Origin of the sequence: Mesomycoplasma ovipneumoniae ATCC 29419, assembly GCF_028885435.1 — a bacterium.
In the GTDB taxonomy this organism is placed as follows: Bacteria; Bacillota_I; Bacilli_A; order Mycoplasmatales; family Metamycoplasmataceae; genus Mesomycoplasma; species Mesomycoplasma ovipneumoniae.
Genome location: NZ_CP118522.1, coordinates 346,029 through 403,699, shown reverse-complemented (window position 1 = coordinate 403,699; position 57,671 = coordinate 346,029). Strand labels below are relative to the sequence as shown.

At 29.7% G+C, this 57,671-nt stretch carries 21 protein-coding genes (2 of these 21 cut by a window edge); 9 read left to right on the top strand and 12 right to left on the bottom strand.

Annotated elements, in window-relative coordinates; genetic code table 4:
* A protein-coding gene (locus tag PWA39_RS01550) for a ZmpA/ZmpB/ZmpC family metallo-endopeptidase (protein ID WP_069099249.1) crosses the window boundary here: on the top strand, positions 1–2,314 show its 3' portion. It extends 1,670 nt beyond the left edge of the window; the window shows 2,314 of its 3,984 coding nt (coding positions 1,671–3,984); its start codon lies off the left edge, out of view; its stop codon occupies positions 2,312–2,314.
* Between the two features lie 744 nt (positions 2,315–3,058).
* On the opposite strand, the gene PWA39_RS01545 is transcribed toward PWA39_RS01550, so the two are convergent.
* The 6 genes from PWA39_RS01545 to PWA39_RS01520 all read right to left on the bottom strand — a co-directional run bounded on the left by PWA39_RS01545 (position 3,059) and on the right by PWA39_RS01520 (position 15,439).
* Positions 3,059–4,240: an Mbov_0400 family ICE element protein gene (locus PWA39_RS01545; RefSeq protein WP_416388964.1), complete on the bottom strand. Its 1,182-nt coding sequence runs from the start codon at positions 4,238–4,240 to the stop codon at positions 3,059–3,061.
* Positions 4,241–4,485: 245 nt separating this feature from the next.
* Positions 4,486–5,139: a restriction endonuclease subunit S gene (locus PWA39_RS01540; RefSeq protein WP_265347901.1), complete on the bottom strand. Its 654-nt coding sequence runs from the start codon at positions 5,137–5,139 to the stop codon at positions 4,486–4,488.
* Positions 5,140–5,162: 23 nt separating this feature from the next.
* Positions 5,163–5,810, bottom strand: coding sequence for a restriction endonuclease subunit S (locus tag PWA39_RS01535; RefSeq protein ID WP_069099259.1), 648 nt, complete (start codon positions 5,808–5,810; stop codon positions 5,163–5,165).
* Complete coding sequence (locus tag PWA39_RS01530) at positions 5,803–7,773, bottom strand: HsdM family class I SAM-dependent methyltransferase (RefSeq protein WP_069099260.1); 1,971 nt, start codon at positions 7,771–7,773, stop codon at positions 5,803–5,805. The genes PWA39_RS01535 and PWA39_RS01530 overlap by 8 nt, the downstream gene beginning before the upstream one ends.
* A gap of 133 nt (positions 7,774–7,906) precedes the next feature.
* Positions 7,907–9,139, bottom strand: a complete 1,233-nt coding sequence (locus PWA39_RS01525; protein WP_069099261.1) for an Mbov_0400 family ICE element protein — start codon at positions 9,137–9,139, stop codon at positions 7,907–7,909.
* A 330-nt stretch (positions 9,140–9,469) separates the two neighbouring features.
* Entirely contained in the window at positions 9,470–15,439 is a 5,970-nt protein-coding gene (locus PWA39_RS01520; RefSeq protein ID WP_274827486.1) for an SGNH/GDSL hydrolase family protein, read from the bottom strand.
* Positions 15,440–15,785: 346 nt separating this feature from the next.
* Between PWA39_RS01520 and PWA39_RS01515 the strand changes: the two genes are divergently transcribed.
* The 5 genes from PWA39_RS01515 to PWA39_RS01495 all read left to right on the top strand — a co-directional run bounded on the left by PWA39_RS01515 (position 15,786) and on the right by PWA39_RS01495 (position 33,370).
* Positions 15,786–23,708 (top strand): ABC transporter permease, encoded by a 7,923-nt coding sequence (locus tag PWA39_RS01515; protein ID WP_069099597.1) that lies wholly within the window; start codon positions 15,786–15,788, stop codon positions 23,706–23,708.
* A 915-nt stretch (positions 23,709–24,623) separates the two neighbouring features.
* A complete protein-coding gene (locus PWA39_RS01510; RefSeq protein ID WP_069099598.1) occupies positions 24,624–27,818 on the top strand; it encodes a P97 family adhesin in 3,195 nt (1,064 codons plus the stop codon).
* Positions 27,819–27,845: 27 nt separating this feature from the next.
* Positions 27,846–31,103 carry a P110/LppT family adhesin N-terminal domain gene (locus PWA39_RS01505; RefSeq protein WP_069099599.1) on the top strand — a complete coding sequence of 1,086 codons (3,258 nt, stop codon included), beginning with the start codon at positions 27,846–27,848 and terminating at the stop codon, positions 31,101–31,103.
* 312 nt (positions 31,104–31,415) lie between these two features.
* A complete protein-coding gene (locus PWA39_RS01500; RefSeq protein WP_075949654.1) occupies positions 31,416–31,556 on the top strand; it encodes a transposase in 141 nt (46 codons plus the stop codon).
* Positions 31,557–32,122: 566 nt separating this feature from the next.
* The gene (locus tag PWA39_RS01495) at positions 32,123–33,370 is read left to right on the top strand and encodes a DDE-type integrase/transposase/recombinase (RefSeq protein WP_274827485.1); all 1,248 of its coding nucleotides are present in this window, start codon (positions 32,123–32,125) and stop codon (positions 33,368–33,370) included.
* Between the two features lie 240 nt (positions 33,371–33,610).
* Here the strand turns inward: PWA39_RS01495 and PWA39_RS01490 are convergent, their stop codons facing one another.
* The 3 genes from PWA39_RS01490 to PWA39_RS01480 all read right to left on the bottom strand — a co-directional run bounded on the left by PWA39_RS01490 (position 33,611) and on the right by PWA39_RS01480 (position 43,844).
* Entirely contained in the window at positions 33,611–39,187 is a 5,577-nt protein-coding gene (locus PWA39_RS01490; protein WP_274827484.1) for a P97 family adhesin, read from the bottom strand.
* 887 nt (positions 39,188–40,074) lie between these two features.
* A complete protein-coding gene (locus tag PWA39_RS01485) occupies positions 40,075–41,334 on the bottom strand; it encodes a restriction endonuclease (RefSeq protein ID WP_069099265.1) in 1,260 nt (419 codons plus the stop codon).
* Positions 41,335–41,336: 2 nt separating this feature from the next.
* Positions 41,337–43,844, bottom strand: a complete 2,508-nt coding sequence (locus tag PWA39_RS01480) for a DNA cytosine methyltransferase (RefSeq protein WP_069099266.1) — start codon at positions 43,842–43,844, stop codon at positions 41,337–41,339.
* A 1,099-nt stretch (positions 43,845–44,943) separates the two neighbouring features.
* On the opposite strand from PWA39_RS01480, the gene PWA39_RS01475 reads away from it, so the two are divergent.
* The 3 genes from PWA39_RS01475 (at position 44,944) to PWA39_RS01465 (ending at position 49,183) form a co-directional block, all read left to right on the top strand.
* Positions 44,944–46,977, top strand: a complete 2,034-nt coding sequence (locus PWA39_RS01475) for a hypothetical protein (RefSeq protein ID WP_274827483.1) — start codon at positions 44,944–44,946, stop codon at positions 46,975–46,977.
* Between the two features lie 429 nt (positions 46,978–47,406).
* Positions 47,407–48,435: a DNA cytosine methyltransferase gene (locus PWA39_RS01470; RefSeq protein ID WP_274827482.1), complete on the top strand. Its 1,029-nt coding sequence runs from the start codon at positions 47,407–47,409 to the stop codon at positions 48,433–48,435.
* Positions 48,422–49,183 (top strand): Eco47II family restriction endonuclease, encoded by a 762-nt coding sequence (locus PWA39_RS01465; protein ID WP_274827481.1) that lies wholly within the window; start codon positions 48,422–48,424, stop codon positions 49,181–49,183. The genes PWA39_RS01470 and PWA39_RS01465 overlap by 14 nt, the downstream gene beginning before the upstream one ends.
* Positions 49,184–49,342: 159 nt before the next feature.
* Here PWA39_RS01465 and PWA39_RS01460 read toward each other — a convergent pair whose 3' ends face one another.
* The 3 genes from PWA39_RS01460 to PWA39_RS01450 all read right to left on the bottom strand — a co-directional run.
* The gene (locus PWA39_RS01460) at positions 49,343–51,355 is read right to left on the bottom strand and encodes a hypothetical protein (RefSeq protein WP_274827480.1); all 2,013 of its coding nucleotides are present in this window, start codon (positions 51,353–51,355) and stop codon (positions 49,343–49,345) included.
* A 71-nt stretch (positions 51,356–51,426) separates the two neighbouring features.
* On the bottom strand, positions 51,427–54,828 hold the full coding sequence (locus PWA39_RS01455) for a P97 family adhesin (RefSeq protein ID WP_274827479.1): 3,402 nt from the start codon (positions 54,826–54,828) through the stop codon (positions 51,427–51,429).
* Between the two features lie 117 nt (positions 54,829–54,945).
* Positions 54,946–57,671 carry the 3' portion of a P110/LppT family adhesin N-terminal domain gene (locus tag PWA39_RS01450; RefSeq protein ID WP_075949643.1) on the bottom strand. The gene runs 1,513 nt beyond the window's last position, so 2,726 of the gene's 4,239 nt are visible here — the last part of the coding sequence; the start codon falls outside the window, past its right edge; it ends in the stop codon at positions 54,946–54,948.

Below are 57,671 nucleotides of genomic sequence, written 5' to 3'. Positions count from 1 at the left end.
TGCTTATGCAAATTTTGCAAAACTTTTACCATTTTATGATCGTTATACAATTATGAATTATGCACATAAAGTGGCTAAAAATTCTAAACTTTACAGCAAAAATTTGCTTGGATTTGAATTTTATGAAAATGAAAATTTAGTAAAAAATCTTGCCCGTGAAAAAACAAAAGTAAACAAACTAAGAATTTATTTTGGCGATGGCCAAACAGAAGATTTTAAAATAGACAGTTTTAGCCAAAATACTGCCGGAATAACTGACTTTTCTTTTAAAAATAACGGGACTGAATTTATTGTTCATCCAAATATTTTAATTTCTGAGAAGAAAAATCAATTAGTTTCTGGTTTAATAAATCTTTTAAAAACTACTGATTTATCTGATAATTCAATTTTTGATACTCAAAATAATTTTGTTGATAACAGTCCAATAAAAGAACAACTTTTTATTGACCAACATGAGACTGAAGTTAAAAATGACTTGGAAAATATAATTAATTCAGTTTCAAATAATATTGATATTTTTGATCTAAGTGACACTAAATTTACTGAATTTTATAAAAAAGAATTAGAAAAAGAGAAAAATTCTATCTATATTGGTTTAAATTATTTGTACCGTTGATACTCAATTTCGGATTTTAAAGATAAATTATTGTTCTCACTAGGAATTTACGGAAAATCAAATGATAGTCTATCTTTGTTAAAAGACATTGGAAAATTGGACTTTATTAATCTAAAAGCTAACAAAACTGCAAATGGTTATCATGATGCTTTTTCAAAATATTTAAAACCAAAATCAGTTGGCGATTTTATTGAATATAACTATAATTTATTTAAGCAAAAAGACCAAACACCCGACAAATATTTTGATTCACTGACAAAAGCTTATATTACAAAAGTTGAAAGTAAATCCGATACATCAGTAAATAAGCCAATGATCGAAAGATTCAAACAAGAAGAACAAGCTAATAAACTTTTGCCACTTTTGACTGTAAAAGACCAAAATACTCTTTGATTCATTTTTACAACAAATAGCAATATTTCAGGACTATTTTCCAAATATTTTTCTTCAAGTGAATCATTAAAACCACAAATCAGAGAATTTGCTGAGGCGGCTCAAGGTTACTATGATGTTTTATACCGAATTTTAAATGAAAAATCAAAAAAAACTATGCAAAATCATATAGTTGATGTTTATGATACTTTTGGTCCAAAAAATGAACCTGGCGTTAAAGCTTATTCTTTGCCTGTTGGTCATTGATTATCATTAAGAGATAAGAATTATGCTGCTTTTGTTCCGGGTGAAAATAAAAAACTTATGTATTTTGATGGCACAAAAATATTAACAAAATACGCAAAATCGATATTTTCACATGAAAGTACTCATACTTTTGATAATGATATTTTGCTTGACGGATATGGAAAACGATTTGGTCATCGGGCTGAATCTTTTGCGCGAGGAATGTTTCAGGCACCTTACAGTGACGAACCTGGAGATTTAGCCTTTAATTTTATTGAAAAATACGGAGGTGATCAGCAACTAGTCCGTAATTCAAGTCCAGAAAGATTTAGCAATTTAGCTGATTTGGAAAAATACTATAAAAATCTTTTTGATATAATTTATCTTTTAGATTTAGCACAAGCCGAGGCAATAATTGCCAAAAAGCCTTCAGACACTAGTGATTATAGAAAAATCCAACTCGGAAGTGGTGGTTTTACAAAAAATGATATTTTATCTTGAGTTGGAAGTTCTGAATTTAATTCGATAAATTCAATTGACGATTTAGTTGACAAAAATATTGTTGGGGCGAATGTTGGAGGAGACTCAGTCAGATCATTTGGACATAATGATTACTATACAGTAAATTTCTTTAGACCATATTTTGGAATACTTGAAAATACAGAAGGAGTCTCAGGTGGACTAAATTTTAGAAGAGTTGCTTTTGAACTTCTTGCTGAAAAAGGCTATTATGACGGGATGATTCCTTATATTTCTGCCAAATCAAATAAACAAACTGATGTGCCAGAAGGAGTTGTCAAAGGTAGTGATACTCATGTTTTAAAAATGATTTTCGGTGATAAATACAAATCTTTTAGCGATTTTAAAAAAGATATGTACAAACAAAGAAAGGATAAACTCAATAAATTAAAGCCATTTAGTTTTGATTTTAATAGTAAAAAGTATGAAATAAAATCTTTTGAAGACTTAAAAAAGGTTTTCATTGATAATTTTGATTTTATAACTACAATAAGAGTTATTATTCATGTTGAAATGAATAAGAAAACTAATGAGTATCGTCAATCAATATTTGATGAATAATTAGAAATATTAAAGTAAGACTGATTTATTTTAAATTTGCATTGCAAATTAAAATATTTTTAATAAATTATTCCCGAGTTTCCCAGTTTGATGAGATAATCTTAAAAAGTGTCTGGTTTTTCGCCCTTTTTTAACTTAAAAAGTAAAATTATTAATTTTTAAACTACTTTTTTAGTTCAAAACACTGACAAAAACCATAAAAAATACAACTACTATTCAAACTCAATGCAAATAGGAAACTCGTTTTTACTTACATTGAGCCTAAAAAAATATATGAAGTTTTGAAAGAACAATAATTAAAAGCCATAAATTTATAGATTTCTAAACAGGTAAATTTAAGGCATTCCATCATATTTAAAAATATAATGGAAAATTTGCATTATCTTATTTTAATACGACAAAAACATAACTTATTACCCCTTAATTCAATATCAAAATTTATTAATCATTCTTAAGTGATGCTAATTATAGCATAACTTTATTTTTGACCAAGCATTTTTTTCAAAATCTTAATTTTAAAATAATAAAAATTAAGATTTTAGCGTAAAAAAACCCGGATTTACGGGTATTTTTCCGTTTTTGCATTCAATAAAAAGTGAATTTTTGCCATTATACTGGCAAGCCGAGAATTAGTAAATAAATTCTTTTATTTTGTTTGTTTGTTTAACTTTTTTAATATAAATTTAAAACTAGTGAAAAAAATCGCGCCAATTAAGTGTCCAAGTTCCCATATTTTTCTCTTTTTTACATTTTCGTTTTCAATTCTGCAACAAATTTTTTTAAATCTTCTTCTTTTCTTTTTAGCCCTTCTTCTGCTTCTTGGACTCATTTTTCAGTTTGTAATCTTAAATTTTGATAGGTAAGTTCATCTCTAATTGTCTCTTGATTTTGGATTTGCTGTTGTTTTTCTTCTAGTTTGGATATTTCTTGCTTAAGTTTATTCTTTAATTTATAAAAATAGAAAAATTGACCTCAATTTTGTGATTCCTGTATTGATTTACGAAATTGGCTAAATGATTCCATATTTATATCCAAATTATTTTTTTCAAACCAGTCAATCATAAATTTAAAATCAGTTGCCAATAATTTTTCAGATAAAATAAAATCAAATCTATCGTTAGACAATCAAGAATTTAATATATCGCGTCATCTGTTATTAACTAGGCAATTATAAATTGTATCGGGTTCAATTGTTGTTGGCACTATTGGGCTTGATAATTTATTATATTCATGAATAATTTCAATTGAATTTAATCCTTTTTGAACAAATTTGTTTTGTCTTATTCATTGAAATAAAGGATTATACACTTTTTCTTTTCAATATTCTCCTCAGGCATCATTCAAAATACCTTTAAATAGATCTAAACTTATTTGGTTCTTTTCCTTGTGCAATTTATCTTTTAATTCTTTTATTTTTTTAGTCTTAAATCTAATGGTTTTATAATCATTATTTAAATGTTGATCACTAGCATATCAAACTTTGGGCTTAGTTATTTTTGTTTTTGAATCATAAGAAACGCTGGAAATTACTATATAAGGTGGTTTGGAAGTCACAAATTCATAAATCTTGTCAAACATTTTTTCAGCCTGACTAAATTCTAATTCTTTTAAGTCAAGTATTTCTGTCTCTGGGTGATTTTTGATTAATTCTTCTAACTGACTATCACCAATGTAAAAAACTCGCGAACAGTCTAGATAAGAATCTTTTGTAAATAAAGTATTAGGTTTGTCTGATTTTGGAATCAAAATTTCACCGTCAAAAGGGTCATTTAACTTACCACTGTCTAAACGGACATCACGTGCTTTAATATAATAGTAATGATCATTTTCGGTATCATGAAAAATAATTACTGGTCTTGCTTTTATTTCTTGGGCTAAACTATCAAAAACAAGACCTTTAAATGGGCTAAATTTTTTTAGTTTAATAAATCTTTATTTGCCATGATTTATTCCTTTAATTCAAATTTATTCTTATTAAAGATAAATTATAGCAAAAAAAGTTAAAATTTGGTAAAATTTTTCTGTTTTTTAAATAATTTTTAATATAAAATAAAGAATGATGATTTATACATCTGAAGAAAAAAACTTTAATTAATGACTTAAGTTCGGATGGTAAAAAACTAGTGAAAAATAGTGCAAATTAAGTGTGTAAGTTCTTGTTTTTCTGCTTTTTACATTTTTATTTTGAATGTTGGAATATCTTTTTTAGATTTTTCTTCTTCTTTTTTCAATCTTTCTTCTTCTCATTCTTGGAGTTGTTTTTCAGCTTGTAATCTTAAAAATTGATAAGTTAATTCATCTCTATATGGCTTTTGATTTTGGGTTTGTTGTCCTTCATCTTCTTGATGTTCTTGTTGTTGTGTTTGGTTTGCTCAAATAAGTAATTCATTTATTTTCTTTTGTTCAATATTTTCTATAAACCTTTCCATATAAATCCAATTAGGAGCGCCTTGCTCATCTATAGGCAATAAAATTTTCATTCGATTAAGTCTTGATAATGTAGCGCCATTACCTCCTCAATTTAGTTTTTTTATTTGGCTTTTAATTAAAGGAATAAGAAACATAGCTATTTTTTTATTAAGTTTCTTGTTACTTAAAATTTGGACATTTTGCCCTGTATAAAAATCATTTTCTTGATAAAAACAAGTTTGTGTATCTAATCCTATTATAATAACATTACCTTTGTCTTTATTATATTTCTTGTTTTGATTACTTGATATAAAAAAATTAATACCATTATCAATTTTGCTTCTTGTTATATATGGTATATTCCCATTCTCTAAATTTAATTTATTTTTATCTATACCACTTTTAGTAGCGTTAATCTGAAAAATACCATCACTACCACCTATAAAAAAATCCTTTCATTTAACATTAGAAAAATTATATGGCAGGCGGCTACTCTCTCTCTCTCTCTCTCTCTCTCTCTCTGCGTGTGTGCGTCTCTCTCTCTCTCTCTCTCTCTCTCTAAAAATTCTATTAATGTACTTTTTATGTGATATTTTCTTTCTTTAATATATCTTTCCATAAAACGAAAGTTAGGTTTTCTATCATTATCTACAGGGAGTAAAATTTTAGTTCTTCTTAATCTTTTAAGGCTAGCTTTATATCCATAAGCAAATTTAGCTATAGCAATTTTTTCGATGCATTTTATTAAAAAAATAGCATTGTTTTCATTTAAAATATGACCTTTTAAAAACAAAATAGAAACATCAGTTGATGCTATAAACTCATAGCTATGATAAAAAGAATAACCAACACTACCATTGCTATTTAATGTTATTGCATTTATATAGCTTTTTTCACTATCTTTTTTTATAGTAAATCCTGATAATGCATTATTTTGATCCTTTGACGATAGTAATGGAAGTGATTTGTTCTTGGTTTCGGATAGCTCTCTTGTTGTTAAATTTTTAGCATTACCTCTAACCACATCAAACAAATCATCTATCAAAAACTCACATCATTCTACATCACTTAGATGATACTTATACATAGTTTTCACCATCTTTTGCTATTTTCAAGGCTTGTTTTTTCTCTTGTTTGATTTCTCTATTTAGACCAAATAAGTAGCCTCTTCCATGAGTAATCATATTTACTTGAAAAGTTAGATAGTCAGCTATAGTTCTCTCAAAATCTTCATTACTAGGAATTTCATCATTAAAGTAATAGAAAGAATGTAACCATTCATCGGTATCTTTTATTGTGGTTTTTACACAAAACTTTGTTGGTGCTTTTATCTGATTGTTCCACACATCAAGAAGATATTGTTTTTTATCTTTTGCACTTCCATCATCTATTAAACCAATGTGTTTACTAACAACGAACCCATCATTTTCAAAGTTAATAAATTTTACTTTTTTCGTTTTAGAATGAGGAATTCCAGCAGTAAAAATTCCAATACAAGGATTTGTTCCTACTCCATAAAAAGTATCTTTATTAAGAGTTATAACTCCTTCAAGAGTATGTTTCTTTAAAATCTTAGTCTTTAAATTTTGCTCGTGTTTCGTTTTCCCTGTGAAAGTTGATTGGGGAACAATAACAGCTATTTTAGCTCCTTTTACCATACTTTCTAATAAATGATTTATAAAATAAATTTCATATAGTTTAGGGTTTTGGTTAGAACCTTGGGAATAAGGCGGGTTCATCATACCTATTGTACAACCTTTAAGCTGTATTTTTCTAGGATTTTGTGCTAAGAAATTTTGATTTTCTAAATTACTTTTCCCATCACCACGCAAAATCATATTAGTTGTTGCTATCGTAAACATATAATCTTGCAGCTCAATTCCAAACAGTCTATTTTTTCTTATTTCATTCTTTTCTTCTTCATCTTCCGTTTTTAGCAACATCTTATGCATAGCTGCAATTAGGAATCCGGCAGTACCACAGCAGGGGTCTAATACTTTGTCTGTCGGCTTTATATCAAGTAAGTCACAAAACAATTCTGTAATATGTTTTGGAGTTAATATAATACCTAAGCTTTGTCCGTCTCCTCCAGAATAGGACATAAACTCTCCGTAAAATCTTCCTATATAGTCCTCAGCAGATGAACTGTACTTTATGTTTGTAAAAATACTTTTATGAAGAACTTCTGTAAAATGTCTTAAAGGCGTCTTACCAAGATTAGGGATCCTTTCATTAATCATATTATTATATTTAATTATATTAAATTGATTTAAAAGCTTATCTCTTTTTACCTCAGGGCTAACATTTGCTCTTTTTAAATTAGCTTCTATAGCTTCATAAATTTTTTGGCCATCTGTTTTGATTTTGTCTCCATTTAAATCAGATATATCAAAGTTTTTATGCTCTATTTCAGATAAGGCTAATAGAATTGCTGAAACAATCAAAGGTTTATCGTTATCTTTTAAATTTCCATATTTTCTTAAGTCTTCATGCAAATCACGAGCAACTTTTAGTAGTTCTTCGGTTGTCAACTCATAATTAGTTGGAATTTCTAATATTTCTTTTTCATAATATTCGCGAATATTATCAACATTAAAAGATATAAATGTCTCAAGATCATTAAGCACCTTATATTCTCCTCTTTCGTCAACAAACAACGGAGTTATTTTATGGTTTTTTTCATCACCACTAACACCAATAGCTATGATTTTTTTAAAATTTGTATTTTCTGCAAGATGCTTTCCATAATGTAGTGCGCCGTTAACAGCATAGTTAGTTGTTGAATTTCTGTCACTTGCAATTAAGTTTCTATCATCTCATTTAATATGTTTATCAATACTTGCTTTATTTTCTATTACAATCAAGAAATCATCAACAACAGTAACATATTCAGGATAACCATGCTTTCTTGTCCCTCTCTTTGAAGCTGTGGAAAGTGCTTTTTTTATTTCTTCTATGTTACTACCTTGAGCATGAGTAAAATCCTTTAGACCAGCTTCATTTAACATACCATACACTCACAAGTTAGTCATAGCCTCGTTTTTAGTCATCTATTCTCTCCTGTTCTAGAATTTGTTTGTTATTTTTATTCATAAATCATCATACTTAAAATTAATATTTAATTATTTATAGTATAGACTAAAGCAGTAAAAAAGCACAATAAATGGTACTTATATTTAAGAATTACATTTTCATTCCTTTAGGTTTTTGAGTTTGTTGTTCTTCATCTTCTTGATATTTTTGTTGGGCTAAAAGATTTCTGTTTTCTAATTCTTCATTAATGATTGATATATTTTCAATACAAAATCTTTCTTTAATAAATCAAGTAGCTATCTCTTCCTTTGACCAATCATAGTCTTCAAATCCTTGTTCAATATAATCTCTAAACTCATCATAAAAACAACTATTATCAATTCATTGTGCTAATTTTTGGTTTTCATAAGCTGATTTAAATTCTAAAAGTTGCTTATCTTCTGTATTATAGAAAAAATAGTTTTGTTGAATTTTAGTTAATTTGTCTGAATTTATATCATATTCATCAACAATATTTAAGCTTGTTCTTCTTCGCCCTCAAGGAAGAGTGAGACTACCTCAGACATCACCATCTGATACTTTATAGTCTTTAAATTCTTCGGTGTTAAAAATATCTTTTTTAACTAAATCGATAATTTCAACAACATTAGCGCCTTTATCTAATAGTTCATTATCATATATATAATGATAAATTGGAGTATAAACTCTATCAACCATTAATTCTTCTTTTGTTATATTTATTCCAGATTTAACTGGATTTAATTCTACTGATGTGTGTTCTTTGCGATGATAATTAACAACAAAAGCATTGGCTTTTCTAATTGTTTCAGAATCTCTGTTTTCTAATAATTTTTCTCCCCATCCTTTTTCTTGGTCAAAACTAGCATTGCTTGCATATAGTAATTCTGGTTCAATAATAGGTTTTTGTTTATTATTATATCCTATAATACTTACATTCATTAATGAGATGTGGTCATTTTTAAAGTTTTTTTCTACTTGATTAATAATTTGCATTGCATAATTAAAAGGCAGTTGGTCAATTTCTGGATAATTACTTCTTCCATACGCAACTTCAAAATCTTTTGCGCGCATTCTAAAAATCTGTGAACAATCAAGTAGACTATCTTTAAAAAATAAAGAATCAGACTTTGTCGCACTTGCAGGAATAAGAATTTCTGTTGGCAATTTATCCGTTATTATTCCTTTTTTAGAAGCTCTTCGTGCTTTGACAAAATAATGCATATCCGTGTTATCACTATATCAAATAACAACGGGATATCCTTTAATTGGTTGGCCATAAACATTGAAAAGTATATTATGTTTTGGCATATAAGGTGTGAATTTTGCTAATATACTTTTTATTATTCCATCTTTGCTTGCCATAATTTTCCTTTTGATTTAAAATTTTTTCTTATTAAAGATAAATTATAGTGGAAAAATGGCTAAATTTTCCTAAAATTTTTGCTTTTTTAAAAAAATTTTTAACATGAAATAAAAATTTTTTGCCATCTAAGGAAAAAAACTTTAGTTAATAATTTAAACTTGTACGGTCAAAACTAGTGAAATTTGGATCATTTTTTAATATTTATTATTAAAAAATGAAAAAACTTCTAAACACCTCTAGAAGATTTCTGTGATTAAATATACAAGTAAAACTCTATTATAAAAAGAATATAAAAAATATTAACATTAATTCAATTTTATATTGATTTACTATCTTTTAGGCTTTTCGTAATTAGTAGGATAAGTTCCATCATGAATTTGCTGCAAAACTTGGTCTCTTAATCTAGGTTGACCGGTATCTTTTGAAAATCGATTACCATCTAAATTATAATAAATCATTGTTAGCATATCGTTTAATTTAACATCGGAAGCTGAATAATAAGACGTTCAAATTTGCCATCAACCAGCTTTAGGTTTTACTGGGTCACCTATTATTTTGTCAATGAAAGTTTTATAATCATTATCGTTAGTTTTGTTTGTATTTGCTTGTTGACCGTTTTGTAAAGATGCACGGATTATTTCAGATGCAGTATAGGCAGACAAAATACCACCGTAAAACGCTGAGGATCGTGCTCAAAACTGAGAAATTCTTGATTCATATGTATAAAAAAGAAGAATTAAAACTAATCTATAAAGGAGTCTTCCTTTTGATGAGTCTTTAAAGTTAGAGATTGATATTTTGCTAGATTTGGTGCTTTCAGAGTACCAAATTCTATGAAATAATTTTGAAATTGCCTCAAGTTGAGGGTCTTTTTGACCTGATTTAAAAATTGATTCAAATGAAATTCCTGTGTATTTTATATGATTTAATTCTTTTAAAATTGGCGAAGCTTCATTTTCCTTATCCTTATTTCAGTTTGGAGAGGCTAAAAATATTAAATCAAAAAAGTCAGCAATTGATTTAGTTGATATTTTTTGATTAGTTGGGGTTTTTATTGTTAATTTTGTTTCATCAATTAGATTTTTTCGATCGGTTGAACTTTGGCCAGTTGAGTCATCTCCGCCAATTTTTGGTTCAATTTTAACAACTAAATCAAGATTAATTAATTTTGCTAAATCTAATTTGCTAAAAATAGTGCCAAAAAAGCTTGTGGCTTCTTGACTTGGATCTAAAGTTTTGATTGACTCTACAATTTGATCTAATATTCCTGAAAGTAACGGATTTTCTAGTCCTAAATTTATAAAATCATCGAAAAATTTAGTAATTATTTCCCTTGGTTTGTCTATTTTAACCTTCTTAAGATTTTCATTATTATCCAATTTTAATTTTAAATATACAGCGATTATGTCGGCTGCTAGATCAGCAAAATCAGCATCTTTTATTAAAAAGTCAACCACAGATCATAGATATGATTTTAAAAATACTGAATTTGATTCATTTTGAGAATTTGCCTGACTATTAGTGGTGTTTCTATTGGTTTCATCACTTAAAAATTTAACTAAAAGGCCGGAAAATGTTTTTACTTCTTTGAATAAAGCAGAATTTTTGTTCATATAATCTAAAAGACGAAAAATTAAAACTTTATTCATTGACTCAGGTAAAAATTTTATGAGTAACTTTTTAAGTAATGGCTCAATTGTTTTCTTTTTTTCTGCTGATAAACCACTAAATAGTGAAAAGCTAGACACATCGCCAATGCTTAATAAACTAATTTTGTCTTTGAAAAATGATGAATCAAAAATTTTAACGATGATATTTCAAAGATTGTTTCTTTCATCTTCAGAAATTTTATTATAAACTGATGCAACTTGTTTTATAAGGTCAATAATAAATTCTTCTTTTCCAATTTCGGACTCTAAAAGTGTTTTAAGATTTGAAAAAGAAACCTCACCGCTTGTTATTTTGCTCAAAATTGATATAAATTTTGTTAATAAGGCATTATCTTTAGAATAATTTGCCTGGATTTGCGGTGAGGTTGTTTCTTGAGAAGATTCAGATGATGAAGAGGTTTGGTCTTGGGTTTGGTCAGTATCGCTAAAAGGTTGAGCGCTCACTAATACTTGGGAAAAATTCTCACTTACATTAACGGTGGAAGCTTCGTCTGGAATAAGTCCTGTTGGATCCACTTCTTCTTTGTAAAAGTTTTCAAGATTGTTTTTTATTATTTCTTTTATTAGTTTAAAAAATGGCTGAAATTCAGTGTCTTTAAATTGAGTATCAAACATTTTTCCAACTAGTGTTGAAAAATTGTCGCTCAACTTGTTGTCTTTTTCATCTAGTTTAACAATAAATTCACCAATAATTTTGTTAAAATATTGCTTTTCAAATAGTGTCTTAATTAATGAAAGGTTATTCAGTGGCTGTTTAATTTGTGTTTTTGCAACTATTTTAAAATATGATTTAAACAGATCTTTTAGTGCCGGTGATTCTAAAAATCAATTAAAAATTGGCATAACACTGTCAAGATATTCTTTTGGAATATTTGCCAGGCCTGTCCGAATCTGTTCAGAAATAGGCTTACTTCTAACAACTTCGGAAATTAAAGTCGCAATACTATCTTGGGAAAGTTTGCTTGAGGCATCGGTACTTGTTGACTCTTGAGAATAATAAAAATTAGCAATATCAACGCTAAAACTGTCAAATAAAGTCTCAAGAACCGGTTTTTTAGGGGTAGAATTACCTGAAATTGCATCAAGTATAATTGAAATCAGTGCTTTTATTACTAGTGGCGAATGAGTTTTGGGATCTTGATCAAAATCTAAAGTTGAGTCTTTTAGTTTTGAAAAAATATCACGAACTAAAGCCAAAATTGTATTAACTGAATCTTCAGACAAATCTAATTTATATTCAGCCAAAATTATCTCTAAAAATTCAGAAATTGAATCTCAAGTTGAAGAATCTCCTAAGAAAAGGGTAAAAACTTGCTCAATTAGTTGAGTGTTTTGTTTGAGAAAATTTTCAACTAGTGAATTAAAATTTGGATGTGATTCAAATTGTTTTTTGTCAAAAAAATACTCAATAAGTTTTGAAAGTAATTGTTCAACTTGTTTTGATTCAAAAAAGTTTGTTAAAATTTTTAAAAGTGATTCTTGGATTTTAGGGTTGCTAAAAAAACTATTTTGACTTAATTTACCAAGAAGTTGGTTCTGTAAAAAAGACTGTCCAAAAAGATTTTTGAAAAATAAAACCAAGTCTTCATTTGAAATTTTAGTTTTAAAATCAAGACTTGCAAGATTTTTTAAGAGACTATAAATTGTATCTTGAGTGAAAAAATTATTTAAAAAGTATGATGAAAAATTTTGGAAGGATAGTTTTTGATCTGTTAGGGCAATTTCTTGCGAATATTTTTCAATTTCTAGTTCATCTTGTTGTTTTTTAGCTTCTTCTAAAAGTAATTTTGCTGAATTATGCTCGTCAGAATTTTCTTTATAAAAAGTTTCAAAGTTTTGTAGGGCAGCTTTTACAAATCCAAAAATTAAATTATCAGTTGGAGCATCTCTGTCTTCTTTTCAAGCTAGATATTTAACGCGAAAATCTTGAAAAATTAGCTCAATTATTGATGTAAAAGTTGAAATTGATTTTTCAGTTAAGCCTGATGAGCTTAGTGAATTTGAAATTAAACTAGTAAGATTAGTTAAAAATTCCTCTTTTTCAACATTTGCGGCGATAAATTCATAAACATTTTCCTCAAGTTTTGGCAAATTATTGGCTAAAAACTGAAAGCCAAAACGATTTAAGTTGTCAATTTGTTGGTATTTGTTTTTATTTACTAAAAAATCATCGATGGCTTGATTTACAATGTCTGCCAGTGGTTTAAATGAATTTGAAGCCAAAAAATCTTTAGCTGAGTCAAAAAAGAATGAAAAACTAGCAAAATTTGGGGTTGACTCATCAATAAAATTAGTTAAGTCAAATTTTGTTAAAACTGGGTAGAATTTATTAAGTAATTTTTTTAGTGAGTCAATTTGGTTTTGGCTCAAATCAAAACTTAAAAGTTCGTGAAATAAATCAAGTAAATTTTTGGAATCTTTAAAAAAAGATGAGTAATTTGTATAAATTTGCTCTGAAAAAATTGAAGCAATATTTTCAGAGATATCAGTAGTATTGATTTTTTTAATAACATTTAAGAAATTTTTGGCTGCTTGATCATTTAGTTTAGCCCAAACATTAGTGCGAACAACAACATCGGCAATTGAAACTAAAAGATTAACTAGCGCATTTTGATCTTCCTCGTTCAAATTGAACTCAAAATTATCGTTAATAATCGATACTAATAATTTAACAGATTCATGATGTTTTAGTGTTTCAGAGATAAAATTTCGAATAAAAATGACATTATCATTGTCATTATCAGGATTTTCTAAATAAGTTCGAATTATTTCGTGAAAATTCTGTGAATTCTTATATTCACTTGAGCGAAGATGGTAGTCAGTAATTATTTTAGAAAATAATTTTCTTATTGAGTCAAAAGTAAAGACAACTTTTAAGTCTTCTTTATTTTTAAGGTCGATTTTGATAATGTTATTTATTAGCAAATCTTGGATTATTGTTTGGCCAAAAATGGATGAAAAAATTAATTCTTTAATTTTTTCAGGATTTTTATCTGCAAATTCAGAAGTTACAACAGTATTTAAAACATCAATTATTTGCTTTTCGTCAAAATCAGCAAAAATATAATTAACAAGGTCAGAAATTGTTGCTTTTTCTCAGTCTTTTTTATTAGTTACATCTTGAACATAAGTCTGAAAACGGTTAATAATTTTACTAAAAAAGCCACTTGAGTAAATTTTTTGCAAAATTTCGGAAAAAGAAGCGCCTGAATTTTGGTTTTCCTGTCAAAAATCAGTCAAAATTTTTTGCACGCTTGAATTATTTTGAACAGCTAACTGGACAAAACGGTTTAAAAATGCGCCAAAATTATTGTTTAGTATTACGTTTAGAAAATTTTCTATCGGTGATTGAGTTGCTTTTTTAACATTTTGAGTGGTCAATTGTTCAATTTCAGAGTTTTCTGAAATAAATTTTTCAGGGGAATTGTCAACTGTTAAAGCCTTCAAAATTTCTGAATTGTTACCTAAATTTAGAATTCGGCGGTAATAATTATTATCTTTTTGGACATAATTTTCGCCTCAGTTTAATTTAGTATTTGCATCTTTTTTGAACTCAAGGTCTTGTTCAAAAGCTAATTTGAACAGTAGATCTTGCGCCATTTTTTTATAACCCTTAGTTGATGGGTGAATATCTAAGTCATTTGTGCTAAATTCAGAACTTTTTTCTTGCCAAATTGATTCATTGTATAAATCAACATAATTTACTTTTTGGTTTTTTGCGGCTTTTTTTATTGTTGAATTCAAACGTTTTATTACTGAATCAGCATAGTTTTCTGGAACGCCAATTTCGTTTGTGAGCATTTTCTCAAAGAATTTAATAATTTTTGAAGACAAAGAATTATAGCCAACTAAAACTATTTGTAAATTAGGATTGATTCTTCGTAAACTTTGAATTAGTAATTGTAAATTTCTGTAAATTCTTTGATTTGCAATTTCAATGTTTTGTGCAAATTCAAAATTTGCCTCAGCTTTTGTAGCAAGTTTTTGCATCGGCTTAGCGATTGTGCGAAAATCAATAGCTTCCATTAAATCATTTGCACCTAATGAAAGAGTTAGCAAATTAGAATTTTGAATTTTTTGACGTAGTTTTGGGTAATTATTTGAATTAAAATCGCCAAAAACGTCACGAATTTGCTGTCCATATGGTGAGTCTAATTTTTGGTCTAAATGATAATTGAAATTAAAATGAGTCTTATCAGAATGTTTATACGCTTGATTTTCAGGATTAAGCAAGTAAAGTCAATCGCTAATTGTTGTCCAAGAAAGGGCCAAATTATCAAAGGATTTAAGTGCATTTGGTTTTATTTTTTGAATAAAACTAGCAAAAAAAGCTGGATATGAGAGTCCGTTAATTTTGTTATTTCCATCAATTTTTCCGCGGAGATCAATAGAATAATCTCAATTAAAACCAGCAGAAATTGAATCACCTATTGATAAATAGTTAATTTGGTCTAAAAGTTTTTCAGTTTCCTGGGCTGAATGGGTTATTGGTACATTAAAATGCTCGGTTTTATCGCGATTTTTTATACCAATTAAAGTAATTCCAGAGACGGCCAGAGATAAAGTACCAAAACTTAAAAATATTTTGAATGCTTTAGAAAAATCAGGTTTGGAGATATTTTTTTTCATTATTTTACCCCGCTTCTTTTTGTTATTCCAGATTTTTTTAATACAAATGGATTAGATTGGTCCAATTAGATAAGGAGCAAACTAGAAAAATAAAATAAAAATTAAATTATACTACATTTTTAAATAAAAAAATCTTTTTTAAAAATTTGACAATTTAAAAAAGTTTTTTTTAGAGCTAATTCGAGCTAGGATCTTAAAAATTTAGATCGAGATTTTAGCTATATATATTATTTATTATTTATATATACGGTCAATTTGTCGAGTTGATTTTTAAATTTTAATTTATTTTTTTGTTTTTATTTTTTATTTTTTAAACTATAATTTTAAGTTTTAAGGTAGGTAGCCTATGAAAAAGATTTTTAAACACATATTTGCAATGTTTTTAAAAACTAAAGTTATTTTTGTTGGGCTAATAACTTTAGTTTTCTTTACCGCCGTAATTTTTACAACTTTATTCACGACAAATCGTGCCTATGAAGACCGGTTAGATGAGTATAAAAATTTTTCTGGTCTTCATGATGCAACGATTAATACTGAATTTAATTATTTTGGAAACGCCCAAAACGAAGGATATGATGAACTCAAACCAGACGTTTATCTACCGCTCGAGTCCGAAAAAAGTAAAAAACAACTAATAATAAAAGATAATTTTATTAGTTTAGGTTCAATTTCACCTAGTTTAAGTCAGGATGAATATGTTCTCTCAAGCGAATTTAGTCGCGAATTTTACTTTAATGCAAAATTAAATGATGACAACACATTTTCATTGTCAAAACAAGCATTTTTGCCAGTCTATACAACTAGTGATGGTAAAAATTTTCAAAAAAAAGTAAAATCATATTCTCTGACAACTGGTGATACAATAACCTTAGACAGAACAAATTATAAAGCTAGTGACATTCTTGTTTATTTCAAACAAGGAGATAAAATTATTATCAATTTTGCTAACTCACTTGTCATTAATGGTGTTACAAAACAAGCTACTTTTGATCCAATTTTAGGCTCAAGTTGACAAAGACAAGGAATTGGCTTTGAATTAAAAGGCCAGGATTTGCATGAACTTTTAAACATTAAACAAAAAGTTGATGGTGATTTTGAGATTCAAAATACTAACAGTTCGTTTGTTAATTTTACTCAAAATGGCGATTCTATTACTGCGAGATTTCAAAATAAAACTTTTAAATTAACAAAGGATATAAACTGAAGCTCTAATGAGTTTAGAATTTTAGATCCAGGTCAAAACTACCAATTATTGCCAAACTGAGTTCGTGATCTAAGATCTAAAGTTGAGTATATCAATCACAAATATAAACTTAAAGAAATTGATGCAAACAGTCAAAATTTCACTGGTTTTATTAAAGAATATTTGCTTTATTTAAAAAATAATAACCCTAAACAATTTGAAGAATTACAAAATATTAACTACTGGGAAAAACGGATAATAACTACTGATGGCAATCATGAAACTGTTGTCTCTGCTGATCTTTCAATCGCAGATTTAACCGTTAATTTCCAAAAAAAGGATGATCCATCTTTTGTAAGTACAATTGCCCAAATTGAACAACTAAATAGTAACAATTTAGCACTTGTTACAAATGAAGAATTAAATAACTTATCAAATTCAAATATTAAAAACGCAACCTTTTTAAAACTTTCACAAAATGTTCAAGAATATGCAAATGTTTATTTTTATAATTATTTGCAAGACTACTCACAAAAAGTTAATGGAAGAGATGTAAAAGTAGTTGACTCAATTGGAACAAGACAAACTTTTACAATTGACGTTCAACAAAAAGGTCAAGATTCAACAACAAACCAAGTTATTCATTTTATTAATTCCGGAATTAGTCCTGAAGTTTTTAATAAAATCAGTTTTGATAATCAAAATTTAGAACAACAGCAACAACTTGGAAGGCTATTTAACGAAATTCAAGATTATAAATCAAAAAGAGAAACTAAACTATTTCCACAAGTTGGAAAAATTTTAGATGACTCAAATACAAAAATTCCGCCAATTTTTCAAGCTAAAATAATTGCCGCAGCTCATGAGAGTTACGGAATTGATCCAAACTTAATTGATTTAAAAGTAACTTTTGGTAATGTTGAATTTCAAGATGATCAAAAATTGCTTTACCAAAACATTTTAAATACAAAAATTGTCTTACTTAAAAAAGTTCAAGACGACAGTCCAATTCCTACTACAAGCAATTTTGCAAACCTCGGTTTTCACGGAATAATTTTGCTGCCAAATTACCAATTTGGCTATGTTTTTAAAAACCTCGGTGAGACTAAATGAACCCTGCTTCCTGAAAATATTATAAAAACTGACTCTTCAGTTCCTGGAAGTCGTGAGCAGAGAACACAAGCCTTACTGGCAAATTTCTTGGCAAGTAAAAACTTTGAAATTGATGCCAAAATTTCGCCAAATGGTTGATTTAGACGGGTAGATAATTTTTCAAATACAGCAACAATTCCGTTAATTTACTATTACTTTTCAACTAATGTTCAAAATGAAATTGACACACAAAAATCAGCGCGCTCATTATTTTTACAAGCTGCTGATGCCTTAAATAATTCTGTTTTAGTCGATAATGGCTTTTTCTTAAAACCGGATGTAGATGCAATTTTTGCCGCTCTTGCTAATGCTGCTGATGAAATTAAATTAGTTGATATTCTTTCTTTTCGAACTAAAAATTATAATTTACTTTCTGAATTACTCGTAAAGGCCGGGCATAATTTAGTTAAAAATAACCGTCCAACAATTATTAATGATGTTCTAGCTAATTTTGTTGACCAAATAATTGCTAAAACCCAAGAGTCAGCTGTTTCTAATTCAGATCGAAGTCTTTATCTTCTTAGACAAATTTTTTCACTAAACTCAGTTTTATCTACTTTTGGTGTTGATATTTTTGATCAAATTCAACGACTTGGTGGAGTTGAGGCGCTAGCTAAGGCAATTAAAAATCCAATTAATTTATTAAATGGACTTAAAACAGTCATTTATTCAATTGACTTTGAAAAACTACTTACTAATTTAAATAATTGATTCGAAGAAGCTAATAAAAACAAGTCAAATTTAATTAGTCTTTTTTCAACTTCCGATTTTGTCAAAGAATTTTTGAAGTCAATTGACCAACAAAGAATAAAATCAGGACTAATTGATATTGTTAATGAAATTGATTTTAATGCAATGTTTTCAACTGTTGTTGATGAAAAAACCAAAGGCTTTTTTGGATTTTTAACAAAACCAATTGTTGAAAAATTTGCAAAAGATAAACAAGCTCAAATTATCAAAATTCTTGGAAAACTGAACGGAAAAGGAAGTGCTAATCCTTATTCAAACATTAACGAAGGTCTAATTGAATTAATTACTAATTTTGACATTGCAACTTTTGCAAAAAATCTTGATTATTTGACAAAAACCTCTTTTTCAGATGGTTATGATAAATATGTAAATCTGCCAGAAAATTTGAAAAAAGCACAAGAAAACCAAGAGTTTTTCAAGCGAAGCGAATTATTTGCTAATGATTATTTAATTTCCCTTGTTGGAACTTTCCTTAAAGATGAAAAAACAAGACAAAACACAATAAATTCATTAATTAAAATAATTAATGCCTCATCAAAAGGGCAAGATTCAGGAAGTGGAGAAGTTGGTCTTCGTTATTTCCTTCCTGGAGTTGATGAAGAAAAAATTGACATTTATGACTTACAATTTATTAGTGCTAACTGAAATTCAGCTGTAAATACTGATAATTTGCAAAAAAGTAAGCAAATTGATGTTCTTGCAAGTTCTATTCTGACAAAACTCACTGAGAATCCTGAAATAAAAATTACAAATCTAACATTAAATGAACGAATTTTCCTAAATAGATATTTAAGAATTGCAAATCTTGATAATATTGAAGATATTAAAAGCAGACTCCAGGAAATCAAAGATATTTTTGAAATCTTTAATTTTAAAAACTATACAAAAACCGGTAATATTATCACAAATATTAAACCGCCAAGTCTTGAAGATACAAATATTTTTGCAAGTTCTGAATCTATTGGTGACATTCTTTACTTTTTAACAAATTCAATCAAAATTCCTGCTCCAGTTGAAGATGGCAATTCTGGCGGAAATCCGCTAAAACTAAAGCCAATTTATATTTCAGCCTCAGCCGATCAAATTGATAAATTACAAAGCTCAATTATTAATGATCCTAGCTCAATTATTCCACTTGCAATTCGTAATTATCGTTTTTGAATTCGTTTTGTTGCCGAAAACAACCTTCCAAACTTAGAACTCCAGCAAGCATTTAATAAATTATATGCTTTTGCCAGTTCTTCTTCAACAAATGGAATTTTAAATGAAACAACACTTTTTGGTGGAATTAAAAATCTCCAGAACCAAGAAGGACTTTTTGCCGGACTTCCTGCTGCTTCAAGGTCAATTTTACAGCCTTATCTAACAAGTTTGCATTTAAAAAACGACAGTACCTTTAGAAATCTTTTAAATGATCCAGTTTTTGACAAACAATATACTGACCAGCATGGTAATAAAAAAACTATTAAAAATTGACTAATTGAAAATCAAACTGAATTAGTTGAAAATTTAGGATATTTGGCTTATTATTCACAAAATTATCCTTTTGATGCTAACTTTAATAAATCTGTTAAATATATAATGGATAATTATTTGCTACAAAATAAATTTTCTGATTCACCTTTCAAAAAACGCTTTTTATCAACACTTGTTGCTCAATATGCTAATTTAAATCCTTTGCTTGTTGGACTAAATTTAGACTCTCTTGGACTTGGGCAATTTTTCTCAGCGCAACTTCCACAAATTCCTTTATGATTCTCAACAAATCCTGATGCCTTAACCGAAACTGAATCAAACAATTTTAATCTTGCCTTTATTTTACAATCACGAATTCCATCTGTAAGACAAATTCAAGCTGATCCTTCAACAGAGCAGTCACAACTAATTGAGCTCTTATCATCACAAATAAAAAATAGTGAAGAACTTCCACCTTTTATTTATAGCAATTTGGCAAGCAGTGTTTCACTTGATTATTATAAATTAAAAGATATTTCTGCTTCAATCTTGGAAAAATCAAAAGATAATCCTGAATTTTTCGGTATTAATATTTACAAATTCTACGAGAAATTCTTCGAAAAAATCATTGTAACCCGCCTTGCAAGCAACTCAATTAACATTGATGATAATCGTGCATATGTTATCAAAGTCAATAATACCTATTTAGAACAAAATCAAAAAGAAATCTACCAAGGACAAATTCCTGACAATGCTAGTGATATTGAAAAATTAATTGATCAATTAGATGATAAATACATTTTAAATGCTGGTGGTCTTAAATATATAATTGTCGGTTCTGATTTTAGTGTTGATTATTTATATCCAGTTATTGACGAAAAAAATATTAAACTTGACCCGACAAATCAAGCCTTAGCATATGTAAATAAATTCGGATTTGATAAGGCTCGCTTTTCATTCCGTTCAAATCCAGTAAAAAATTACTTGTTAATTAAGTTAAAACCAGAAGGTGATCTGGAAAAATTCAAGCAAGATACTGATGACTTAATTGCCAAAAATTTTGCCCTAAATCGTCTCCAGCGAACATTTAGCGCTAATGAAATTGACTTTTTAAATCCCGAAAGGTCATTGCGGATTTCAGTTGGAACAAATATAATTTCTACTTTTTCATCAATTAATATTTATATAACTTTATTTTTATCAATTCTAGTACTTTTTGCTGTTGCCTTTATTATCAAACGTTATATTTCAACAAACAATAAAGTGCTTGGAATTCTTCGGGCTCAAGGATATACACTCTTTGAAATTGCTTCTTCATTCCTCTCAATTGGTTTATTAATTTCATTTATCGGTGGATTTCTTGGCTATCTAGTTGGATTTTTTGTCAAAATTCCACTTGTTGGCTTGATTTCACAATTTTGAGAATTTGATGTAAATCTTTATAGTTTTGAGCCAATTTCATTTGTATTTTCTTTTGTAGTTCCATTTTTGGCAATCAGCGGACTAATTTATTTAGTAATTCTTTGAAACTTAAAACAAAAACCAAACCAATTATTATCAGGAATTACTGAAATTAACACTTCAAAATTCGCCCAAGGAGTGGCAAAACTATTTCGAAAAACCAAAATTGTCAACAAATTTTCAATTTCACTTGTTATTAATTCAACTTGAAAAATTATCTCACTAGTAATTGCAATTATTATTGTCCAATTTGCGCTAATTTTTTCACTCTCTTCCCATAATATTTTCCAAAACACAATTACAAAAACTTACTCAAATCGTCATTATACATACAAATTAAATCTCTTTAGTCCAACGCGTGAAGGTGGACCGTTAGTAGTTTATAATCCAAAAAATCTTGAGAAAAACTTATATGTTCCAATTGGATCAGGTTCAGAGATTAACACTAATTCGCCAAATTACTTCCGTCCAGGAAATCCTTCAGTTTTTGGTGATACCAACCAAAATGGCGAGATAAATATTAACTCAAAAAATCCGGTTGTTCTTTCTCGATCAGGACTAAATATTAAAATTAGTGAAACAAATAACCTTTCAATTTTTGATATTGTTCTTTCAAATCTTCCTGAATCATTAAGAAATAATATTTTTTCAATTTCCAACAAAGTTGTTCACCAAATGGAACAATCACAAAATATTGAAGAAAAAATCGCTAACAAACAACCATATTTTAAATATTTAGCCGATCCGGGGAATGTTAATTTAGGTAGATTTTGGTACTTTAAATTTGATCCTGCAAAGAACGACTACCTGGCGCACGAAGTTTCAATTTTTGGTCAAGTCCAAAATCGTGATGAATACCGGAAATTTTTAGTCGAGTCATATTTGAACCCAAATGTTGAAAAAGACTTTACCGTTTCCTTTGGTGGAATTTCTCTAAGCCCTAATGCTGAAAATGTTCCACAAAATCAAGTCTATACTTACATTGACACTTCTTATAATGACGGATCTTCAGTTGAAAATGGTCTTAAAATTTATGGTTATAATACCCAAAGTCAAAATAACCCAATAATTGAAATCAAAGATGAATCAAACCAAGATTTACTCAAAGCCATTAATGATTTCAAAATTGAAAATGATATTTATCCTTTAGTTGTCAACCACGTTTTTGCCAAAAAACACAATTTAGGACTAAATTCAATAATTGAAATGCCAATTATTAACACTGTTGACCGTTATTTAGCAAAAATTCGTGATATTCCACAAAAAACAGCTAAATTTAAAATAATTGGTATTTCTGATACTTATATAAATTCAGAATTAATTACCTCACAGGACGTTGCAAATAAACTTCTTGGTCTTGATATTTTTGATTTAGCCTTAGAATTTTATAATTTAAAACCATTTAACGGATTAATTCTCGCTTCGCCTGATATTGAGCAAATTACTAATTCCTTTACTTTGTACTCACCTTCTGGATACTGAGCAGGTAGTTCAGAGATTAAAGTTGATTCACTAAATCAAGATGATACAATTGGTTTTTTTGCTAACATTTTTGGTTTTAGTGAAAACGAACAAGACCAAAACAAAGGTGCTTTACAACTTGCTGGTTATTCAAAAGAAGAAATTTTAAAAATTATTAACCTCAAAAATCAGCAACAAAATGCAACCTGAATTAACCAAAATTCAAACTTAGATTTTGCATCGCTCTCTAACCAAACCTTTGTCAACCAAAACCTTTCTTCAATTAAACAGGCGCTCAAAAATTTCAACGAAATTTATGGTAATACAATTTACCAAATCGCCCCCCAAGGTGTTGAGGCTAAAAATATTGAAACAAACTTTATTTCTAACTTTGCTAATCTTTTTGGAGCCGGAATTAATATTGTTGTCATTATTTTCCTAGCGGTTTCCTTAATTATTTTAATAATTATTGCTTCTTCAATCATTAATGAAAACCAAGAAAACATTGCAATTCTAGACGTTCTTGGCTATTCAAATCGAACAAAATTAAGACTTTTCTATAGCATTTATCTCCCAATTTTAATTATAGCAACTCTAATAAGCGTTCCTTTTGCAATGTTGGGAATGGGAATATTTAGCTCGTACATTCTTGCTTCAAACTCAATTTTCCTTGCTTTGGCAATATCAGTTCCTGTCTTCTTTGGTGCGCTATTAATAATTAGTGTAATTTTCTTTGGTGTGCTTGGAATTCTCTGACGCTTCTTAACAAACCGTAAATCTGTTTATGTAATTAAAGAACAAAATTAATTTTCATTTATTACTGATTTGTTTTAATTAAAACATAAGTCAAAAATAATCTAAAAACTTGGGGTCTTCCCAAGTTTTTTATTTACTTTTTTTTAATAGTTAATTTGTAATTTTCCATTAAAAATAACTATCAAGGCAAAAACACTGAATTTAAATCTAAGGCTCACGAAAGAAAAATCTACTTATTAATAATCAAATAAAGCAAACTAAAAAAGCTAAAATTTTAACTTAAAAAGCAAAATTATGAAATTTTTAAACTACTTTTTTAGTTTAAAGCAATAACAAAAATCATAAAAAAAATACAACTACTATTTAAACTCAATGTAAAAAGAAAACTCGTTTTTATTTACATTGAGCCTAAAAAAATATATGAAGTTTTGAAAGAACAATAACTAAAAGCCATAAATTTGTAGATTTCTAAACGGTCAAATTTAAGGCATTCCATTATATTTAAAAACATAATGGATAATTCGCAATGTCTGATTTTTTTATGACAAAAACATCCTTGACCCCCCCCTTAATTCTTATTTCAAAATTTATTAACTATTCTTAGTGAGTGTAATTATAACAGAAATTTTTTTAGACCAAGCATTTTTTTTTTTTTTTTTCGCAAAAGGTTAATTTTAATGCATTCTACCGTGTTTAAAGCATAGTTCAAAATTTGCATTATCTGATTTTTTAGGCAAAAAACATGGATAAGCCTCTTAATCCAATATCAAAAATTTATTAAATTATTCTTAGTTAGTCTAATTATAACTGAATTTTTTTACTAATTTATTAGGTTTTTTACTTTTTTTTTTTTTTTTTGTTTTGGTAAAATTAAATATGTAGCTAGCAAAACTATTATTCTAGAAATAACCATGCAGAGATGGCGTGGTATTATTTATTTTATACAAAATCCAAATGGAGGTGAAAATGAATCAAGAACATAGGAAGGCAAATGTCGCATTACGGAAAAAAAGATTGATTTTAACAATCGGCTCAAGTCTTATTGCCTCAGGTCTAATTATTGGAATTCCAGTTGGGCTTGTTTCAAATCTTTCTGTAACCAAAGATCCTTTATTTGATGTTCAAAAACAAGCTAATTCAATTAGTTCTATAAGTCTAAAAAGTGATGTTGTTGAAAATAATGCAGATTATTTTAGTTTAAAAAGCAAATTATTTGAATCTAATGGCACAAAAAAATCGGGGATTAATTTAACCGATTTTTTTGATTTTTATGCAGAAAATTCTAACTCCAATTTCGAAATTGTTGATTTTCAAAATGATTTTCAATGACAAAAATTCAAATTAAATATTGCAGATATCGAAGCGCTTGATCAAGAACAGTCATTTAAAATTTATTGACGGGTTTTACAAAACTTAGATGATGGCAAAGTTGCAAATTCTGATCTTCACAGTGCAACAGTTGCTTATAATCCTGTTACAAGTCTGTCTAATTCCTCACTGAGCAATTTTACAAGTTTAGCAAAAGCCGAACTATCAAAATTAAGACCTTATTTTATCTCTGAATTTGATAAGTCACCAACAAGAGAGATTGCAAAACTAACCCCAGTTAGCGAATTTTTAGACAAAGTAAACTCGGCAAAATCGGCACTTGAGGCTTCTAAAATTATTAGCCAATATTTCAATCTTGAGTCAACAATCACAAATTTATTAAAAAATAAAATTAATAAATTTGTCGATGATGATAATTTTGCCAAAGGTAAATATTCAATCGAACTTATCCAAGAACCGGTTCTCAAAAATGCTTATCTTAGCAAAACGCCTTTAAAAAACATTTATCGTGTCTATTTTTTAGCAAAATTTTCAGCCGATTTTGCTAAACATAGCAATCAAGATTTAAAATCGAGTCCAAACTTCAATTTTGCAGTAGATCTTGATTTTTCAGATACATTTTTAGATGGTAGCCTTGCAAATGACATTGAATTATCACCTTTTTCTGATAATGATTTAACTAATTTTAGTGATATTCATGAACAAAACAGCCAAAAAATCACAAGTTGAGAATTGCTAAACTATCTAAAAAATCAAGTTTTTCCTTCTTATCAAGAAAAACAAGCATTTTACAGAAACTTATTAAACCAAGTTTCTAATGTTCCGTTGCTGTCAAAAATAAAGTTAAAAAATTACATTTCTCGGCTAAAAAATTCTGATCTTTTTTCGAAAATAAAAATTGATTTTAGCGTTGATCCTGAAAAGACCCAATTTGTCTATCAAAACAATAAGATCATAATTCAATTTCACGGAAATATTCAAATTTATAATGATAAAAACGAAATTATCGCCCAAAAACCGTTTGTTCAAAATGTTGGCGACTATTCAGTTTTAGTTAAAAATATGCCTGATTTAATTTCAAAAGCTAAGGCTACAAACTTTGAATTTAACCAAAAAGATGCCCAAATTTCAGAGCAAAATCCTGTGCCAAAAGAAGAAATTGAAAAACTTGTAAATTCAGGTGACTTTGGCAAACTAAAAAATATTTTAGAAAATCCGCATTATTATGGCGTTAAATTTGACGAAGAAAAATTAAAACTTTTAGTTGAAAAATATGATGTTATTCCAGTTGATCAATTAATTGAGCGTTCAAGGTGAACTTTCACATATCCAGAAGAAGTTGCTGGAATTGTTAATGTCTTATCGCCAGTTTTCCAATCTTCTGAGGAAATGTTAAGATTTTATTCAGCCTTAGCCCAAAAAGATATTAATTTTGTTGTTAAATATTTTTTTGACTGACTAAAAGGACTAAAATTAATTGACTCAGCCCAGACTTGACCTGAAAATCTTGACAGTACAAATTTATTTAAAGAGCTGGCAAAAATTAAAATCGAAAACAAATCAGGTTGAAATAACTTTTTACAAGAAAAAGATAGACAAGCACAAAAAGATATTTGACTATTTTCAATCAATAATAATTACTGAGCTGAAAAAGGTCGCATGCCTTATAGTTTTTATCTTCACCCAAGACTTAAAAATATTATTGATTTAATGGTTCAAAATGAACAAAATACTATCGGCGTTGATTATTATGTTGGCCAAATAAGATCTGAATCAAGTAAAATTCAAGAAATTGACCCAACTCTTGGCGAACAATACCGCTCACCAATTAAAACACTAACAGATTTTATTGTCGCTTTTTACCAAAATATTTATTCTAACAAAACCGGACTTTTATCTGAATCTTTAGGTAATAATTTTGACTATAAAATAAATTTTGAAATTGCGCACCCAAAAGCAGCAACAACTCAATTTGATGATGAGGGTTCACCGCGAAGTACTATGTCAGGTTTTAATTTTGTGCGCGTAAATCAACCGGTAAGTGCTGCTCAACCTAGCGATTCTCAGCCTATACCTACAAAAGTAGCTCAACAAGAATCAAAAGTAAACCTTAAATATTGATATGAAGTTGGTCCAGTTGATCAAAATGGAAAAATTCTTTCAGTAATTTTTAAAACACAGCCAAAAGAAATTACAATTTCAACTAACAAAGACGGAATAATTATTCCTGAAAGCATTGAAAAACTAAATAATTTTGTTGATAATTTCCGTAGCGGGACTCTTCCAACTTATTTAAGTAATGATGATTTTAATGATCTTTGGACAAATATTAATCGACTTGTTGGTGATAAAGAAGATTATGTTGATATCACAGAAGTAATTAAAAAATTCCCGATGTATTCTTATTTTAGTTTGCACTATCCAGAATTAGGTTTGGCTGTTAAAAAAGATGTTGTTAAGAAACCGGTGGAAATGGTAGAGCCAACTGAACAAGTAGCAACAGAAACATCTGAACCAACAACGGTATCAGAACCACCAGCTCCAGCACCAGCAACACCTCCTGCTCCTGCACCGACACCACCAGCGGCACCTGTGCCAGCTCCAGCAGAACCTACACCAGCGCCAGAACTAGCACCAAAAACACAAACCCCAGCTCCACAAACCCCAAATTCTACTGGTAAACTTGCAGGTATTTATGAAAATTATCCAGGAATAGATACAATTAAAGTTCTTCATTTTTATGTACATAACAAGAAAAACCCGAATGAATTTTCAACTAAGAAATTGAAATTTTTTGTATATAAAACTGATAAATCATTGCTAAATTCATAAAATTATTCTTAAAATGGAAGGTTTATTATGAAAATTATTAAACGAAAAAATTTACTTATTGCATCTTCGGTTGTTTTTCTAAGCACAATTATTAGTATTGGAATTGCCGTTCCAATTGGAAAAAATGCTTATTATGCAAATCAATCCGAACAACTTTTAAAATATTCTGATCAAAAATCAGAAGCAAAATCTTTTGCTCAAAACAGTCAAAATCAACAAGAAATTTTACAATCTGTTAGTCAACTAAATTTAAAAGCACAATTTGCTGATACTTTAACAGCCAAAAACGCAGTTGACTTATTTTATGACAAAACTTATAATTTTGATCTAAATTCGCTAGTTGATTTTAAGCCTTTGGAAGATAAATTCGCTGGATTTAGTTTTAAATTACTTGCTCCAAAAGACAAAAAAGATTTAAAAATTGAAAATAATACGCTATCTAATTTAGCAATTAATGTCCAAAATCCAGCACAAAATATTAATTATAATGTTAAATTTGACCTAAAATTTAGCTCTCATGTTAAAAATTCCGAAATTGATCCTGATAATGTAAATGTTGTTCTTGAACTCGTTAATGATGAATTGATTAAAGATAAAACTGCTAGTGAAATTGCAATTTTGTTTAATTCTAAATTTATTCAAAACAAAAAATCAAACTCTGATCAACAAGCATTATTAAAAACTATTGCTGAATTTGGGAGTATTTCCTTTTTTAATAAGCAAACAAATGATTTGATTTTGCCTTTAGCTTTTGATGTAGAACCTAATTTAAAAGATAGCAAACTATTTTTTTCAAAAGTTGATGATGCAACTGGTCAAGCAAATTTAGATCTTTCCTTGGTTGAAAAATATTCTAAAAAGAAATCTAAAATTGCTTTAGAATTTAAAAATTTATCAACTATTAACGAAAATTATGCTTCTAAATTTGCCCAAATTTTCAAAGATAACTACACTTTTAACGATGAAATTGCTAAATTTTTAGCTTCTTCAAATTTAACTCCACTAGATTTAATTTCAAAACCTTTGCCTGATTCAGCAAAAAATCATTCAATTTTCAAAGACAACCAACCATCTAGTCTTGATTTTTGATTTAAAAAACCTGAATCTCCAAGTCAAACTGTTCCTGAAAGTTCTACTCCTGATGCTGCAAGTTCTGATTCTGATGCTGCATCCCCGGCTTCACCTCAACCTATAAGTGTTTCAACTTTAACTGACAACTCAAAAATCACTCAGCAACAAGCAGATTCATCATCTGAAGGTGAAGGAGAAACTACTGATAATTCTGAAAATTCTGAAAATTCAACAGAAACTCAACCTACAGAATCAACAGACCAAGATTCAACAAAAGACAATCAAGAATCTAAAACCGAAGAAACTCCAAAACCAGAAGTTCCAAAAGTTGAAACTCGTGAGGAAAAATTAAAAAAATCTTTTTCAGAAATTTTAAATAATTTCCAAATTTCTGAATTTAAAATTCAACCAGTAAAAATTGAACTTTCAAAAGAAGACCAAGAAGATCCAATTAAAAAACAAGTAATTCCACTTAAATTAACTCTTAATGGAAATTTTATATCAAGTGAGACTTTCCCTGGCGGTCTAAATTTTAATTCTAATAATGAATTAGAGTATAGTTTCAATTTTAATTATAATATTAGCGATAAAGTTTATGGGGCTTATTTCCAAAATGCACTTGATAATATAACAAAAACAAATCCAGATGGATCAAGTAGTCTAAAAATTGAAAATTTAGAGTTTAAGGTTAAAGATGACCAAAAAATAACAGTTTTTGCAAAAACAATTGACCAAACAATTGAACATATTAGAAATAAAAAAATCGAACTTTCAAAGATTAAAGAAGAAACTAAACAACTTTCTGAACTTCTTGATTTTATTGCTCAGACAAAATCACAAACTAACCCAACACCAGCTAAAATTAATGTATCTTCTTTAGCAACTACAACTCCTTTCGAAGAAGAAGAAGAACAAAAAGAAACTGAAAAAACAGAGAAAAAAGAAGAGAAAACTGAGCAAAAACAGGCAGATCCAGCACCAAATCAAAGTCCTGGAAAATTACTTTCTGAACTTTTTGACAATCTACTTGCATCTAATTTACCAAATTCAAGCTCTATAATTCTTGATACAGGATTTGAAAATGAAAAATTTGCTCTTTCTATTAGTATTTGGCTTGGAGATGATAAATTAAAAGAAATAAAAATTCCAATTGCCGATGTATTAAAAAATAATAAACCTTTTGAATTTTTACAAGAAGAAACTAAATTACATTTCTTTCTTGATGCTGAGTCATTAATTACAGAAAACAGCGGATCCGCCGCTAACCCAACAGATCAAACCTCAAATCCAAACGAAAATCAAATTCCAATTAGCTCAATTAAGTCAATTGATTCTCAAAAACTTGAATTTAAAGACTATGATGATCAAAAAAATCCTGTTCCAAGTGGTCGTAGGTCAAAATTAAAACCTTATTTAGACTTGTCTCAAGGCGGTATTTTCCTTTCTCATGACGGTCTTAAACTCGATTTTTCTTCAAAAAAAGATGATATTAAAAACCCTACATTTGTTCTCGCATTTAAGTCTGCCCAAAACTTTTCAACTAGTCAAGCACCTTTTTATTTAGTTCAAGGTTGAAAAGAAGATAAATCTGGTTCACCTTATTCTTACGGTGATAACCAAAAAATTGACTTTGGAATCAAAATTAGACGCTACGAATATGACAAAGACAAAATTAATAATTTAGAAGCACAAATAGGTGATGAAACTGCAAAACAACCTAATCATGTGCAAAAAATCGATCACCATACAGCGTTAGTTGATACTGTAACTGAAAGACAAGAACGCAACCGCTTCGGCACTAGAAATATTGTTGATAAAGTTAGTGAATCTAAAAATACATTTACTCCTGGTGTTTCCGATTTCCTTGACAACAAATTAGCGACTTCACTTGTTGTCTTTCGACTATTAGACGCAGATGAAAAAGACAAAAAAATAATGGAATTAACTCTTTATTCATCAATAGCTAGCGATCCATATAAACCTGTTTTTAGTGTGAAAAAAACTGTAAATCTTGATTCTTCATTAAAATTTTCAGATATTAAATATTATATTTTAGGTAAATTAGCAACAGAAGCAGGATTGTCTGGAACTAGTGGGGCGGTTCTTCTTAAATCAGCTGCAGTTTTTGAATCAATCGAAAACGAAGACAAATCTGAATTAGTTAATAAATTATTTATTGATAGATACTTTGATCTTAATGAAACTAAAAATTAATATTTATATTAGTTTAAATAAAAAGCATCCTCAATAAACCAGGACAAAAAAAGTTAACACTAAGGTGTTGACTTTTTTTGACTTTAATCTAACACTCACGAAAGAAAAACCTACCTACTCCCGAGTTTCCCAGTTTTAAGGCAAAAATTCGCTTTTTAGTGAATCTAAATATGAAAAAACATCGGTAAATCGGTGTTTTTTGATTTTAAAACCTTAATTTTTATTACTATCATTTACTAGCATTTTAAGTAATTTTGTGGTATAATTATAAATTATGAAAAAACAAAAATTAACTAAGTTGGTCTAGTAACGATGTTGCAAAAATTAAGGCAAAGGGTTGAATTTAACACTTTAGATCAGCAAATAACATTTAAAAATCGAGATGGTGTTCCTAGTGATCCGAATATTTGAAATAGGTATGATTTTTACTTTGATATCTTAATAAATCACTAAAAAAATTGTAAGTAACTTTTACCAAAAAACTTAAAAAACTGCCTAAAACCAGATGCTTTCTTAAAATTACCTTATGAAACTGGGAAACTCGGGACACTCACGAAAGAAAAACCTACCTACTAATCAAATAAAACAAACTAAAAAAGATGAAATTTTACCTTAAAAAGCAAAATTATGAAATTTTTAAACTACTTTTTTAGTTCAAAACACTGACAAAAATCATAAAAAACAACTACTATTTAAACTAAATGTAAATAGAAAACTCATTTTTACTTACATTGAGCCTAAAAAAATATGTGAAGTTTTGAAAGAGCCATAAATAAAAGCCCTAAATTTGAAGATTTCTAAACGGTTAAATTTAAGGCATTCCATCATATTTAAAAATATAATGGAAAATTCGCATTTTCTGATTTTATCATGCAAAAAACATAACTAATTCCCCCTTAATTCAATATCAAATTTTATTAATTTATTCTTAGTGAGATTTATTATAACATAATTTTATCTTAGACCAAACATAAGTTAGTACACCAATTTCAGACTTATTCGAAAAAAGGTGTGTCAAAATGAAACAATACAGATTTACAATTGAAGACAAATTTAAATACATCAAAATTGCCGAATCTAAAGGGCTAAAAAACGCAATTTTGCAATTTGCAGAAGAATTTAGAGAAATTTACAAAGACAAATCTAAAAGTAAAAAAGCGGATAAAGAATGAATGCTGCATATATATGCTAATAATTTGATAAGAAATTGGCAAAAAAAGTTTTATAATAATGATATGAAAAGTTTGATAAGTGTTCGCGGGAAAATCAAATCACCGCGTAAACCAAAAAAGAAATATACAATTAACGATCTTTCTGAAAACGATCGTGAAGTTTATCAAGAAATAATGGAGAATGTTCTTAGAAGATACGGGATTGATCCCGCAATTGTTCTTGAGGAGCTCAAAAAACGAAAACAAGAACAAGAAAAAGATAAAAACAAAATCGAAAATTGCACTAGAATTTGTAGTGTTCTTAATATTAATCGCACTTCGATTTATGAGAAAATAAGGGTGAAAAAACCACCAAAGAAAATGATTTATGATGAAAAATTACTTGAGTGAATTCGTGAAAATTTCATATTGAATCGAAAGGTAAAAGGGCGTGACGTCCTATATAATATTTACAAAAATCAGGGAAATTATGTATCCACGTACGTGTTTCAAAAACACTACGAATTTTTAGGATTAAAATCACTAGCTTATAAAAAGCAAGGAAAACCGGCACCAAAAGAGAAAAAGTTTACACGAATTTGGACTGAAGATCATATCAAAGGTGAATTTAGCTCAGAAAATTTTGGTGAAAAATGGTTTGCTGATATTAAATTTATCAAAATTAACAACGAATGATTTTACCTACACTCAATTATTGAAACAAAATCCAATTACTTGCTCAATTTTTCGATTTCTAAAACAAGATTTTCAGAAGAAACTATAAACTTAGTAAAACAAACAATTAAAAAGTATAATATCAAACCAAAATTTTTCCATTCAGATCATGGCGTGGAATATGCGAACTACAAATTTGCTAATTTTTTAAAACAAAACAATATCCAACAATCAATGTCACCAAAAGGCAATGCCCTTGCAAACCGTCCTATTGAATATTTTTATGCAGTTTTTCAACGAGAATTGCTTAATATTGAGGGCGAAAATTTTGAAAATGTAGCTATTGCTTATCAAAAAATAAGTGAATTTATTGATTGGTATAACTATGAAAGGCCTCAAAGTTGCTTATCATATAAAACTCCAAGCTATTATATGAGGTAAATTATTTGTCCAAATTTTTTAAAATGAACATGCTAGAAAAAATTAACAAAAGTGGTGCAATCAAAATCATAGGTAAAAAACTAATTGTCTGAGATTTTTCTACTTATTTAATCTTAGACCAAACATTTTTTTTTTTTTTTTTGCAAAAGGTTAAATTTAAAATAATAAAAAAGCCCCTTTGGATAAAACTCAAAGGGGTAATTAATTTGTATTTAATTTGTGCTTAATTTATTTGTTGAATTAAGATTGCTTTTTTCTGTGAATGTTAAATTCTTTGAAGACATCACCAAAAGCATTATTAGTAAATCCACGGCCACGGGCTTTCTTAAGATCTAAAGGATCAGAAATAATATTACCAAAATAACGGTCATCAACTACATATTCAGTGTCAATAATTGGTAGTCATTTTAGTTTCTTGTCTTCTTGTTTGAATATTCCAGCAAATCTGACATTTGTTGAGAAAAAATGCTCAGGAATTACTGTTTCAAATTGAATTCAACCTTTGTCTTTATAGTGAGGATTTTTTGACCCTTGTTTTAGCATATTAGCTTTGAGCATTGCAATTTGATTATTATCGTTTTGGAAAACAAAACGTCAGTCATCAGTGTCTTTGACATCTTGATAGTAGTCTTGAGTTGGAATTGGTAGATTTGTTGTAAGTGTAAAAGTACGAGTGTCGCGATTAAATGCAGTTTTTTGAACTTTGAGTGGATAGCCCCCATCATGAATTTGGGTTCAACCTTGAGGTAAAAGGTTAACTTTTTTGAAAGCTTCTTCGTTATGTTTTGTGCGAATTTCGGCAACTTCTGAATTTTGGAAGTTAGGTCACCAATTAGTAAAATTCGGGGCAATCATTTTTATATTTTTCTCAAGTTCATCTGGATCTACAAAGAGTAGGTCATTTAAATTAGCACTTATTATATTTGATTGTTCTTGAATTAGTTTTCTTGGATACCAAAGGTTAAAATAAGCACTTCCTCAGTCAGCGGCATTAGCACCAACTTTTTCTTTAATATTATCAGTGTATTTGTCATTAATATCTTCTTGTTTTTGGTCAGGATCATTAAATAAATCAGTAATAAAATCACTTGCATTATAAAAAGTAACTTTTGTTGGCTGATTTGTAATAATATTTAAATAGTTGCTTGGCAAGCTAAAATTATTATTGCCAAAATTTGCCTGACTTGGGTGTTGGTTAGTTCAACCTTTACGAGTTGATTGTTCTTTTGTTTGGTTTAGTCGATAAGAATATAGATCAACATTTGTTGCTGATTTAGAATATAATTTTTGGTATAAATAACCATCAGGATCAAAAACTTTAAATGACAGGCTGGTTAGACTTTGAACCTGTGGTACAGGAAACATATCAACAAGTGGATCAAAAAGGGGCTGGACTTGGAGGTAGGGGACTTGTACAGGCGGTTGAGATCCGGTATTTAGACTTATTGCTCGTCAACCATAGACAAAAAAGGTTGAATCTTTGACTTTAGATACATCAAAGTTTGTTGGATCATGTAAATTTTTCTTAGCAGCAAAAACTACTTGTGATGTGCTTCATGGCACGCCAACAGTCCGCTCAACAATAAATTTTGGTTTAATAAAAGTAATTGTTGAGGTTTGTGTGTTTGATTGATTGTTTGATTCCGCGGTTGTGTGTGTGTGTGTGTGTGTGTCGGAATCTAAATTATCTTGACTCAAAATGTTATGAACTCTCATTGATTCAAGATCAAATTTTTTGTCAGATAGTTCAGAAGCTATTTCAATTGGGGCGTTAATTAGCCTTTTAATATTGGAACTTTCTAAGTCAAAGCTAATAGTTTTTTCGTTAATAAGTTGGAGATTTGCAACTTTAACTTCAGAGCTAGTGTTTGTTGAAGCATTTAGCGATAATTTAATTGGCGAATGGTTTGAATTTTGAATATGGGCTAAAGATAAAATATGCGACTTAGTTGTTTCATGTCTTTTATAAGCATCAACTATAGGGCTTATAAGGTTAGATAGAGATTGAGGGAGTTTACTTCTGAGAGCGGAAATAACTTCCTCAACTTTTTTCTTATCAGTAATCGATAGTTTTAGAGCTTCAGGAGAGGGAGTTTCTATTAAACTAGTAGTTTCCAAACGCGAGAGCACCTCATTTGCTATTGCTTGGTCAAGAACATCGGCCTGAGGAGAGATGTTTATTAAAGCCGGATGAATTGTCACAGGCACTGAAGATAACCACTGACTTGTTGGTCGACCATTTGAGTCTTTCGGTATTGTGTTTTTAAATTCCAATGTTATTGTTGTTGAATTTGCTAGTGGCTGATCAGGATTGTATTGTTTTGCTCAGGAAGTATTTGAAATTTGCGGAGATTTTGCTAATTCAGGAATATTATTTTGTTGTTTGTGTACTATCAGACTTAAGTTTTTATCTGATTTAACTTTTGTTGAGTTCTGACCGTTTTGGATTACTTTTGATAAAGTTAGACTAACGCCGTAGACTTCAGGTGAGATTTCTTTTACTGATTCAATTTCAAAACTAATGTTTTGATCAAGTTTATTAAAATAAGTACTAAAATTTTGACCTAAAAGAATTTCAAGCTTTTGTTTTAAAGTCTGTAAATCTTCGTTTGAACTTTGACTTGCTGAGTCTGAACTCTGACTAGTCTGAGAGTCATCTTGGAATGGACTAGCAAAATAAGGACTCTCGTCTAGAGTAGAGAAAGTCGAAACTTGTACCGCAACTGGTTTTAATTTGTCTTTGAAAAATTCATCTTGATTGACTTCGGGTCTTTGAACTTCTGGTCGAGGTTGGCCTGGAACTTTGTCATCGATTCAACGGATTCCTGAATCTCTTGGAGAAGTTGGCTCTTCTGATTTTGGTTTATTCTTGTCATAAATTGAATTAGCAAGAATTTGTAGATGAGCAAATTTTTCAGCATCAAGAATCAATGACTGACTTGAAAGGGGAGCATCTTCAATCATCTGGTCTAAATTATTTTTTTGTTTTACTTCAACTTCTGACTGCCCTGAAGTGCGAACAAAAATTGTCTGAGGTGAAGATGAAATAATATCATCAACAAAACTGCCAGCATTATCATCAAATCCAACAACATATTTGATTTTTAGACCAATTATATTACCTTGATCTTTAGAAGCCGCAGCATCTTCTTGAATTTCAAATTTAATTGAAGGACGTGCACCTGAGTCTTGATATTCATTTCAATTATTAGCTAAGGCTGCCTGAGTATAAAAGGCAAAAACTAAATCACTAAGAGTAGAGATTTTACTAAAATCTTTATCTTTAAAAGGAACTTGAGGATTATTATCAGAATCAACAGTATTTCAAAAAGCTGGTTGTTTGGCAATTTTAATTGCATCTTGGTAATTTTTAAGAATTTTGTATGTTAGTTTTTTATCGTTTTCTTGTTGTTTTTCTTGGCCAATAATTCTGTTTCAAATTGCAAAAGGTAAGCTTGCTAACTGGTTTTTATCGCTAACAAGATTTTTAGCAATTTCAACTTTTCAGTCTTGAGTACTTTGGGTTGAACTTGACTGAGTTGAAGTTGACTGAGTTGAATTAAAATCTAGACTTGCTGGTAAAAATAAAGCCATTCCTTGATTTGGGCTTGTAATGTCATTAGCAAAATAACCATTAAAATCAAGAAGTTTGAGTCCAAATTTTGTTCCCACAGAATCATCTTGATTTTGATCTTCATCTTGCTGACTTAGAAAATCTTGGTCGTGCTCGTAGTTATCAAATTTGGTTTTAATTTTTACTTTTGCTAAATCTGCCAAAGTTGGATTTAGTGGTAAGTCTTGATAGCCTTCAAATTCAAGACCCATTTGGGTTCCGATATTAACAAGTTTTTTGATTGCATCTTTAGGATCTAATGATAAAAGGTAACGGAAATAAGCAAATAATGAAGCACGATTTTTAAATGCCGAAGTCGAAACTGAGTAAATATCAGCATTTTTTAAAGCCTGAGCTGAGTCAATTGTTGCATTTAAATTGGCTATTTCTTTGTCAGACGGAACTTGTATATTTTGGGCTTGTAGAGTTGAACCTAATTTAAAATCAATATTGTAAGAATTTGGATCACTAAAAAGACTAATTAGTTTTTTATAATCTTTTTGGTCGATTAATTGTTTAATTTCGTATTTTGAAAGTAAATAAGACTTTGGAGCACCTTGGACAAGATCATAAGGATTTTCTTTGGTTGCTCCTAGGGTTTGATTAGTGGATTGAGATGGAAATGGTGAAATATCAGCTGCTAGTTGTTGGGCGGCTTCTTGGGCGCTTTGGGCATCTTTTAATTGCTTTAGTTGCTCGCTAAGTTCAGGATAAAGACTGGCTAGGGCATCTTCGATTTTTTGATCACGGAAATTATCAAGTTTAAAACTTACAGTTTTTTCCAAAATAGTTTTAATATTTTGACCTGTGTCCCCTAAAATTGATGACTTTAGCTTAATTTTGATTGGCAGTTCAATAAATAATTTTCCTGAAACTGAGTTTTGACGAATTTTAGCATTTGAAACTAAAAAGTCATAATCAAGGTGCTCGCGTAAGTTATCAAAAAGTAAATCATATTTACCAAAAGAAAAAGTCAGTCCACGTGTTAGGCTGGCATCAATTATATCTTTGATTGCAGATGGCTTACTTACAAGTTCTTGGAGTTGTTTATAAAAATTAATTGCATCATAACGAAACAAAGAAAATTTATCAACTGGCTTATTAGAAGGTTGTCTTAATAAATCACGCTCAAACAAACTAAGTGAAGAAGGAAGTAAAACTCCGGTGGTTGAATCAACCTGAGGCTTATCTGGATCAATATAATAATCAGAAGCATCAAGTAAATTAACTTCGAGTTGATCGCTTAGGTCTTTTGTATTAGCAAATAAAGCAGACTTATCACTTGCGACTAAGTCAATTGAAGTTAAAAATGACTCATCTTTATTTTTATAGTTAGCTAAAGTCGCTTTTGCCTGAGACTCAAATTCAGTTTTTAAATATAAACGCACTGAGGGTACTTGTTGATTTAGACTTGTAGCTCACTCATTTGAATTTTGTGGATTTTTAACAAAACTAAATACAAAAGGCTCTTCTAAGTCGCCTTTTGCAAAACCAAAGCCTTGGGCTTCAAGACGAATTTTTGCCTTAATTGCTTGAATGTCAAAAAATTTGCTTAAATGAGACTCAAATTCCTCTACTGATTCAAATTGATTCAATGTTTTTGCAAAATCATCAGCACGAGTTAGCCCTAAAGGTCTAACAGAAGTTGATGAAAAATGACTAAGTGGGCTAGGAACCAAATTAGCAAAATTGGAGTCAACAATATCACTAAATTGAGCCAAAGCTGCCTTTGGGGCATCAACTACTGAAAGGTAAATTGATTTTGTTGCTGAGCGGGCAACATTTTTATCTTCAAGAGTTTCTTCTAAATGAAAGGAAAGGAAAAAGCGTTGTTGTTCATCTTGGGCTTCAAATTTTTCAATAACAACTTTGTATTTGTTTGGAATTGCCAAAACACTACGGCCATTATTAGTTAAAAAGTTGAATTTTGATGCAAAGTCGCTAAATTCAGTGCTGCTGGCATTAAAAGTTTTACCCCCTAAAAGTGCTTGTTTGACAGTTTTATAATCACTAGTAAAGTGAGCAACGCTTGGCTTAAAACTTACTGAATCAATTAGGCCAAGCTGACTAACAACTCCTTGGGTAGGATTAACTCCACGATATCTAGTTTTAGCAGCAAGTCCAGCGACAGTTCCAAAGACCGTCGACATTAGTACAATTGCAGCGGCACTGCCAATTAATATTTTTGCCTTTTTATTTTGCATAAAAGCCTCCTGGTTTTTTCCCTTTTTATCATTTTTGTTATTTTCAATAAAAAAAATTATACTAAATTTAAAATTTATTTCTGCTTAATTTTAAAATTTTTTTTAATTAATTAAAATACAATCAATAAAAGTTTATGATAGTTTTCCCTAATTTCCTAGTTTGATGAGATAATCTCAAAAAAGTGTCCGATTTTTGGGACTTTTTTAACTTGTTTGGCAAACTCAGAAAAAATAACTATTAAAGCAAAAACACTGAATTTTAAATCTAACGCTCACAAACAAAAATCTGCTTATTAATCAAACTAAAAAAGCTATAATTTTTACTTAAAAAGCAAAATATGAAATGTTTAAACTGCTTTTTAGTAAAACATTGACAAAAATCAATTTATGGACAAAACAACAAAAATCATAAAAAAATACAACTACTATTTAAACTCAATGTAAATAGAAAACTCGTTTTTACTTACATTGAGCCTAAAAAAACATATGAAGTTTTGAAAGAACAATAACTAAAAACCTTAAATTTGAAGATTTCTAAACGGGTAAATTTAAGGCATTCCATCATATTTAAAAATATAATGGATAATTCGCAATATCTTATTTTATTGTGACAAAAACATAACTAATTCCACCTCAATTCAATATTAAAATTTATTAACTCATTCTTAGTGACTCTATTATAACATAATTTTATTTTTGACCAAACATTTTTTTTTTTTTTTTTGAAAAGGTTGATTTTAATGCATTCAACCATATTTAGAACATAGTCCAAAATTTGCATTATATGATTTTTTGGCCAAAAAACATAATTAGTAAATCGGGACTAAAGACTTAACACATAGGTGTTGGCTTTTGTCCTGGCTTAGCCCCCCCCTCACTAACCAAATCTATATAGCAATTTTGTTATCATTAATTAATGAAATATATTTATTATTATCAATGTAGTCGCTATAAAAATAGTCTATTTTGTTAATTATTGTAGCAAAATCCAAATATTCAACTTCACTAAAGTCTTCAGTATCAAGACCTGTATTTAAAACATACATATAATCATAAAAATCATAAAATTTAGGCAATAAATCTGAAGTCAAATTATCCTTTATCTTATTAGATTTTATTAATAAACAAATATACTGAAAATCCTTATCGATATATTGAGTATTATTATTTGGATGAGCCATACTAAAATGCTGATTAGGGGTAAGCATTATTAAATTTTCTATATAGCCAGCAATTTGCGGATAATCTGATTGTGGGAAAATATGATGAGCTTGGCTCGCATTAACTGTTTCTGTTGGCTGGTTAATTTCAGATTTAGAACCATAATATTTATCATTATATTTTCTTACATCTTTTTTAGCTTTATTTACAGTATATTTAGAATAAGCTTTAGAGCTCATTTGATCCAAAGTGTTTTGGTATTCTTCTCTTGTTAGTGATTTATCCTTACCACTTAGCTCGTCTCTCCAATTAGATCTATTATAGAGCAGGTCATTCATAGTAATATTTTTTGATGACATCCTACCTTTTTCAGTGCCTAGTTTCTTGAACTTAAATGCTAATGGATTTATTATTTTTGTGAATATCCTACCACATTCTGTTTCTGTATTAATGCCGGTATTTTCAATGGTAAAATCAATAAAGTCTTGCCTTAGATCTTTATATGAATCTTTAGTTTGAATTTCAAAGAATTTTTCAAAACTTTTATATAAATCACTATCCTTTAAAACTTTTACTATGTACTCATAAAGAAAATTTAATGCATTTGTTGGCCTTAAAGCTATATTTTCCAATAGCTCTTTGTTATTAATCTTATAAAAATATCTATTATTTTCCTTTCTTGTTGATAATATTTTGCTATAAGACAATAAATTTATTGGTTGGGCAAAATATTTATCATACTCATTACTTGCTTTTAATTCGGGGTCAGGTTTTGAAAAAATTTCAATAACATTGTTTCTAGAATATTCACTATGCCATATATCTGAGACTGTAAATTCTTCATTTTCATTTTCCACATATTCTATAATACAATCGGCTATAATTGAGACAACATCAAAAGTACATTTTTGATCTATCCATCTAGCATTGTTGCTTTTTCTTACATCATAATCAAATTGATTTAAAAAATCAGAGTAAATGCTCATTATTAGACTTCCTTGTTTATTCCAAACCAATACACACTTGTATTGTCAATATTCAATGAGCGAGTTTGATAGTTTCTTGCCAATGAATAAAATTCTCTAAATTCCTGACTAGAAATATATAATCTTTGTTTTTCTGATATTTCAAAGTCATATTTTTTTTGAAGTATTGCAACAGAACCATTAGTAATATAGCCTTTTTCTTTTCTTAATAGTCTTGGTTTGTAAGTCAGGTTAGGAGCTAAATAAACGACATCGCTGTCAATGAATTTATATACACTTAATTTTTTGGCTTTATATAAATCCATATATGAGTCATAATCCTCAATATTAACTATTTGACTTCCATCATCAGAAATATTTCTAGATTTTATAACACGTATAGAATCGTCATTATAAGAGTTATTAAGCATTTTAGATGTGATTTGTCTATCTCTAAATACAGAAAAGACGTCAAATATCAATTTATTCGAAACTTTATCAAAAAAATCATTTCTATAAATCACCCAATAAGGTAAATCATCAGAAAATATATATTTTTTAGGTTGCATAATTTTAACATTTTTGGTTAGTGATTTAACCAATATTTTTGAATTTTTTTTATTATTTATTGTTAAGTTTATAGTTTCTATTAAAACACCTTTAAATCCTAGTTCTCCAAAATCTAATATAGATTCAACATTGTATTCTTTGAGTATATTTCTAGTTTCTATATACTCAAGGTTGCTTAATAAATTTTTTGGCAATATTAATGATACATTGTGTGAATCTATCAATGATTTTTCCAAGAATAATCCTGCCAAATTAGTTAAATTCTTACTAAAGACACTATTTTTAATGTATTTCAAAATATCTTTTGAAGTTAATTTAGTAAATGGTGGATTGCCAATAATAAGGTCAAATTTAAAATTAAACTTTGTGTCCATGTAGTCTGCGTTAATAAAATTAATATTAAAATTCTCAGGAATTGATTTACTATCGAACAGGACTTTTAATATATCTAACATTTCTGGGTCAATATCTATTACTGTGAGTGATACTTTTTTTATATAATCATATTTTTTAAATATAAGGGGAATAAAGCTCCCGATTCCAACAGAAGGTTCTAAAATATGAATCTCATCCTTTTCAAAGTCAGGTAATACTGAAACTATTTCATTTAATATTTTTTTTGGAGTATAAAATGCAGAATGAGAATATCTTTTAGCATTCGATAGTTCTATAATTCGAGCTAAGCTTTCAAAACAGACACTATCCTTGTTATTCAAAACATATTTTTTCAAATTACTAATATCAGCAAGTTTTTCCTCATCAATTATTTTATTAATATCAACCTCTCTAATTTTTTTTTGCCTAAGATGCTTTTTTATATTATTAGCAATTTGTCTAAATACTTCAGTGGGAACAGCTTCTCCAATACTCTGCCTAATGTTTATTTCTTCCTTTTTTGAGATGGCTTTCTTTTCTTCATAGGATTTAGAATTTAAATCATCTAAAGATAACTCCGACCACTTAAAACTATCTGGTATAGACATCATCTTCATTAATTCTCGTATTGAAAATACTCTGTCTTGATTAGGGTGAATGGTATTTTGACTTGCCATTTGATCATTTCTTGTATGAAAACATGGAGCAACTTTATCAAAAATTTGTCTTTTATATTTATCCCCGTTCTTAAATTTATTGATTACTATTTCTCCGTTAATAATCTTGTGAGGCTTTTTAAGATCATCTATATTATCAAATGCACTTTGCCCCTCTTTGAGATTAGAAATCCAATCCCTCATATGAATAGGATATTCCCTAAAACTGTGATAAAAATCTCTATTGTCATATTCACCCCATGATAATTCAGGCATAGCTCCAATAACTTCTCTTAATGTTTTCTCTTCTCTATAGCTAGGGAATAATTCTAGTGGCAATATAAAATCACTTTCTGACTTATGAACGCCTATTACCAATGTCCTAGTTCTAGAGGAATTAGACCCATAATTTTTAAAATTTAATATTCTGTTTTCTATAATGTATTCTGAAGACAATTCTGAAGTAATCATATTTCCAATTGGAACTACTTCAGAATTATATGTGCATCCAGTTTTCCAAAATGCTGCCACATTTTCAAAGACAAAAAATCTTGGCAAAACCTTTTTTACTATCTTTACGCTTTCGACAATTAAACTATTTCTTTCAATTTCATCATCTTTCTTTTTATGGTTCGCAACACTCATTCCTTGACATGGCGGGGTAGCTACAACAACATCAACTCTATCATTACCCATTTTGTTCCATAATTTTACTTCATTATAGATTTTATTTTGTATATCTTTATTTGTGATATCTCCGCTGATATACCCGCTATTAAAACTACATTTATTATTAATTTTTTGGATGTTAAGTCTTCTTTCAATTAGTTCATTAGTAGCAATACATTCAAAATCTTCAACTTTAAATCCATAACAACCTACCCCTGCAGATGAAAACAAAGAAATATATGTCAATTTATTATTAATCATTTTATCCTCCACACTTTCTATAATTTTTGAAGTATCACAATTCAATGCATTGCACATTGGGAGTGTTCATAATTTTGTGTTTTAAATTTTATGGATTTTTTCCTAATAGAAATCTAATTTAATTTTACATTATTTAACCGATTAGGGAAAATTATTTCTAATTACTTCTTAATTGGGGAATATTCAGTATTTTGGTTCTTTATGATAAATTTTATCAAAGCATATTTGCTTTAGTGCACAAAATACTTAATATTCCCAATTTATGGGCAAAACAACAAAAACCATCAAAAAATACAACTGCTATTTAAACTCAATGTAAATAGAAAACTCGTTTTTATTTAAATTGAGCCTAAAAAAATATATGAAGTTTTGAAAGAACAATAACTAAAAGCCTTAAATTTGTAGATTTCTAAACGGTCAAATTTAAGGCATTCCATCATATTTAAAAATATAATGGATAATTCGCACTGTCTGATTTTTTTATGACAAAAACATAATTAATTCCTCCTTAATTCAATATCAAAATTTATTAATTATTCTTAGTGAGTGTAATTATAGCAGAAATTTTTTTAGACCAAGCATTTTTTTTTTTTTTGCAAAAGGTTAATTTTAATGCATTCTAATATATTTAAAAACATAATGGAAAAATCGCACTAACTGATTTTTTATGGCAAACACATAACTAATTCCTCCTTAATTCAATATTTAAAATTTATTAATTCATTCTTAGTGACTCTATTATAACATAATTTTTTCTACTAATTTACCTTATTTTGCCACTCCTTTCCAGGACAGCCCTCAGACTAGTCCAAGCTCTGAGTCAAGCCAGAGTACAAATGAAGACTTACAGACTCTAAAACAAAAACTCGAAATTCTTTTAGGTGAGCAATTTAGTAATTATTTTAATAATCTTGATCCAAACATTAGTTTTGAAATTGAATCAGTTAAGCAAGTCTCACCGGAGGTCTATAGCGTTAGTCTTTCGTTAGTAAAAAATGTTACTGATGGAAATACAACAACACGGGTAAAATCAGATAAGAGCCTAAGTCTGATAGTCCACAAACAACAAGACAACATTCCTGAACTGGCAAAGACTCCGGTGGTATCAAATACTAGCTGGGCTAAACAATATAGTCCTGACCAGCCGCTGGCTAATTCAACAACAATTACTCTAGAATTTAAAAATCCAATACAGACTGATGCCAGCGGTCGCCCAACAAGTCAGTGGCTATCTTCAGTGCCGGTGAGTATTCATCCGGCTGAACTGGCTTTAAGTCCGCTGCAGCCGGTGATAGCGCCTGAGGTGAAGAATACAGGATTAGCAAATCTTCGTGACGAAGGGAATACATACTTCCAAGCAGCTAATACTAATAGGGATCATAATATAAATAGGAAGAAGGAAGCAGCCCAAAAAGCTACTAGAGAAGCATCTATGATTAAAGTTGAAGATCCAAAATTAATTGAGTCTTCGCCAGTTTCGATCCCGAATCCTCAGCATCAATTAGTTCAATTAACATTGAACCAATTACTTAACCAAAATGTTGTAGACTTTAAAATAAACGATTTAAAGGTAGAATCGCCAACAAAGTTATCATTTAGTCTTGAAAGTAGCGATATAAAACGTTTAATTAATGCCCCTATTCAAATAGCAAACGTTTCTTCTACTTCTTCTACAGAGGAAGAAAAATCTCAACCTGAGACTAACCAGCAACAAATATCTAACATTGTAAAAATTAAACCTAAATTAATTTTACAAGGTGCAATTGGTGTTCCATGGGCAACAGTGAAAAAACCCGCTAAGTTCTCAGTGTTCCTCAAAGAGAACAACGGTTACTGAGAATCACTGTTTAATCGACTTGCTAGCTGAGAACCAAATAAAACTGAACTAAATAATACAAAACCTCAAAATAACAAAAACGTCAACCCTAGACTAATAAATCAAAATTGACATGGTACCCTCCAAAATAACAACGATCCACTTTTCCAGTTACTCACAAAAGACCCCGCTCAAGATCTTTCTGCTTTATCTCTTAAAGTCTTTGACCCTTCAGGTTACTTAAACCAAAGATTAGCTCATGAAGGTACTGGTCAAACTACAGAAGCTAAAACCCCAACCACCAACCTTAATTTATACTCATACCAACTTAATAAAACAAAAGTAGAAAATGTTAAAAAAGGATGAACAAATGTTCACCCAGATCAATTTGTTAGTCCAGGCGAGAACTTCAAACTAACTAATGATTATTTAAATATTATTTTAAATCAGCCAACAAAAGTTACTTACTATAGTGCAAGTGATTTTGTTAACAATTTATTTAATGATCCTGACAAAAAAGACACAGATGTTCAAGACAAATACACAAAGACTGTTAAAGAAAAAGTAGGGGCTAACGCCGTTGACTGAGGAACTGCTTATTTGAACTTTTGGTATCCAAAAGAATTAATTCAGCAACAATCAAATATTATTAGTGCTAATTTAACTGATTTATTATTTGTTAATCCTGATGAACTAACAAACAACGAAAAAATGATTGCTCCAAATTTAGTTAATTGATGGCCTAATTTCCGAAATTCAGAAACTCCATTTATTAAAACAACTGAAAATGCAGAGGCAAAAAAGACAGTTCTTCAAAATCCACTTGGTTGAACTCAAGTTCAAGATGGTGGATTTGGTCTTCGGGTAAGAAAAACCTTATTTAACCGTGACACCCGTACCTTTACACTAACAACTAATATTCCAGTTCCAACCCAAGATTATTCAGCTGTTAAAGATAGTGATGACTGACGTTTTGTTTTCCAAAACGACAGTGGTCAAATTGCAATGCTAAAAGCAACTCGTTCTACTAAAGAAAATAATCCTGATTACAAAGACAATGGTGCAGTTCAATTCCAGACAGTTATTCCTGAGCATTTCTTCTCTTCAAATGTTAGATTTGTGGGAATATTCAAACAAGAAGACCAAAAATTAAAATGACTACCAATTGCCGATACTGAATTTATTATCGATGACCGTTATTTTAAAAACATTACCAGCGATGAACTTAACCTAGCAAACGCAAATGCCCGTGGTCTTACTAACAATGCTTTTGGAGAAATCTTTAAAGAATTTAACATTCACAAGCCAAGAAAATAACTAAATTTTTTAATTAAACAAATAAATTACCCCTTTGAGTTTCATCAAAGGGGATTTTTATTATTTTAAATCTAATCTTTTGAAAAAAAAAAAAAAAATGTTTGGTCTAGAAAAAAATTATGTTATAATAAATCTCACTAAGAATAAATTGATAAATTTTGATATTGAATTAAGGAGGATTAGTTATGTTTTTGCCATAAAAAAATCAGACAGTGCGAATTATCCATTATATTTTTAAATATGATGGAATGCCTTAAATTTAACCGTTTAGAAATCTATAAATTTATGGCTTTTGATTATGGTTCTTTCAAAACTTCATATATTTTTTTAGGCTCAATTAAATAAAATGAGTTTTCTATTTGCATTGAGCTTAAATAGTAGTTGTATTTTTTTATGATTTTTGTTGTTGTAAACCAGGGGGATGTATTAATGAATAGTGACTATACAAGTATTGAACTTTTTGCGGGTGCAGGAGGATTAGCCTTAGGGTTAGAGCAGGCGGGATTTAAGCACATCGGATTAGTTGAATATGACAAATATGCTGCCAGTACACTAAAAGCTAACAGACCAAAATGGAATGTTATTTGTGAAGATATAGAGATTGTGGCTAAGAAAGATTTAGAAAAAGAATTTAACATAAAAAAAGGAGAATTAGATTTATTATCTGGTGGAGCACCTTGCCAAAGTTTTAGTTATGCTGGTAAAAGATTAGGACTTGATGATGTTAGGGGCACAATGTTTTATCACTATGCAATTTTTTTAAATAAATTGCAACCTAAAATGTTGTTGTTTGAAAATGTAAAGGGCCTTTTATCTCACGATAAGGGGAGAACATTCAAGACAATTATCAATATTTTTGAGCAAGAGGGATATAAAATATTCTATGAGGTATTAAATGCTTGAGATTATGGTGTTGCTCAGAAAAGAGAAAGATTAATTGTTGTTGGTATAAGAAATGATTTAGTTAATGATAAAGAATTTTTCTATCCTTTAAAATATGAATATAAACCAGTATTAGCCGATATTTTACAAGATGTTCCTGTGAGTCCTGGTGCTAAGTATTCAAAAACAAAAAAAGATATTTTTTCATTAGTTCCTCCAGGCGGATATTGAAGAGATATTCCTGAAGACATAGCTAAAAACTATATGAAGTCTTGTTGGTATATGGCTGGTGGAAGAACAGGAATACTAAGGAGATTGAGTTTAGATGAGCCGTCACTGACAGTTTTAACTACACCTCAAATGAAACAAACGGATAGATGTCATCCAACAGAGGTTAGACCATTTACTGTTAGAGAAAATGCTAGAATACAATCTTTTCCAGATGAATGGATATTTACAGGGCCAATGTCTTCACAATACAAGCAAGTAGGAAATGCAGTTCCTTGTAATTTGGCCAAAGAAGTAGGTTTAAAAATATTGGAGAAGTTAGAGGAAATTAGATATGGAAATTTATAAGTTAGATTTTATTTCACAAGAAGATTTTGAAAAGCATATAACTAATACTTTGAAGAAGTATAATGAAATGCTCAAAAGTATAAACTTAAAAAAATTCAATAGTAATTTAATTGATCCAATAAAATTAGTTTTTGATAAAAATGTTTTTGATAAAAGTTTTGAAGAAATAATAAAATTGGAAATTCACAGACAAAGAGATAAATCTAACAGTAATATAATTGGATATTTTCATCAAAATATGTTTAAGAATATAAAAAAATGTGAAGTTCCAGATGAGGGATGGGATGTGATTTTTACTGGTGGTGATATAACATATTATGTTGAAATGAAAAATAAGCATAATACAATGAATAGTTCATCATCGGCAAAAACATTTATGAAGATGCAAAATCATTTATTAAATGCCAAAGATAGAGATAGAAGCATTTGTGCATTAGTGGAAGTTATTGCTAAAAAATCTCAAAATATTCCGTGGGTTATTAGTCTTGATAAAGTGAAACAATCTTCTAATGAAAAATTAAGAAGAATATCAATAGATAAGTTTTATGAAATTGTTACTGGAGATAAAAATTCTTTTAAATTAATATGTGAGCAACTACCAATAACAATTGAAAAAATTATTTCTAATAATAAATCACTCAAAGTTCAAAAAGACACAGTTTTTGAAGAGTTAGAAAATATAGATAATGATATACTTATAGCACTATATAAACTAGCATTTAGTACTTATGAGGGGTTTAGTTGATAGAAATTTTATGACTACTAAAAATATGAATCTAGTCGTCTAAATTAGTAGAAAAATCTCAGACAATTAGTTTTTTTAAAAAAAGGTCAATTTTAAAATAATAAAAATCCCCTTTGATTGAAACTCAAAGGGGTAATTTATTTGTTTAATTAAAAAATTTAGTTATTTTCTTGGCTTGTGAATGTTAAATTCTTTAAAGATTTCTCCAAAAGCATTGTTAGTAAGACCACGGGCATTTGCGTTTGCTAGGTTAAGTTCATCGCTGGTAATGTTTTTAAAATAACGGTCATCGATAATAAATTCAGTATCGGCAATTGGTAGTCATTTTAATTTTTGGTCTTCTTGTTTGAATATTCCCACAAATCTAACATTTGAAGAGAAGAAATGCTCAGGAATAACTGTCTGGAATTGAACTGCACCATTATCTTTAAAATCAGGGTTATTATCTTTAGTAGAACGAGTTGCTTTTAACATTGCAATTTGACCACTATCATTTTGGAAAACAAAACGTCAGTCATCTGTGTCTTTAACAGCTGAATAGTCTTGGGTAGGAACTGGTATATTAGTTGTTAGTGTAAAGGTACGGGTATCACGGTTAAATAAAGTTTTTCTTACCCGAAGACCAAATCCGCCATCTTGAACTTGAGTTCAACCAAGTGGATTTTGAAGAACTGTCTTTTTTGCCTCTGCATTTTCAGTTGTTTTAATAAATGGGGTTTCTGAATTTCGGAAATTAGGTCACCAATTAACTAAATTTGGAGCAATCATTTTTTCGTTTTTTTCCAATTCGTCAGGATTAACAAATAATAGATCAGTTAAATTAGCACTAATAATGTTTGATTGTTGTTGAATTAATTCTTTTGGATACCAAAAGTTCAAATAAGCAGTTCCTCAGTCAACGGCATTAGCTCCTACTTTTTCTTTGACAGTTTTTGTGTATTTGTCTTGAACATCTGTGTCTTTTTTGTCAGGATCATTAAATAAATTGTGAACAAAATCACTTGCACTATAATAAGTAACTTTTGTAGGTTGATTTAAAATAATATTTAAATAATCATTAGTAAGTCTGAAGTTTTCCCCTGGACTAACAAATTGATTTGGGTGAACATTTGTCCATCCTTTTCTTACTTTATCTTCTTTTGTTTTATTAAGTTGGTATGAGTATAAATTAAGGTTGGTGGTTGGGGTTTTGGCTTCTGTAGTTTGACCAGTACCTTCTTGAGATAATCTTTGATTTAAATAACCTGAAGGGTCAAAGACTTTAAGAGATAAAGCAGAAAGATTTTCAGCAGGGTCTTTTACGAGTAGTTGATAAAGGGGGTCGTTAATATTGACTCAACTACGGAAAGTGTTATCATGGATTATAGCGGCTGTATCATTTTTACCGAACTTAGGAAAAACTTTACTTCTTATTTCATTTGTATCTTTTTTTGATCAACTCGGGATTAGATCTTCAAATCATTTATCATTTAGGTTAAGGTGTTTTGAGAACTTAGCGGGTTTTTTTATTGTTGTTCATGGAACACCAATTGCACCTTGTAAAATTAATTTAGGTTTAATTTTTACAATATTTGTAGTAGCTTTTGTATCTTGAGCTTCTGAGGAACTAGTAGAAGAATCGGCCGATGTTTTTGCTATTTCAATAGGAGCGTTAATTAAACGTTTTATGTCACTACTTTCAAGGTTGAATGATAACTTTGTTGGAGATTCTACCTTTAGATCAGATATTTTAAAGTCTACCACACTTTGGTTAAGTAATTGGTTTAACGTAAGTTGAACTAATTGATGCTGTGGATTTGGGATCGAAAGTGGCGAAGACTCAATTAATTTTGGATCTTTAACTTCAATGATAGATGCTTCTTTAGTAACTTTTTGGGCAGTTTCAAGTTTTCTATTGATGCTATCATTACCTTTTGCAGCAAGAAAGAAAGTATGTCCTTTAGAAAGCGCCGCCAATTTTGAGTTCTTCACCTCAGGCGCTATCACCGGCTGCAGCGGACTTAAAGCCAGTTCAGCCGGATGAATACTCACCGGCACTGAAGATAGCCACTGACTTGTTGGGCGACCGCTGGCATCAGTCTGTATTGGATTTTTAAATTCTAGAGTAATTGTTGTTGAATTAGCCAGCGGCTGGTCAGGACTATATTGTTTAGCCCAGCTAGTATTTGATACCACCGGAGTCTTTGCCAGTTCAGGAATGTTGTCTTGTTGTTTGTGGACTATCAGACTTAGGCTCTTATCTGATTTTACCCGTGTTGTTGTATTTCCATCAGTAACATTTTTACTAACGAAAGACTAACGCTATAGACCTCCGGTGAGACTTGCTTAACTGATTCAATTTCAAAACTAATGTTTGGATCAAGATTATTAAAATAATTACTAAATTGCTCACCTAAAAGAATTTCGAGTTTTTGTTTTAGAGTCTGTAAGTCTTCATTTGTACTCTCAGATGTTGAGCCAGGAGCTGGACTAGTCTGAGGGCCGTCTTGGAAAGGAGTGGCAAAATAAGGACTCTCGTCTAGTGAAGAGAAAGTTGAGACCTCTATAGCAACTGGTCTTAGTTTGCCTTTAAAAAATTCATCTTGATTTGGCTCCGGTCTTTTAACCTCTGGACGCGGCTGACCTGGAACTTTGTCATCAATTCAACGGATTCCTGAGTCTTGTCTTGGAGTCTCTGGTTCTGGAGCTGGTTTTTTCTTGTCATAAATTGAATTAGCAAGAATTTGTAAATGACCAAATTTTTCAGCATCAAGAATTAAGGACTGACTTGAAAGGGGTGCATCTTCAATCATCTGGTCTAAATTATTTTTTTGTTTTACTTCGGCTTCTGACTGACCAGAAGTGCGGACAAAAATTGTCTGCGGGCTTGATTGAATTACATCATCAACAAATTTACCAGCATTATCATCAAAGCCAACAACATATTTGATTTTTAGGCCAATTATGTTACCTTCTTTAGAAGTCTCAGCATCGTCTTGAATTTCAAATTTAATTGAAGGACGCGCACCTGAGTCTTGGTATTCATTTCAATTATTAGCTAAGGCTGCCTGAGTATAAAAAGCAAAAACTAAATCACTAAGAGTTGAGATTTTGCTAAAATTCTGATCTTTAAAAGGAACTTGAGGATTATTATCAGTATCTACAGTATTTCAAAAAGCTGGTTGTTTAGCAATTTTAATTGCATCTTGGTAATTTTTAAGAATTTTGTATGTTAGTTTTTGGCTGTTGTCTTGGGCTTTTTCTTGGCCAATAATTTTGTCTCAAATTGCAAAAGGTAGACTTGCTAACTGGTTTTTATCACTAACAAGATTTTTAGTAATTTCAGCTTTTCAGTCAGTAGTTTGGGTTGAGGTAGTTGAGCTTGAACCAGTTGAACCAGTTGACTGAACTGAACTAGAATCTAGGCTTGCTGGTAAAAATAAAGCCATTCCTTGATTTGGACTTGTAATGTCATTAGCAAGATAACCGTTAAAATCAAGAAGTTTAAGTCCGAATTTTGTCCCAACAGATCCGTCTTGGTTTTCTTCGGCATCTTGCTCACTTAGAAAATCTTGGTCGTGCTGGAAGTTGTCAAATTTAGTTTTGATTTTTACTTTCGCTAAATCTGCTAAAGTTGGATTTAGCGGTAAGTCTTGATAGCCTTCAAATTCAAGACCCATTTGGGTTCCGAGATCAACAAGTTTTTTGATTGCCTCTTTAGGTTCTAATGATAAAAGGTAACGGAAATAAGCAAATAAAGAAGCACGATTTTTAAATGCTGAAGTTGAAACTGAATAAATATCAGCATTTTTTAAAGCCTGAGCTGAGTCAATTGTTGCATTTAAATTAGCTATTTCTGTGTCAGACGGAACTTGAATATTTTGGCTTTGTAGAGTTGAGCCTAATTTAAAATCAATATTGTAGCTATTTTGATCACTTAAAAGACTAATTAGTTTTTTATAGTCTCCTTGGTCAATTAGCTGTTTAATTTCGTATTTTGAAAGTAAATAAGACTTTGGAGCACCTTGGGCAAGATCATAAGGATTTTCTTTGGTTGCACCAACGGTTAGATTAGTCCACTGCGACTGAATTGGGGAAGTAGCAGCTAATTGTTGGGCAGCATCTTGGGCACTTTGGGCATCTTTTAATTGTTTTAATTGCTCGCTAAGTTCAGGATAAAGGCTGCTTAGGGCATCCTCGATTTTTTGATCACGGAAATTATCAAGTTTAAAACTTACAGTTTTTTCCAAAATAGTTTTAATATTTTGACCTGTGTCGCCAAGAATTGATGATTTTAGCTTAATTTTGATTGGCAGTTCAATAAATAATTTTTTTGAAATTGAGTTTTGACGAATTTTAGCATTTGAAACTAAAAAGTCATAATCAAGATGCTCGCGTAAATTATCAAAAAGTAAATCGTACTTACCAAAAGAAAAAGTTAGGCCACGTGTTAAGCTTGCATCAACTATATCTTTAATTGCACTAGGTTTACTTACAAGTTCTTGAAGTTGTTTGTAAAAATTAATTGCATCATAACGAAACAAAGAAAATTTATCAACTGGCTTATTAGAGGTTTGTCTTAATACATCACGGTCAAACAAACTAAGTTGAGAAGGAAGTAAAACTCCGGTAGTTGGGTCAACCGTAGGCTTATCTGGGTCAATATAATAATCAGAAGCATCAAGCAAATTAACATCGAGTTGATCGCTTAGATCTTTAGTATTAGCAAATAAAGTAGACTTATCACTTGCTACTAAGTCAATTGAAGTTAAAAATGACTCATCTTTATGTTTATAGTCAGCTAGTGTAGCTTTTGCCTGAGGCCCAAATTCAGTTTTTAAATATAAACGAACCGCAGGAACTTGTTGATTTAGACTTGTAGCTCACTCATTTGGACTTTGAGGATTTTTAACAAAACTAAATACAAAAGGTTCTTCTAAGTCACCTTTGGCAAAGCCAAAGCCTTGGGCTTCAAGACGAATTTTTGCTTTAATTGCCTGAATGTCAAAAAATTTGCTTAAATGAGATTCAAATTCCTCTAATGTCTCAAGTTGATTTAATGTTTTTGCAAAATCATCAGCACGAGTTAAGCCCAAAGGTCTAACAGAGGTTGACGAAAAATGACTAAGAGGATTAGGAGTCAAATTAGCAAAATTTGAGTCAACAATATCACTAAATTGAGCTAGTGCCGCTTTTGGGGCATCAACTACTGAAAGGTAAATTGACTTTGTTGCCGAGCGAGCAACATTTTTGTCTTCAAGAGTTTCTTCCAGGTGAAAGGAAAGGAAAAAGCGTTGTTGTTCATCTTGGGCTTCAAATTTTTCAATAACAACTTTGTATTTGTTTGGAATTGCCAGAACACTACGGCCATTGTTAGTTAAAAAGTTGAATTTTGAAGCAAAATCGCTAAATTCACTACTTTGAGCATTAAAAGTTTTGTCCCCTAAAAGTGCTTGTTTTACAGTTTTATAGTCACTTGTAAAGTGAGCAACGCTTGGCTTAAAACTTACTGAATCAATTAGCCCGAGTTGACTAACAACACCTTGGGTAGGATTAACTCCGCGGTATCTGGTTTTAGCAGCAAGTCCGGCGACAGTTCCAAAGACCGTCGACATTAGTACAATTGCAGCGGCACTACCAATTAATATTTTTGCCTTATTCTTTTGCATAAAACCCCTCCAGGTTTTTTTAGTATACTTTTTTAATTTAAGTTAGTTATTTAATAACTAAAGACTTAATTTAAATATATTAATATTTATTATTAACAGTTGTTAATTAATTATTGATTATTTAAAATATTGATCAATAAAGGCTTTACGGATCTCAAGACGCGCTTTGTCATCTTTGGCCATTTTTTCACCTTTAAAGACTGCAAGAGCTTTAAATGTTATTCCTTCACGATCTTTGCCTGAAGAATCAAGCCCACTAATTATTCGATCACCAATTTGGGAATAATCAATTCCACGACCAAACATTACACCAATTGGGGTATCAGGATTAATATTCTGTTTAGCATCTTTATAAATTGACTGTAGTTGACTTGTTCAAACATATGGCTCTTGATTTGGTTCTCTTTGGGCAATTAGACTAAATGTAACGGATGATTTATCAATACGAACTTCTAAAATTCAAGTTTTATTTAGGAATGACTCAAGTGAAACATTTTCGCTTGGTCTTGTGTGATTAAATCAAATACCATCTTGATAAATTTGACCTTCAGTAGAAGAGGTAGTAGTACCGTCCTTAGGTATGGAATTTTTAAAGATTTCATTTACATCTTCAGCTTTAACGGTTGGTGAAGTTTGGGTAGTTCCTGCACTACCTGAACCACCTGCACCAGTGTTAAACAATTTTGCAGACTCTTTAATTTCTTGATATTTACCCGCCTCAAAATCAACATCTGTTTGTTTTGCATAATCATAAAGTTTAGATGGATCTTTATCGGTTGCTACTGGATCAGTATCACGGAAGACAACTAGCCCTTTTGTTTGGTAATTATGTTCGGTTGTTGATATTTGATTTTTATCAATTGCTAATGAACGAGCTTTTTCAATTCTTCAACCAAGATTTAGGATTGATGAAATTCTCTTGGCTTTATTGTATTCACTACTTCCATCACTATCATCAACAGTTCTGAATAGTTCAAGATAACTTGCTCCAAAAGAACCATTTTGTGCTTCTGGGGCAGTTGATAATAATTTATATGACTGATCTACTAATGTTTCTGAATTTACAATATTATTTTCAGGTTTGAAAACAAAATACATTACACCTTCTTGCAGAGTTGATTTTTCAACTTGGCGTCCACGTGTTTTAATAAATCCTTTGGTGTTACCATCAAATTCATAAACAGAACCTTGGTTGTCAAAATCATAAACAAGCGGTTGCTTAATTGTTATACCTTTTCCGTCAGCTGCTCTTTGATTGTAATAGCCGTTTTCTTGAAGTAATTTATCAAGTGCGCTATTGTCAGTAAAATTATTTACTTTATATTGGAAGGATGTTTTTGTTGAACTAACATTAGTTAAAATTGAGTTTGACTGACCTTCATGGGCATGAAAATCAAGACCAGAACTTCCGTCAATGAAGACATCTGGGCTATAAGCAAGTGATGTTTTAAGAGCAGTATTATTTTTATTAACACCAACAAGTCCAAATGTTGACGAAGCTATTGTGTCATTATCGCTGTCAAGAACTTCAAAAACAAAGTTATATGAACGGTTTTTTGCGTCATATTGACTTGATATTGCTAATTTTTGCCCTTGAGCTTTATTAAATTTTTCAAACTTATCAAGATAATTAATTAAATAATCACCAAAAGCAAATGTTTCTTCTTTTTCTGGAGCTGGAGTTGCTGGATCTTGGAAGGCTGTTGCATTATTTACTACCACAGATGAAGAAGTTGTTGCGGCTGAACCAGTTGAACCTGAATCTGAACCCGCTGCTGGAGCTGTAGATGAACCTGAGCCTACTGCAGGAGGATTTGAAGTTGTTGAACCTGAATCTGCTGGTGGGTTTGTAGGAGCCGGTGGAGTTGGGTTTGCTGGTGCCGGTGCTGGAGTTGGGGCAGCTTCAACTTTAGGTTTTTGCAAACTCATTTCGTTGGTAATTGGATTTAGTGTTGATTTTAAATAAGCTTTGGCATTATTTTTATCACTGTCTGAAAGACTAAATCATGAGTCAAGTTTTGCAGTTTTGAAAATTGAATCAAGATCACTTTGGAACAATAGATAAGGAAGTGAATTATTTAGTGTTCCTTGGTGGTTATTACCAACTAATTTTTCAAGTTCATTTTGAACTTTTGAACCTTCTGTGTTAATTGTAATTGGGTATGTGAAACCTTTAAATTTATATGAAGAATGATCTTTTTCTGGAGCACTAGGGGTTACAGGAATAGCAACATTTACCGCCTGAGGATTAACTTCATCCTTAGGTTGCTCAATAGCATCAGAAACATCTAAAAATGGAACATTTTTAGGACTTACTTCTAATTTTAAATTAGAATCAGCTTTAAAATTAACATTAAGTTTTAAAGTTTTATCTGTGCTTTTCTCATCTTGATTTTGATCTAATGAAAAATCAAAATTATAATTATCAACTTTAAGGTTATCTTTAGTTTCAAATCAAAAATCTAATTGATCTGGGGTAACTAAAACAGTTTTACCTTCGGATTGAATAGTTGGTAATTGATAATTATAAATTTCAAAATAGGGAGCGTAAAAGTCTTTATCTTTTCCAACTAATTCAATAGTTTCATGTACTTTAATAAAATTATACTTTGATGGTGCAAAGTCTCGCGGACTTTCATCATCAAATCGAGTTACCTGCTTTGGCTGTTGCACTTGAGGTTGTTGCTGTTCTGGTTGTTGCTGCTGCGGTTGCTGTTGTTGTTGTTGTTGTTGTTGTTGTTGAGCCTGAGGTTGACTAGTTGAACTAAGCGCTGCAACTGAAGCTTGAACTGCAACAGGTTGGGTTTCACCACTACCAGTAGAAGTTGAGCCAGTTGAATCAG